This window comes from Paenibacillus sp. JZ16 (assembly GCF_015326965.1).
Lineage (GTDB): Bacteria > Bacillota > Bacilli > Paenibacillales > Paenibacillaceae > Paenibacillus_AQ.
Genome location: NZ_CP017659.1, coordinates 6,794,043 through 6,851,713, shown reverse-complemented (window position 1 = coordinate 6,851,713; position 57,671 = coordinate 6,794,043). Strand labels below are relative to the sequence as shown.

The following is a 57,671-nucleotide window of genomic DNA, read 5'->3' as shown; positions in this document are numbered from 1 at the left end:
ATAAGCTTAATCAAAAAACTAGAAAACTTACGAATTGTAAGTATGTTTCATTTTAGCACATTTCCGAGAAACTGAAAACCACCTAGCCCCTTTTTCCCATAAAATCAGCTTTTATCCCATAAAATACGAGCCAAAATATCCAAATCATTCTGGATCAATGTGGACAATTTCCTATTATACAGTACGGCCGCTGGATGGAACAGAGGGAATATCTTATAGGTTTCCTCCGAAAACATATAGCCTGCACTTGGATTCTCCGGATCTGCTGCTTGCTGGACCGGGCCCTCCATCAGTTTGCCGTGCAGCGATGTCACCGTTTCATGGCTTCCGATTAACCGGTGCAGTGCCGTATTTCCCATGGGTGCGATAATGTGCGGGCGAACCCATCGGATCTCTTCATCAAGCAAAGGTGCATGGGCCCATATTTCCGCCTTCGTCGGCGTGCGATTAGAACGGCTGATGACGCTCTCGCCCGTGGATCTCACGATTAGCTTTTCCTTATAGGGCCTGCTTCTCATGGCACTGGTAATATACACTTGCTCCCGGGTCAGGGACAGACGTTCCAGGTAGGCATTCATCTCTTGCCCGGCCTGCCCTACAAAAGGTAAACCTTCCAGAACTTCATGGGCGCCGGGTGCTTCCCCAATAAACATAATCTTGGCGAAGCGGACTCCTCTCCCCAGCAGGAAGCCCTCTACGGGTTGATGGACAAGCTTGGCCTGGCATATGGCGATGATTGCGGGATCTACAGGTGCGCTTTGTACTTCATTCATGTGTACAGCCCCCTTCTTGTATATCATACAATACCCCATACTTAGGTATATTCTATCCCTAGCCGGCAAAAACATTTCGGTGAACATTCACCGCCAACGATAAAACGAGCCGCTCAAGGGCTCCCCCTGAACGACTCGTTAACGCATGACTTCTTAATAAACGCTCGTAAACTTAGACTAAAACGGGAAGCGCGCGAACCGGCTGACTGTTGCCAAAGGTTTGCTTGCCTGCCGTGGAATAAGCCCAGTTAATCGCATTGGTGATCACTTTCAGCACTTCGGGGTTGTAGTAGGTTGGATAGGTCTCATGCCCCGGACGGAAATAGAAAATGTTCCCATGACCACGCTTGAACGTGCAACCGCTGCGGAATACTTCGCCGCCTTCGAAATTGCTGACAAATACCAGCTCGTCTGGGGCTGGAATATCGAAGAACTCGCCGTACATTTCCTCGTGCTCGATGATGATCGGGCCTGTAATTCCTGCCGCAATCGGATGTGTCGGATTTACACTCCAAATAATTTCCTGTTCTCCTGCTTCGCGCCACTTCAAATCACAGCTCGTGCCCATCAAAGCTTTGAACGGCTTGGAAAAATGTCCGGAATGAAGAACGATCAGACCCATGCCATCCTGCACGCGTTTTACGACCTTGCTTACGATTTCATCACTTACCTGGTCATGAGCCATATGCCCCCACCACAACAGCACATCGGTTGAATCCAGTACATCGTCCGTCAATCCATGCTCCGGCTGATCGAGCGTTGCCGTTCTGATAACGAAATCCGGATTTTGCAGACCCTCCGCCAAAGCTGTGTGAATCCCTGCTGGATAAACGTTCCGAACCTCATCATGGATTTTCTCGTGTACGAATTCATTCCAAATGGTTACGTTAAGCATCTTGCTGTTCCCCCTAATTGCTTATTCGGTTGTTACTCTAAGCTGTTAGACCCACCACATTTCTCCGAGCGGCTCTTCGATCAGCACTTGCTGAAGATTTTGCACCGCTTTGGAGAAGCCTTCTTCAATCGACATCAATCCATCTTCATGTTCAATGCTTACGACATAATCATATCCAACCAGACGAAGGGCACTCATCATATCCGCCCATTCCTTCACGTCATGCCCATAGCCTACGCTGCGGAACTGCCAAGCGCGATCCAGCATATTGGCATAAGACTGCATATCGGTCAGACCGTGCTTGTTCACGTTGATCGGGTCAATGCTTGTATCCTTCGCGTGGAAGTGGTGGATTGCCCCTTCGCGGCCCAAAATTTGAATCGCTTGAACAGGGTCGATCCCTTGCCACCACATATGACTCGGATCCAGGTTGGCACCGATCACTTCGCCTGCGGCTTCACGTAAACGGAGCAGCGTGCCAGGCGTATGAACGGAGAAGCCGCCGTGCAATTCCAAACCAATCTTCACATTGCGGTCTGCAGCAAATTTACCCCATTCGGTCCAGTAAGGAATGACCTTGTTATCCCACTGCCAGGTCAGAATCTCTTGGTAGTCGTTAGGCCAAGGCGCAACCGGCCAGTTCGGGTATTTGGCATCCTCATGGTCGCCTGGGCAGCCGGAGAATGTGTTAACAACAGGTACTTCAAGCTTCTCGGCAAGCTCTACCGTTTTTACGTATGTGTCATGGAACTCTTTTGCGATCGCTTTTTGCGGATGAAGCGGGTTGCCATGGCAGCTCAGTGCGCTAATGATCAACCCACGGGATTCCACCGCATTTTTGAAGTTTTTCAGCGCAGTTTCATTCTCCAGCAGCTCGACCGGGTTGCAATGTGCATTCCCAGGATAACCGCCTGTTCCGATCTCAACCGCTTTAAGACCCTTGGATGCCACATAGTCCAATGCATCCTCCAATTTACGTCCGCTCAACAATACCATAAATACGCCTAATTTCATTGTATACCTCCTGGTTTACCTTAATATTAGTAGGGATTGCAAGATTTAGTTATCGAAATAAACCGCTTTTCCTGTCTTCGCCGATTCATAGATCGCTTCCAGAATTTGCGTTACAACAAACGCTTGCTCCGGCTTAACCACAGGGTCCTTATCCTCAATAATGGCCTCCAGCCACATTCTGGCTTCACGGTCCGAATCATTTTCCTTGGAGCCGGAATAGAACGCTACGCCGCCGGCATTCAAATCGACTTTGGTTTCATACAATCTGCTCATTTTCTCGCCGTTAATACGCAGACCGTCCTTCATGTCAGCCCCGCCTTCTGTACCCGCCAACACGGCTTTGGCTTCGCCGGTCTCAACGACGTTAAGGGCCCAGCTGGATTCCAGAATAATCGTTGCGCCGTTCTCCATCGTAATGAACCCGAATGCCGAATCCTCTACCTTGAACTCCTTCGGATCCCAAGGACCGAACGCATTCGCCGCATTCTCCCGTTGACCAAGTTTATGGAACGTGGATCCCAGCACGCTCTTCGGCTTGTAGTTGTCCATCAGCCACAAGGTCAAATCCAGCGCATGGGTACCGATATCGATCAACGGACCTCCGCCTTGCTTCTCTTCGTCAAGGAATACGCCCCAGGTCGGAACGGCACGGCGGCGAACAGCCAGCGCTTTACCGTAGTAGATCTCGCCCAGCTCGCCTTCCTCACAGACGCCTTTCAGATACATGCTATCGTCGCGGAAACGGTTGTTGTAACCGATGGTAAGTTTTTTCCCTGTACGCTTCGCGGCGTCCAGCATCGCTTTGGCTTCGGAAACGGTCTTCGCCATAGGCTTTTCGCACATCACGTGCTTGCCGGCTTCAAGGGATGCTACCGTAATCTCGGAGTGGGAATCGTTCGGCGTACATACATGGATAACATCGATGCTGCCGTCTTGCAGCAATTCTCTGAAATCCGTGTACACTTTTGCGCCTTCAACCCCGTACTCAGCAGCCGCCTTCTGCGCACGCTCTTCTACGATGTCGCAAAAAGCGACCAGTTCCGCCTGCGCCTGCTTCTTCAAGCTCGGCATATGCTTGCCATTGGCGATTCCCCCACAACCGATAATTCCGATCTTCAACGTTTTCGACATGTCCATTTCCTCCCCATAGGCATTTGATCATTTTGGAAACTCTCCAAATATTAGTGCAACGCTTTCATGCGGACCATTTCCAAGAACTCACACCCCTGTCAGATCCGTCAGAAGCTGGTTTGCATGTCGTTCATAACCAGTGTACAAGAATATGAACCGGGCTGCCAGTTCGCTATTCCGACATGTTTGCCTGCTGCGGCGCCGGAAGTTTGCCGTAGCGGTATGTGCTTTGCAGAACGATATGTCGGCCCTCCAGCGAAGACTGCTGGAACGACTGCATAATCTCCAGCACGTGGTATGCCAGACGGGCGCTCACGCGATGGTCCTTCTGCTCATGAATTGATTGGATCATATCATTGATACCCAGCCCCCGCTCGTTCTTCCCGCATTCAAATGCGGGGTCAAGCAGCTCCCATTCCTCGGAGCCGTGCTTCCGGAGCTTCACTTCGCCGTTAAAGTAGTTCGGATCCCCGAGGCTTAGGCTTCCCTGCGTGCCATAGATTTCGATCCAGGGCAGGTTCGATCCGCCAAAGATATCGAAACTTGTAATCATGGTTGCAATGGCACCGTTCTCAAAATCCAGCGTCCCTGCTAAATGCGTTGGGGTCTGAACCGTAATCGGTTTTCCTTGGAGCGGGCCGGAGCCGATGGCGCGGTCTGGAATCTGGATGCCGGTGGATGCGCTGATCCGGCTTGCAGGACCAAGCAGCTCTACGAGGGCCGATACATAGTAAGGACCCATATCCATCATTGGACCTCCGCCCGACGCGTAAAAAAATTCAGGATTAGGATGCCAAGCTTCCGGTCCTGAACCCATCATAAACGCCGTAGCGGCAACAGGTCTGCCAATAAGCCCGGATTCAATAGCGGCTTTGGCCGTCTGTACGCCGGAGCCCAGAAACGTATCGGGCGCGCAGCCGACGCGAAGTCCTTTTTGATCTGCCATATTTAGCACCCGGCGGGCTTCATCAAGGGTAATCGCCAGCGGCTTTTCACTGTAAACATGCTTCCCTGCTTCCAGCGAAGCAATGTCCACATTGGCGTGGCTGGCCGGAATGGTCAGATTAATAATAAACTCAATGTCAGTCTGTGCAAGCATCTCCTCAACTGTATACACGTTCGGGATGTTGAACTCTTCGGCCTTCTTCTTCGCGTTGTCCGGAATAAGGTCAGCACATGCCACGACTTCAACCCAAGGGCTGTTCTTTAAGTTCGTGAAGTATACGCCGCTGATGGTTCCGCAGCCAATTATACCTGCTTTCATTTTTTTCATCGCTGTCACTCCTTGAGTGTTTTAGATGTGCTCGGACTAGTACCATGGTATTCTTTTATGCTTTCGTTTAAAATGAAGAATATGATTAAAACATGAACAATCTGGTCATTATTTTCTTATTCTTCAAAGGGGACTTTAGCAATGGATTCAAATCTTTCCAACCAAGTCGTAGCAGCGGATTTCTCATTTCATCGTAAACCTTTCAAGATGTCCCTGGCTGACGGTTTCGACACCTACCTGATGCGATGGCAGACCGACGGCAAATGCCGTGCCAAAATCGATGACGAGCTGTCACTCGTTGAAGCAGGGGATCTGTTAATCTTCACGCCAGGACAACCCTATGAACTCCGAATAGATGACGAATATAACGCTTTGGGTGAGTTAACCATCGAAAGCGGAGATTACCATATTTTTTTCAAGGGTCCCTGGGCTGACGCGTGGTGGAATTCCAAGAAACGCCCAACCAAAATTCGGGTTCCACTGGAAGAGCGTTACCTGAGTCTGTTTCGGCAAATTCTGCTGGAGCAGCGCCGTGTATCGGATCCTTATCCGGAGATTTCGGATTACACGGTGCGGATTTTGTGCCTCGAAGTGGACCGCCTGTTATCGGAGCAGCCATCGACCACACCCAAGACGTATCTAGCCTACCGCATGAAAAATTACATTGAAGAGAATGCCTCCTCGATGTTCAAGCTGGAGGACGTCGCGGCCCATGTCGGCATTAGTGTCTCTCGGGCAGTCCATCTGTTCAAAGAAGCGTTTGGCACCACCATCATGCAATACACCATGGACGTTCGCCTGAGCATGGCCAAGGAACGGATTGTGTTTAGTCCTCTCTCGCTGGAGGATGTTGCCGAAACGTCCGGCTTTGCCAACTATACTTATTTTCACCGCGTTTTCCGCTCCCGATTCGGCGTTTCGCCCAAACAATTCCGCATGGCCAGCCGAACGTCAAACTGATCGTGCCAGCAGTGCAGTAAAAAAGCGGGTCGACCAAGGTTTTTCCTTGATCGGCCCGCTTCTTTCTTGAATCAAATGTAAGATATTCCATGATCCAAAATTACTTCTTATCACGGTTGGCCGCCGCCTCGGATACAACGATAGCCAAGTCTTCATTTCCGAATAATGACAGGACGCCAAGCAGGGTCTGATCCGGTATTTCACCAGCTTCTTCCTTGGGCACCGTTAATTCCAGCACCCGTGCCAGCCGCTCATTGTCCGGCTGATTCGGATATGCTTTACGGTACAGTTCCGCTGGGTCAAGTCCGTGATTCACACACCACTGGGCAAACACGAGGATCATCATATCCTCGTCCTGGCGGTACGACTCCGCAATCCGTTCTTCTACGGATTTTTCCGTAAATTCCATGCGTTACCCCTCCTCATGCGAAAAGGGCTTCGGAGCTCTCTTCGTTCATGAAGACATTATACCGTTTACTTGCGCTCAGACAAAGTCTAAACTAGTCAACCATCTTGACCTGCACCGGATGGCTCTTCGCTTTTTGGTCATTTTTCTTCTTCATCCAAGTTCCAAGACTGATGATAATGGCAATAACAAGAATTTCAAAACCATACTTCAGAACGCCATTGGCGAACCAGCTGTGAATCATCGGCTCTTCCACAATCATCTTCGATGCGGTCCAGGCTAACACGGCAGCACCGATCGTGATGATAATAGGAAAGCGATCCGTCAACTTCAGGATAATGGTACTGCCCCACACCATAATTGGAACCGAAATCGCAAGCCCGATAATAACCAGCATGAAGCTTTCGCCAGCAGCGCCAGCTACAGCAAGCACGTTATCCAGTCCCATCATCGCGTCCGCGATAATAATCGTACGGATTGCCGCCCACATTTGGTTGCCAGCGGAAATTTCATGCTGCTTCTCATCCACCATCAGCTTGTAGGCAATCCACAACAGGGCAAAGCCACCGATCAATCGCAAGCCGGGGATCATTAAGAGCTGTACAACGAGGAGTGTGGCCACGATACGAATCACGATCGCACCGACGGTACCCCACAGGATGACCTTCTTCTGGTCCTCCTTCTGGACATTACGAGCGGCAAGCCCGATAACAATCGCGTTGTCGCCTGCCAACACAAGGTCAATGAGGACAATCGATAGCAGTGCCATCCAAAAATCCATCGACATGATATCCATGCTTCTCCCATCCTTTCTGCATTTTCTTTAGATTTACACCTACCGATGTCCTCCACCAAAAAAAAAACGCTGTTCCCTTAGATTACAAGGTCTACAGCGTTTTTTGGGCGCAAAAATAGACCTCCACCTCATTCATAAATAAATCAGGCAAAGGTCTCGCTAAACAACATAATCGTTGCCAATAAAGCCGGGGATGATTGATCCCGTAATGACGACTTTACTTACGATATAGAATTTATAAGTTATCAGCGGAACCCATGAAATTCTATATCGCAAGAAAACCAACCTTTGAATCGCGGTTGCTTCCTTGAAAGGCCACGATAGAAGGTTTTCTTATGAAGCTACTCCCCTTTGGGAACTATTCGGTTGGACATATTATAACATATGAAAAATCGCTTGTATATTCAATTTTCCCCACCGAAATCGAATGCTTAGCTGTCCGAAATATGGGCAGCAGTCCTGTTTTTTTGCTATCATGGTGCTATTCTGGTTGACTTTGACTTTCGCAAAGTGAGGATTGAACATGAAGAGATGGATCATACCCGCAATTTATTCAACAGCCCTGATACTGGCATTTGCATACAGACATGAAATCATAGACTGGCTGAGAGGAAATCCCCCGCTCTACCTGATGATCCTGCTGGCAGCCCTGCTTGCCTTATTTCCTATTGCGCCCTATAAAGTCATTATCGCTATTCTCGGTTATGCATATGGGACACTCTGGGCTGCAGCCATTTCGTGGTTCGGAACAACGATAGCGGCCGTCATCCTGTATGCGGCAGTTCGGTCCCTGTACCAGGAGCCCGGCAGGCGACTGCTTGGCAAATACGAGGCTATCCATAGGTTTACAGCCCTGGTAGAAAGGCGCCCCTTTCAGTCGATCCTGCTCGCGCGCTTACTGCCCATTATTCCGCAAATGGCCGTCAATATTTATGCCGGCGTCGCATCCATTCCATTCTGGACGTACACAACCGCTTCAGCCATCGGTAAAATCCCCGCGATTCTCCTGTATGCCTGGCTGGGCAGCGGGTTTTCCGATCATCCGCTCCTCTTCGCGGGTATCGCGGGCGGACTTATGCTGGTTACCGCTCTGTGCCTGGCCGCTGTCCGGTGGTATAAAGGGAGACCGGCTTAACGGAGCATCATTTTGGTTTCCCTGACCAAAATGATTATAATATAGAGTAAGACTTACATTTATATGTTATAACGATGGAGGGATAATAGATGAATAATCGTTCAACCCCAAGTGAATTGGCTACCTTTGCGGGAGGCTGCTTCTGGTGTATGGTCTCTCCTTTTGATGAGCTGCCGGGCATCCTGAAGGTCGTTTCCGGCTATACGGGCGGCCATAAGGAAAATCCGACCTATGAAGAGGTATGCTCTGATACAACAGGTCATTACGAGGCTGTTCAAATCACGTATAACCCGGAAGTGTTCCCTTACGAAAAGCTGCTCGAGCTCTTCTGGCAGCAAATCGATCCTACGGATGAGGGCGGACAATTCCATGACCGGGGCACATCTTACCGGACTGCTATTTTTTACCACACGGAGGAGCAGCGTGAACTTGCGGAGCAATCCAAGCAAGCCGTAGCTGCCAGCGGACGATTCGATGGACCGATCGTAACGCCCATCCTCCCCGCCAGCACTTTCTATGAAGCTGAAGAATATCATCAGGATTATCACAAGAAAAACCCGAGCCATTACAAACGCTATCGCAAAGGTTCAGGACGCGAGGATTTCATTGAGCAGCACTGGTCGGATCCGGTAGATCCAGCCGAGCTTAAACAGCGCCTGACACCGATCCAATATGAAGTGACCCAGAATAACGCAACCGAGCCTCCGTTCCACAATGAGTTCTGGGACCATCACGGGGAAGGCATTTACGTGGATATCGTATCCGGCGAGCCGCTCTTCAGCTCAACGGACAAATATGATGCCGGCTGCGGATGGCCGAGCTTCACCCGTCCGATTCGCGAATACAACATTAAGGAAAAAATGGATCTTACCCATATGATGGTCCGCACCGAGGTAAGAAGCAAAAAAGGCGACTCGCACCTCGGCCATGTATTTGACGACGGACCTGGGCCGAACGGGCTTCGCTACTGCATCAATTCTGCGGCACTCCGATTTGTACCGAAGGAAGAGATGCAAAAGGAAGGCTACGGCGAGTATTTGCAGCTGTTTGAATAAATCCAAGTTTCCTAGTGCATTGCCCTTCAGGGCAATGCACTTTTTGGTACGATTGAACCCGCTTATTCAATTTGGCTGCACGGGGTAATATACATTACATACGAATTAGAGATGAACTGGAGGGATTGCACATGCCTTGGAGCAAACATGATTATCCGCCATCCATGAAAAACCTGGAGCCTCGGGTGAGGAATAAAGCCGTGGAAATTGCCAATGCCCTGCTGGAGGAAGATTACGATGAAGGTCGTGCCATCGCTATCGCCACCGCCAAGGCACAGGAGTGGGATGAGAATCATCCGAAGGACGAGAAGTGAAAATCCGGGCATAAGCATACGAAAGAAGCTCACCCTGCATGCGGGTGAGCTTCTCTTAGTTGGACCGTCTTATGAACGGCCGCTAACGGTATGCTGCGCTGTCTTCGGAGTAACCGGAGTGCTTGGGGCACGGACCGCCTTCCGAATCGGTTTCTTTTCCGTTTTCTCGGTACCGTACGTCACTGTGATGGTGATCACTTGTCCGGCAATCGATACGGCTAATATAGTATATAAGGTTTCAACCAATGGCATGTAGAATAGCGATAATAGCAGTACTACGGCATCCATCAGGAAAAACACCGTCCCTACCTTAAGCCCGCTCCACTCGCTGAACAGCACGGAGATCACGTCGTCACCGCCTGTCGCTCCGCCGAAACGGAGCACGATGCCTGCACCAAAGCCCGTCAATAAACCGGACAGCAGCGCGGCTGCCAGCAAGTTATGATTCAGATCGATCACAAGCGTGGAATACCGCTCGATCAATGCGTAGAACAAGGTGAACATGCTCGCCGCAACTACGGTATTGATAATGAACTTCCGACCTTTGATGAATAAGGCAACCAGCAGAACCGGTATGTCCATGAGGACCATACTTAATGCGGGCGGAATATCAAGCGCATATTTGCCAAGCAGTGCAAGGCCGACAAAGCCGCCTTCGGTTAAATGATTGTGAAAATTAATGTGATAATACGTAAAAGCCATTAAAAACGTTCCGAACAACATCGCCGACATGGTGATAATTGTGTTTTGTCTTTTCCTCATACAGGATCCCTCTTGTCGTAGTAGATTGGTCAGACATAGGCCAATCTCTACATAGAGGCAACCTGGAGGAGTTCATCCTTCGAACCATAGTTCCCATCCTTTCGTAAGAGACCGTCCTTGTCTTCTGACGTCCGACTTCGCTCTACGAAGGAAGCTATGTGTATGAGAGATCATAACGTTTCCAAATCGTCCTTTGGGGATTCGTCCTTCGGGGACACATGGTATCCTGATCCTTTCTCGTTTTAATTAGACTGCTTACATTATTATAACACAGTTGGCATACAAGCTAAACAGCTGGCTAGAATGAACTGGAATATATATATAAAATATGTAAAAAAACTCGCTTTCAGAACTCCCTCCATAAAATATCGCCGTTCTGTTCACATATTCGCTAAATCCGATGTGACTTAAATCACAAATACCCCTTCTTCCCTTGTCTATACTTAAATCGAATACGAATTCGAATTATGAATCAGGGGGAGTCTGCATGTTAAGCCAGCATACGATTGAGGTCGTTAAATCGACCGTTCCTGTTCTTGAAACACATGGAACGGCAATTACGACTGCATTTTACCAAAAATTGTTTCATCATCATCCGGAGCTTCTTAACATATTCAACCATGCGAATCAACGAGAAGGAAAACAGCCCTTTGCCCTTGCCAATGCCGTATACGCCGCCGCAGCCCATATCGACCGTCTTGAAGCGATCGTCCCGGTTGTTAAGCAGATCGGACACAAACACCGGGCATTAAACATTTTGCCCGAGCACTATCCAATCGTTGGCGAAACGCTGCTCGCCGCAATGAAGGAAGTGCTGGGAGACGCTGCAACGCCCGAAATTATCGAGGCCTGGGCCGAAGCTTACGGGGCTATTGCCGATGTCTTCATTGGCATTGAAGCGGATATGTACCAACAAGCCGCGAACGAGGCCGGCGGCTGGAGCGGATACCGCAATTTCGTCATTGACCGGAAGGTGGAAGAAAGCTCCGTTATCACTTCCTTTTATCTGGTCCCGCAAGACGGCGGCGAGATTTCCGCTTATCAACCCGGTCAATATATCACGCTCCGGGTGAAACCCGAAGGTGAAGCCTATTATCATAATCGTCATTACAGTCTCTCATCCGCACCGGGTCAGCCTTACTACAGAATTACGGTCAAGCGTGAGGATGAACTGGAAGGAAAGCCCGCAGGCGTCGTCTCCACTTGGCTGCACCGTCATGCCGAGGTTGGGACCGTTCTTGAGGTCACGGCTCCGGCCGGTACCTTTACGCTGGATACGGACAGCGATCTTCCGCTTGTCTTGATCAGCGGCGGCGTCGGTTTAACCCCGATGGTGGCCATGCTCGAAACCGTGCTGCTGGAACAGCCTGACCGGAACGTAACCTTTATTCATGCGGCCAAGTGCGGCAGCCAGCATGCGATGAAAGCTCACATCGATGCGCTTGCCTCCAAATATCCGCAGCTAACCTCTTATGTCATTTATGAACAACCGGAATCGGAGGATCAGTGTCACCAAGCAGGCTATATTGATCTTGATTTCCTGCGCAAAACCGTTGATGACAAGGCCGACTTCTACTTCTGCGGCCCCGTTCCGTTCATGCGAGCCGTGAACAATCATTTGAAATCGATGGAGGTACCTTCGGACCGAATTCATTATGAATTTTTCGGCCCGGCTGGTACATTGGAAGATTAAAATAACCGTATTACACAATCAAAGGGTGCCTGTCTTGCATAAAGACAGGCACCCTTTTTAGATGGAACACGCTTGCTGTCGACTATTATCCAGCGAAGAAGATAACCATATGCCAGTTCTGGTCATGCGCAATTTATAAAACTATGTACCTTGGCGTTCATACCGTCCTCAATATTTCGGAACTAGATATGCTTGCCCTGTTCCCGCAGCAGCCGGTTTACCGTTTCTCTCCTCACGCCGATCAGCTGTCCGATCTCTTCCTGCGTCAGATACTCGGTCAAGTGTATTCCCTGTGAATACTCATCCAGCCACTGGATCAGCAGCTCAAGCCGCTCCGCAGGTCCTCCGACCGTCAAGTGATCCAGCCTCATCTGCATGAACCGCACCTTTTCCTGCAGCAATCTGGCAACCTCGAGCGGTTTCTGCGGATCCTCCGCAAGCTGGCGGTACCACGCTTCAGCCGATATGACCTCCACTTCGCTCTGGATCAGAGCGATCGCCGTTCCATGTGTCTCCTTCGGGCTGATCAGGGAATGGTGCGGCACCGTTTCACCGGGATATAAAATATTGAAAAGCACCATATTGCCATTCGGATGGAGACGGGTCACCTTGAACAATCCGCTCCGGATGTGATATAGATGATCGCCGCTATCTCCTTGCCTGAACAGTATTTCGCCTTTATGAAGAATCATTAATGAATCGCCTCCTGATGAATGCAGTTATCAGGAGTGTAAACGATATGCCGTCATGAATCCACTGGAGGCAAATAACAATTACCAGAAATTAATGGTTGCGCACCGTATATTGTTGGCATACCATGTGTATAATAGAACATATGTTCCTGTATTTATTCATGTTTGAGGATGTGTCTCTTATGATGAAACCTTCCACTCCTCCTCCGCCTTCACTAGAAGACGAAGCCCTGATCCGAGATTATCTGCTGCATCACTTCATTCAGTCTGTTCTCGAGCGGGATATTCAGATTCTCAAGACCCTTCAACTGAAAATGGGTGAGCTCTATATCTTAAATCTGCAGCTCATTAAAAAAGGATATTCGGATCATGCCTGGTTCCTACAACAACAAATGAGAAGGCGCGGCATCCGGATTCATAGTCAGAGCGGTACAGCCGAGGAAGGGCTGCGTGTCCAGTATTTATGCCGCGGATATGATGGCTCTCTGCTCTGCGAATGGCACTCCTTCAAGGAAGAGATAAAGGATCGGCTCGTTTCGTATCTTGGCACGGATTTGGCGGCATACTAGCACCAACTACGTACAAGACAGGAGCGCTCCATGAAGAATATCTTCCACATATATTCTGCCGATATCCATAGAATCATCCGTAATTGGGCTGCAGGCGTCATCATCGTAGGGCTCGCTATTCTTCCTTCTCTGTATGCCTGGTTTAACATTGAGGCCTCCTGGGATCCCTACGGCCAGACCTCCGGCGTCTCCATTGCCGTTGCCAACCTGGATAAAGGCACCACCCTCCGCGATCAGCCCATTAACCTGGGAAAAGAAATCGTGGAGTCCCTCCATCACAATGAGAAGCTGGGGTGGCGTTTTACGGAGGATAGCAAGAACGCCATTCAGGGTGTACGGCGCGGCGATGATTATGCCGCTATCATTATTCCGGAGAACTTCTCTGCCCGGATCGGCACCGTGCTGACCAATGAGCCTGTCAAAGCTCAGATCCTCTATTATACGAACGAAAAAATCAACGCCATTTCTCCCAAAGTGACGGCCCAGGGTGCATCCGGTGTTGTGGAGGAAATCAGCAAAAATTTCATCAAAACCGCCAACGGCACCATCTTCGAGATTTTCAACACGCTCGGGATTGAGATCGAGAACCAGCTCCCGGCCATCAATAAAGTCCGAAGCCTTCTGTTCCGGCTCGAAAAAAGCTTTCCGGAGCTCAATGAAGCGGTGGGCACAGCTGCACAAGATATTAAACTGGCCAACCGATTGGTTCAGCAAGCCGACGCCGCCCTGCCTCGCCTTGAAGGAATTGCCACGGACGGCAAGGCCATGGCCGGTGCGCTGGCGGAGTTCGCGAATCAGGCCGCCGGTGCCTCGAAATCGCTGGAGCCAACTCTGCGTCAGGACTTGGAGGTACTGGCTGCAACCACCGGAGCGCTCTCGCAAGTGCTGGACGCTCTAGGGCAAGCCGACATTGACCCGAAGGAGCTTGCCAGCCGCCTGAACGCTGCGCAGGAACGCGCAGAGACCGCAGCGAGAGCAGCCGCCCGGCTGGGTCAATTGTTCAAGCGGCTGGGCTCCATCTCCCCGGCAGCAGCTTCCGGGGCGGCCAAGCTCGAGGATATTGCCGCACGATGGACCTCAGCTCAATCCGTGCTGCAAACCATAGCCCAAGCCGTGGAACGGGGAGAAGAAGCGCCAGCAGATTCCATCGATAAGTTGAAAAAGCTGAACGATGATATTACGGGACTGACCAACACGCTGTTAAGCCGCTACGATACGGAGATCGGTCCAGCGATAAGCAAAGCCTTCACCTCGGGCGCAGACACGGCTAAGCGCGTGCAGCAGGAGCTGACCCAGGCACTTGCCAGCGTCCCCGACATTCAGCATTTGCTCAAAGACGCCCGGAAAGGCCTTAAAGTAGGCGGAGAAGAAGTACAGCTTGCTCAAAGCCGTCTGCCGGAGGCCGAGCTTCGGATTACGCAGCTGGCGAATCGGCTCCGTGAGATGGAAGCTGAGGGAGATATCCAAGAGGTTATTGATTTGCTTCAAAATAATTTCGAGCTCGAAAGCCAGTTTTTTGCCGAGCCTGTAACGCTGGAAGAGAATCGCCTGTATCCGATCCCGAACTACGGGTCCGCCATGTCTCCCTTCTTCACGACTTTATCCTTGTGGGTAGGTGCCCTGCTGCTCGTTTCCCTGCTCTCCGTTGAGGTTCATGATGAAGAGAGAAGCTTCCGCAGCATCGAGGTTTACTTCGGACGCTATTTAACCTTTCTCACCATTGCCCTGTTCCAAGCGCTATTCGTCACCCTGGGAGATATCTATTTGCTGCGGACCTATGTGGTGAATCCGGGCTGGTTCATCCTGTTTGCGCTGCTGATCAGCTCCATCTTCATGCTGATTGTGTATACGCTGGTGTCCGTATTCGGCAATGTCGGAAAAGCGATGGCCATCGTACTTCTCGTGCTGCAGCTCGCAGGCGCGGGCGGAACGTTCCCGATCCAGATGACGCCGCCCTTCTTCCAGGCATTGCATCCGTATCTGCCGTTCACCTACGCCATTAGCATGATGCGGGAAGCCGTTGGCGGCATTCTATGGGATATTGTCATCCGGGATGTCCTGTTCATGCTGATCTTTGCCGCAATTGCGCTGATGATCGGGATTGCGCTCAAGAAGCCGATCAACCGGGCCAGCGGCGGTCTTGTCCGTAAAGCGAGAGCCTCGAAACTCATCCATTAATCCTGCCCCCTTTCGGAGCGTATATCCGAACAGAAAGACTGCCTGATTACAACTTGAGTCAACCTTTATGCAAAAGGACACCCCAAGCGGCTTCCTAGAGCCATGGGATGTCCTTTTTTTCATATAAGATTCACTTATGTTGGGATTGCTGATGGTATTCCTTCAGCTGTTTCAACGTATCCTCTTCCATATCCCCAAGCCGCCAGATCGCAATCTTCGAAACACCCGTATCTGTCGCCGTATCCATCCAGCCGGCAATGGTCATACCATCTGCATACCATACCGTATGGCCGATGCCTTGCTCGTCCGTATATTCATAATACAGGGCACCGCTTGAAGAATCCCGCTTCGGCACTTCCGAGATGGAATGTGCCAGCTCCACCGCACGCTTTTCCGTTAAAGAGACAACCTTGCCGTTCTTCGCCCAATCAAACCCTCCAACCGACAGTGCGATGGCATGGTCTCCCGGAATCCTGCGCAGTTTGTCCGCCAGCTTTCTGATCAAGGCATGATCCGCCTTCGGCCCCGGTCCGCTATGCCCTCCGTACAAGTTATATGCCATCAGGACATAATCCGGGCCTGCCGGCAACAACTCCAAGGATGACTGGGAGATCCCCGGCTCCAGGACGATTCGAAGAGAGAAACCCTCCGCTTGTAAACGTTCATACAGCTCCTTGTACAGAGCGCATAAATTCGCCCAATCTTCCTTGCGTACCTTTTCGTAATCCAGCTCCACGCCACGAAAGCCATGCTGGGATACTACAGCCAGAATGTGCCCGATATGCTGGCTGCGGCTTTCCGGAGTAGCCACGATCCGGGAGATGAGCTCAGGATCCTTCTGATCCGCCGTCCCATCGGTATCGAAGCGATCGTTTACGATGGTCAGGACCCGGCGAAGCTGCTCCCCTTTCCGGGAAATCTCCTGAAATTCAGGCAGCCCCTCCCGAAAATCCGAAGTAAAATGGAGTTCGTCTTTATGATTGAAGTAGGCTGCAAAAAAATGGATCTCTTCAAGCTCGCTGCCGAGCTGCTCCATATCGGTTATACCCGTCCTCCACTGCCAATCCGTAATCCAGGCAGACAGCTTTACTCCCGTTTGCGGTATCTGAGCCTGCAGTGCTTTCTCCTGCTCTTCGGTGCGCAGCCACCAGAAGGAGACAGCAGCGCACAAAGCCATCAGCACCACTGCTCCTGCCCATTTCCTCCTGCGATTCTTCATTCTTGTTCACGTCCTACGCCATCCGAATTTTAAAAGGTCTCCACAGCCCAGTCAACCGCCCGGTTCAAACTTCTCTGCACGCCTGTCAGGACTCCGGTCAGTCCGGACGGCTTGTTCGTAAACAGCAGCTTCCGATCGCCGCCCGCAGACTCAGATGTTATGGTGACATCTTCAAAAATAGCGTCGTAAATATCATCCTTCTCATTCTGCTCGTGATATTGCGATTCAAACGCAACGCCCCCTGCGCCAATCGAAACATCCACAGGCTGCTGGTCCAGAATTAACTGTTGATCGACACTCACCGACACGGAATGGCCTTTCACCGAAATCTCCAACGAGCGGTTGCCAAGTATGTTGACCGGATACTCATTCTCATCATCCCGATCTCCGGCCTGCGTCTGTTCCTTGGTATATACCGATGCTTTGTCGAATTGCAGATCCTCTTCACCCCACTCGACCTTCGGCAGGGAATAAGTGAACAGCTCCTCGGGCGCTTGACCTGCTCGCTTCTGCTCTACCACCACGTTGTTGTTCTCCAGAAGGAGTCTTACGTAAGAGCCCTTGGTCCGGTCGTAACGGACATAGATGGACTGCCGTCCTACCACATTGCCGAGCGCTTTAGCCGAGACGGTTACGTCAGTCTCTTCGCTGCCTTTTAAATAAACCGTCCCTGCCTGAGACGGAGGCGATGTGACCACGAAACGGTTATCCGAAAATTCAACCGCTCCGCCGAGCAGCTCCCACTTGTCAGCCTGCTGCTTGTCCCCCCGCACAAACTGCATAGATTGTCCTTGGTCCTTGTGCAGCTTCATCAACAGGTGGTTGGTGGACCAGTAAGGAGCAGGCTGGACCCGAGTCAGATTATAAAGATCGCTATCCTGCGAGTTGAAAGCCATACCTTCCCGGTTGAAATTCATCCCAAACAACTGCTCAATCTGCTCCGTATTGGCATCGGCCACAAGCTGATTCATGCCGCTGCCAAGCGCATTGGCGTGCATGATCATATATGTCCCTGGAACGTAGCCCAGCGATTCCGTGTAGACTTTATTCATCGCCTCATAGTCAGCTTGAATCCGTTCTTCCATCTCCGCGCGGTTCTCGAGCGGTATCATGTTCTCGTCGCGAATGAAATCCATCAAATAGTGGTTGTAATACTCCACGTTGGATTTGCTGGTCAGTTCACCCTCATCCTTAACGCCGATATAACGGCCTTCACTATCAAAAATATTAATATAAGTCAGCCGGTTGCCGTTGGTCCCCAGCTCCCAATAACCGGTGCGGGTCATCTTCAGCATATCCTTCGGCTGCAGAAATTTACGTTCACTGTTGCCCATTTTGTCCGCATAGGACAGGAAGGTGGCCTTATAGTTGTATTTCTCCAGCAGCGGCTGCGCGAACAGCGCGGAGTCATTCCGTCCATCTTCAAAGGACAGATACAGCGCTTTATCCGGCAGCTTCTTGCCATTACGATAATAATCGATAATATCTTGCTGCGAAATCGTGGTGTAGCCCTGTTCATATAAGGCCTTCAATTGTGCATCCAGCTGGCTCTTGGATACGAGCTTGGATGTCCCGGTGCGGCCGACTCCGAAATAGGATAGCGCAATAAAGCCCTGATCCTGTCGCCAGGCCGACCTGTCCGGCTCCTTATAGGTGCGAAAATCGAAAATCGCATTCGCCAGCAGGACGGCTACTACGGCCAATACAACGACCTGTGCCGTAACTTTGATGATTTTGCGGCGATTTTTTCGCTGAACATTGAGGGCTGCATTTTGTTTTTTACCCATTTGTCATCCTCACTTCAACCGCTTTGACACGATCAGAACGGTAATCCGAATTTTTTGCCTTTACGCTTGCGGGCTTCCTTCTTCTCTCTAGCTTCAATATCCTGCGGTGTTTCCCGGGTCCCCCATGTCGACTTCCAGAAGGTAAACCAGGCCACCGGCATCTGCCATAACAGGACAAACTCATAGAACAGACAGAATACGAAGCCGAACACCCAGAGCTTGCTCTTGCGAAACAGCAGGTGGGCAAGACTCATGAGCAGCGCCATCAGCAGCAAGCCCATCAGGAAGGTCCCCGGGAAAATGCCGTGAACGATCGGCACGTACATCAAGTTATAGGCAACCACGACAGGCGCGGCAATCGGCACGATTAGGCCTATGTAGAAAAACAATGCCATAAACGGCTCTTTCCGCCAAATAAAGCTTCCGGCCCGGAGCGACTCGCGCAGCCAGGAGCGCTTCCAGCGCATCTGCTGCTTCAGGAACACCTTCATCTGCGAAGGGACAATCGTCGAGCATATGGCGGAATCCTGGTAACCGGTGCGATGTGTTTTCAAAATAAAGTTCGTCATGCTTCGGTCATCCCCGAAGGTGGCGGGTCTGCCCAGAAACTTCTGGTTCAGCCAGGCGTCCGCATGCTGCAGGATCAGCTCTTTCCGATAGCAGGATAACGGGCCCGACAAGCAGGTCACGCTGTCAAACCAGGACTCCGCCGCTTTCATGATCCGAAAGGCAATATAATAACGGACCGTCTGCAGCTTCGTCATGTTATTGGTATATTTGTTCTCGACGTCCGTCCGGCCGGCCACGCCGCCCATCTTAGGGTCCTGAAAAGGCTGAACGAGGTGGCGAATCGCCGTCGGGTCCAGAAAGCTGTCGGAGTCCACGAACACCACCAAATCATGCTTCGCCATCTCCACACCCTTGACCAGGGCAACCCGCTTGCCCGCATTCTCCGGCAGCACCGTATAGGACAAGCGTTCGCGGGTCGCGTATCGCTCCGCCTCGGAGTGAATCACTTCAATCATATCCTTGATCTGCTGCACCGATTGGTCTGTCGATCGGTCATCCACGACGATGACCTCCAGCTTATCGACCGGATAATCCTGATTAATACAGCTGAGAATCGTACGTTTAATCCAATCCGCTTCATTGAAGCAGGGGATGATAATCGAAACCCCCGGTGTATAATCCGGATTGATCGGCACATCGCGGTACAATGCCCCAAACAGGTAGCGAGTTAGCAAAAACAGGGCTGCGATTAAGCTGTACAAATATAGCACCATGTTGTATTTAAAATAGATAATGCTCTCGGCCCGCATCAGCATGATGAAGAGCACCGCCACGAACATCAACGCGCTGGCAGAATATACGGAATAGCCCCACCGTTTGCGCTGAAAATATTCAGTCAGCGGTTTCTCAAATTCCAAGGCAAGCATATGTTCTTCACCGGATTCTGCCAAATTCGTGGCCCGGCGAACGATGCTTGCATCCATCCTTACAGCCGATTCGAAACCTTCCGGCATCGCGCCTGGCGGGATCCGGAATCGGGCCTTTACCTTGTCGCCCACTTCGAGACCTGAAGAAGCGTCCGGCAGCTTGAGCAGCAGGCCCGTGGCCGAAATATCGGCTGCCTGTCCCTTAATCCCGGCTTTTTTCTTTTTCCCCTTGGGGACGATCCATACTTCAAATTCCGCTTCATAACGCAAGCTGAGCATACGCAGCTTATTTAAATATTCAGAGCTGGACAAATCATCCCCGGGCTGCTCAGCCCGGTTGCCTCTCCGGTCCGCGTTCAAACGAATCTGCTCCGGGTCAGGTACATAGGTAAGAGTACGTCTATCCGTGCGCGGAACCGCAAGAACTTCTTTAGTGCTCTTCGGTTGCTTTCTTTTTATAATCCTCATTGCTTTCTCCCATCGTTACAAACTCCAATAATGAAAGCCATTTGCTTCATATTCGGTTTTTGGATAAGCTCCCTTCACGTCGATCAGAAGCTTCTCTCCTTCAGAGCTAAACATGTCCTTGAATTCGGCAATCCCAAGCTGCTTGAACTCCCGGTGAGCGACGGCGACAACCGCAATCTGAATGTCTTTCAATTCGCTCATGTCCGACAGCTCGATACCATATTCCTCATAAGCCTGATGCGGGTCCACATGCGGGTCCGCGACCATCGGTTGAATTCCGTAGTCCTGCAGCTCCGTAATAATATCGATGACTTTGGAGTTGCGGATATCCCGGCAGTCTTCCTTAAAGGCCAGACCCATTACCGCCACCTTCGCCCTCATCAGATCGATACCTTGGCGAACCGCGAGTTTAATGACATGCTGGGCGATGTATTTGCCCATTCCGTCATTAATATGCCGCCCGGCCAAAATAATTTTGGAATGATATCCCGTATCCTCGGCCTTGTACGTCAAATAATATGGATCAATTCCGATGCAATGTCCGCCAACAAGCCCCGGCCGGAACGGGAGGAAATTCCACTTCGTTTCTGCAGCCCGCAGCACGGCATTCGTATCGATATCCATCTCGTTGAACAGCATGGAGAGCTCGTTCATGAAAGCGATATTGATATCGCGCTGGGCATTCTCGATGACCTTGGCTGCTTCCGCCACCCGGATGCTTTCCGCCCGGTGAACGCCTGCATCAATAATCAGCTCATATAGGCTGGCAACCGTCTCCAGTGCCTCCGGGTCATTACCGGACACAATTTTCACGATGGTCTCGAGTCGGTGTACCTGGTCTCCGGGATTGATTCGTTCCGGGGAATACCCCACCTTGAAATCCTCGCCCAGGCGCAGGCCGGACTCCTCTTCAAGAATCGGAATGCAAACTTCCTCCGTTACGCCCGGATAAACCGTTGACTCATACACAACAACCGCTCCCCGGGTCAATGCGCGGCCGACCAATCGGCTGGCATTGCGCACGAATTTCAGGTCCGGGACATTTCCGCTTTTTACGGGTGTCGGAACGGCGACAATAAAGCAGCGCGCTTCCTTCAGCTTGTCCGGATCCGAGGTGAAGGACGCCGTGCAGTTCGCAAGCGAAGTATCTCCGATCTCACCGGTAGCATCGAATCCGCTGCGGTACTGCTGCACCTTGGCCTCGCTCAGATCGAAGCCGATGACATCCAGCTTTCTTGAGAATGCGACCGCCAGCGGCAGCCCCACATATCCAAGACCGACGACCGCTAATTTGTCAACGCGGTCCATCATATTCACATATAATTCCATCTTATTCCATCTCCATTGCGGCTTTATCCTGCAGCTGCATCATGTCCGCCATTTTTACAAACGTATATCCTTTATTCTTCAGCCCTTCGAGTACTCGGGGCAGGGCCTCAATAGTATGAATGTCATCCAGCATATGAAGCAAAATGACGCTTCCCTTTTGTGTCTTGGTCATAACTCCGTTCACAATATCGTCGGCACTGTTGGAAATATCCCAATCCAGCGTAGTCACATCATACATTGCAATGGCGGGGTAACCGGCAGCCGCCAGCGCTTTGGCCCGTTCGTCATCTACCACGCCGGTCGGCGGGCGAAACAGCATGACAGGCTGCTGCTGTATGGCCTCCGTAATAACCTGGTGGGCCTTGACGACATCCTGCTGCAGCTCTTCCGGCGTTAGCGATGTAACGACGGGATGGCTGTAGGAATGATTGGCCACATCGTGTCCGCCTTCGACCATCGCCCGCGCCAAATTCGGGTTGCTTTCCACTCCTTTGGCCCGCAGGAAGAAGGTGGCCTTCACATCATGCTCCTCCAAAATATCAAGGATGCGGGTTACCGTTTTGTCGCTTCCGAAATCATCAAAGGTCAGGGCAACCTCTTTTTTGTTCGTATTGACTTTATAAACCAGTTCATATTTCGCCTGTTCATAATCCGGGTTCATTCTAGCAGCGTCGTATCCCGGAATTAACTCGAGCGGTTTTCGCACGCCGCCATTGCGCACCAGCTCATCCAGCGTAACCAATTGATATCCGATATCGTCCACGGCCTGGGCTATGTATTTAATAGAAGAAATCACTTCCGGATTGACATCGGTATTCATGGAAATAATGCCGCCTCTGGAGATGTACCTGGTCACATACTCTCCAATCTCTTCTGCACTCTGCATATTGCGATCCTTGGGATTAATGTTGTAACTTACAACGGCCTTCATTCCAAGATGTGCAGCTGCCAGCGGCACTTCATCCGGATAATCGCCCGAGCGTGTCCGCACATAGCGGGGCAGGACGCCCGTTTCCCGCTCAATGACATCATTCGCGAGTTTGATTTCCTTATAAATCTGATCGTAATCAAGCTGATTCATATCGAGCTGATTGAGCGTATTGTTCTCAATTTCATGACCTTTGGACAAAATGGCATCCGCAATGTCTGGTTCCTCCGCCACACGGATCCCCGGAAGAAAGAAGGTCGCCTTGATTCCATAGGCATCCAGCTCATCGATCAGGGCCATCATGGTCGCTTTATCGCCCATGCCGTTAAAGGTGAGCGCCAATTCTTTCCTGGCTGTGTAAACAAACGGGATTTCCCTGCTCTTTTCTCCCGTATACCGTTCCACTTTTTGAACTGTCGCTGTCGAACCGCCCGCTTCATCGCTGGGGGCTTGCTTACCACCAAAAAGACCACAACCCCCCAGTAACGCCAGGGTTAACAACAGTCCGGTCATTCTTGTTAGCATGTATAACATTCGGGTTTTACTAAAATCTCTCTTCATCTGGATACTCCTTTTAAATTTCAACAATTGCTATAACATTTTGGAAAAATTCATGGGTTTTCATCATTTTCATAACTTTGAATTACAATAAGGAACCCCGGTCGTCGAGCTTATGTAATCCGTTGCCCATGTTTTTTTCTAAACATGCTTTTACTCCCTGCCGCTCGATGATTCACATTATAGAATTCAGTTCTATACAATTTCTAAACATTTCCGATTTAACCGGGACTTGGCCCCCTGTCAGACAAAAAAAATACCTCCGAAAGTCTCTTAAGACCTTCGAAGGTATGTTGAATAGTGAATGATTCATGTTGTTCATGTTGTTCCATTTAACCTGAAAATCGCTATTGAACCTCATGCAAAATCAAGGCTCTTCCCCAGCCATCGCGGTTCGTTTGTGAACCCAAGCCTGGTAGTGATGGACGGCCAGTCCCGCAAAGGAGTTATGGTCGCTGCCAAGTTTGGCCGCACGCAGGGCTTCATCCTCCATCTCCTGTTCGCTCTTGGCAAAGAAGGTGAGATGCTCGCCTTCCTCCGTATCCCCAAGCTCCATGCCGATCCAGACAGACTTGCCGAGTTCGTCCGCCTGCTCCAGCTCTTCCTTGGACAATTCATACATCTGCTCCCCGCTGTCCCGGTACGCCATAACGGCAATCGCGTCCGTATTCTCAATCATCCAGCGGCTGAACGAATCGGCATCCCCGCTGCGGGGTCCAGGTATCGAGTCAAGCCAGAAAGGAACGGCGGCGCTGAACGTTAGCCCCTGACGCTTTGCCTCCTGCACCCAAACCTCCATGTTCGCGCTCCATTCTTCCACCACCTGTGCCTGTTCACGGCCCCATCTTCGGAGCACATAGGGCTCAACATCGAGCTGCACGCCCTCGAATTTCTCCTCCGGCGCAGCCGTACGATTGTACGCTTCCAGCCAGGCCAGCAGCTCCATCCCTTTTCGCCGGCCTTCCTCGTAAGCCCAATCCGGCTGACCGTTCAAGGCATGGACGCTGATCCCCTGCTGATGTGCCGCAGCTACAAAATGGCGGTATTCTTCGTCCGTCACCTCTTGCTGAATCTGCAAAAAGATCGTTGTGATGCCTTCCCTGCCGCTAAAGGCTACAATCTCCTCCGTTTCACTCCGGATCAGACTTGCATCCCACAGCCATGTAGCCTTGTTCTGATTCACCTTGCCTGACGGGAGAAGAAAAAGGATCAGCAGCAAAAGACAGATGCCGGCAACCAGAATGATCCACTTCGCTTTTGCATGTATAGGCCTCATTCTTCTCGTCCATTTCATCAGATCAAGACAGCCTCACCCGGCTCAGCTACATGCTGAACGGAATGGCCGATCTTGTAGATATGAGGCTCGGCGAACGCTTTAAATGCATTTCGTGTATCTAAGATCGGCACGCCGGTCGAAGCGATCGAATGATAATCCAGATTGCTGTGGTTTGTAATGAGGACGATGCAGTCGTAACGGCTGAATTTCGCCAGATCATACTCCACGCTGCGTACCGTTCCGCCTTGCTTATCCACGAAGCTGTGGGCATACGGATCGTAATAATCCACATAGGCGCCATTTTCCTTGAACTGTTCATATACTTCAAGGCCCGGGGATTCACGCAAATCGCTGATGTCCGGTTTGTAAGCCATGCCTAACAGCAGGATATTGGAGCGTTTGATCGATTTGGCATATTCGTTCAGAATCGTAGCCGTCTTATTGATCACATAGTAAGGCATATTATCGTTGGTGGACTGTGCCAGCTCAATAAATTTGCTGTAGAAGCGGAAGCCCTTGGCCTTCCAGGACAGATACATGGGATCCAGCGGGATGCAATGGCCGCCGATGCCCGGTCCCGGATAGAATGGCATGAATCCGAACGGCTTGGTTGCCGCTGCATTGATCACTTCCCATACATCAATGCCCATGCGGTCACACATCATGGCCATCTCGTTAACAAAGGCAATATTCACGCTGCGGAACGTATTTTCCAGCAGTTTGGACATTTCCGCCACTTTCGGGTTGCTGACGGGCACCACCGTCTCCACATACTGCTTGTATAACGCTTCACCCAGCTTTAGGCAGGCATCCGTCGTTCCTCCGATGACCTTCGGCGTATTTCGGGTATTGAACCGGCTGTTGGATGGATCGACCCGTTCCGGCGAGAAGCACAGATAGAAGTTTTGGCCGACCTTATAACCGAGCTTCTCAATCGGCTGCTGAATCAGCTCCTCCGTGGTTCCCGGATAAGTCGTGCTTTCCAGTGTAATTAACAGGTTAGGCTTCATAAAGCGTTTGAGCTGATCGACTACCATTGTAATGTAGGATGTATCCGGATCCTGATTCTCGCTGAGCGGCGTCGGCACGCAGATGCTGACGGCGTCGATCACAGCAATCATGCTGTAATCCGTTGTCGGCTTAAAGCGTCCGGTCTCCATGCATGCCGCAAGCTCTTCGGACGAGATGTCACTAATATAGGACTCGCCGCGGTAAATGCGGTCAATTTTGTCAGAATCCAGATCGATACCGATGACCGTGAATCCCTGTCTTACCATTTCCACAGCCAGCGGCAATCCTACATAGCCCAGTCCCACTACACCCAGAACGGCTTTCTTATTCTCAATGGCACTCAATAAAGTTTCATATTCCTCATTCACAAGTATTCAACCTCCATCGGATGTTTAGTCTATTCGTCTATTTCTTTTGCCTATTCGCCAAAAGACAGACCTCGTTTTGTTGAACTCTCTCCTTGCGATTAAAGAACCTCTCAGCTCAACTAATCACGTATCATTCATCATTCATTAATTCTCATCAAACTAGAAGCGTTAGTAACGATGTGTTTAATGAAGGCAGCGGCGGATGCGGGCATCCAGCTCCACCGGCGAGAACGGTTTGGTTACATAATCATCCACCCCGTTTTGGAAGCATTGGCTGATCGTTTGCTCCACTCGTTTCTCCGTTAATACCACAATTTTCGGCGGCTCCTTCATATCCAGCTGCTGGATATGATGGATGAAAGGCAGGCCGTCGATGCCATGCAGGTTGAGCTCGGTCAGCACAAGATCCGGCTCCCATTTCGGGATGAGATCCAGCGCCTCCAAACCGTCTACGGCTTCAAGCGTTTCATAACCTTGCATGGCCAAGCGGATCTGTAAAAACTCCCTCACCGTGGCATCTTGATCCACGATGAGAATGCGGTTTTGACCGCTGTCTGCTTCCTCCTGCGTAAATATATGAATATCCGAAGAGGTGCTGAGCTTGGTCGCTTCCGCCATCTGCTTCAACGTCAGCGCTGATGGCACTTCCGTAAGCGCGGCAAGCGTAATACGCGGATCTGCTTGCTCCAAACGGCCTTGCAGATGCTGCTTCAGGAGCAATGCCTGATAATGGGCGGCATCCAGCGAATATCCAGGCAAGGTAACGGCCATTACACCGGTTTGGGTGTCTTGCAGTACCTCACCGTTCAGGCCGGACAGCTGATCCACAAAGCTTTGAACCTCTGCCAGCCCAGCCTCCGTCTCGGACGGATTGCCTGCACAGTACAGAAACAGCAATGCTGTTCCATGGCTATGGTTTCTCACTTCCTCCTCCAGGCGGCCGTAAAAATCTACGGCCTGCACGCGTTGCAATGTTGCGGATTGAGACATAACTGTAGGTCCCACCTCTCTTTATATTTTGATGCTGTTACATATGAACCGGGCCTTGAAGTCAGGCAGCCTCGTTCTTATCTTTCCAGCTCTGCCGGGTCATGGTTCCCCATGAATTGTTGTTTTGCAGATATTGAATATGCCCCTGTACTCTCCACAGCACGCCTAACTGGTGGTATCCCACAAATTTGAGTGCCGAGAAGAGGAGCATCTTCACCAGATCGGACAATTTGGTATACCGGCGGAAGGCCATCTCCTCCAGGATGAGAGCTCCCACGCTGAGCAGGTACCCACTTAAAAAATTGACGAGTCCAAACACGACCAGCACATGCCAATTTGTCATATCCAGCAATACATATCCAAGCAGAGCCAGAAGGCCCGTAATTCTGAAGTAAGGGTTTAACGCTTCAAAAATAACGTTGTAGGGCATCGTCAACATGCCCATGACTTTATATTTCGGATTGAACACCATATCGCGGTTCTCGATCATGTTCTTCAAGTTTCCCCGTCCCCAGCGCTTGCGCTGGTTGGACAGAATGTTGTAGCTGTCCGGCGCCTGCGTCCAGCACACCGCTTCCGGGCAAAAGGAAACGCGGTACTTGATTTTATTTTCCAGCATATAGCGGTGCAGCTTGATAATGATGTTCATATCTTCGCCGGGGTAGCCACCCCGATAGCCGCCCACCGCGATGACATAATCTTTCCGGAACAAGCCGAAGGCTCCCGAGACGATGATGAGCCCGTTGAAATGGCTCCACCCGATTCGTCCTCCCAGGAAAGCTTTCAAATATTCGATCGATTGGAACATCGGCCATACCCGGCGCGGCAAGGATACGTCCTTAACCTCTCCATTCTCAATCACGCAGCCATTGGCGATCCGAACATCTCCGCCGATAGCCACCGTTTCCTCCGGATTCTCCATGTACATGCGGGCCATCCGGATCAGTGCATCCTTCTCCAGCAGCGAATCCGCATCGATGGAAGAAATCAGCGGATAACGGGACAGGTTAATGCCCGCGTTCAATGAATCCGCCTTACCGCCATTCTCTTTGTCAATGAGATATAGCTGAGGGTACTGCGGATTATAATAAATGCCGCGAACCTTGTTCGTGCTGATGTTGCCGCGGATCTCCGGATTAGGAAGCAGCGTCAAACCATACTCCTCAATCAGCACCTTCAGCGTTTCGTCGGAGGATCCGTCATTGATGACAATGACCTCATAGGTTGGATAGTTCAGCGTCATCAGACAGCGGACATTCTCCGCGATAGTGAGCTCTTCGTTATAGGCCGGAACCAGCAAAGATACCGATGGAACCAGTTCCGAACCCGAGAGCGTATTGTACTTGGAATACGTGGCGCGTCTGAAAATATCTTTAATATTTCTGAAAGAAAACATCAGAATTACAAAATAAAGCGCGCTAACGATCATGACGTAATAAATCGCCACCATCCCGTAAGTGAGCAGGATATCTCTAAGCAGTGTAATCTCCTCCTACTCCTGCAACCGTGCTGATCCGTTTGTTCGTTTGAACACCGAAATAACGATCGTACACCAGTTTTCTTTTGTTAAATGCCACCATTTGTTCGACTTGCTCGTATTCGCCTTCGTTGGACATGATCCGTTCGATCCGGTACAAGGCCGTCTCCCTGGCTGGACCTTCTCCTGTCAGGGCAGCTTGGCACAAGGTCTCGAATCCTTGTTCTCCCAACATCGCAAGACTCTCCGCGCTGTTGTTGCGCACATGCCAATTCTCGTCCTTCAAGGCGGAAGCCAGAATCGGAATGCTGCCTGCGGCGTGCAGTCGTCCCAGCGCTTTGGCCGCTGCGGCACGTACTTCCCACTCATGATCATTCATAAGCTCCGCAATGGTATCATCCTTCAGTGCCGGATAAGAGCCAAGATACAGCTTGACCGCCTCCGCACGCACGTCCTTCTCCTCGGAACCGACCAGTCGATCGAGTGCCGGCACGACAGCCGGAATGGCCTGCCCCCACATGGCTACAAGCGATACCTTGACCAGTCCAGGATCGGGATCATCCAAGAGCTTGCGCATGAGGCTGGCCGAATCGAGCCGGGTTTCAAGCAATATATCGGCAGCCATATGATGAATGGCTTTATCGTAGGACAGCAGTTTGGACAACATCTCTCGAATCTGCTGTGACTGAACTGCGCTTTTGGCAATCGCCCGCGCAATGATGATGGTCATCGGGCCGTATTTGGTGCGGTTCATCAGCTGCTGAAGCTGCGGCACAGCCTCTTCCGCACGCATCCCTCCAAGGCGGTAGACCGCCTCAATACGACGGTCTTTCCGCAGGCTGGATAATGCCCGAACCTCCTCTTCCACAAATCCGGCTTCCCGGCATAAGCGCAGCAGCTTGTCTCTGGCGTCCCCTTTGAATTGCTCGATCCACTCTATAAACTTGGCTTGAATGACCCGGCGCTCAGCCGAAGTCAATTTGCCTGGCGGGAGTTCCAGCTTCGTATCGTCATGCAGATGACTCTGGACATACACAAAATAGTCATGATGTTTTTCTGTTAAGCGTTCCGTTTCTCTTTGTACAGCATTGTGCTTGATCTTCATTTGGAACAACAGGATAATGCCGGCTGCAATAAGGCCGAGACATACATAGACAAAGACGTATGCCATTTCTAAATTTGAAAACATATCCGATGGCTCCTCCTTTTATTTAGCATCTGGTTTCCGCTCCGTTTCAGACAGACGGGTGAATATGTCCTGCATATCATAATAACTTTGTTTTAATCGTTCACTGTACTTGGTTGCTTCCCATAGCTCCCAAGTATAAGGTTCAATCTCCTCCAGGTTGATGGACTCTGCCGATCCTGACGCTGACTGCCCGTTATTCTCAGATCGCTGCGCGATCCACGGAGCCAGCCGGATCCCTTCCGCTGTTATCGTGCTGAATGTACGCTTGTCTTGAAGCGGACTGTAATCCAGCACCTGCAGCGAACTCGGATCCCCGAACCCGAGCAGCATCCATGGAATTCTCATCTCCACGAACCTGTCTTGATACTGCCAGGCCGTTAGAGAATTAAAATCCGGAGATTGCGGATCACTGGTCCCCCGTTTCAGCATCCCTACTCTTTCATCCACAAACGGATGGGAAAAGCGGGTATCCGGCGGATTCATCAGCAGGCTGATGGCCAGCTTCCAGGCATGAAACGAACCTCCGGACACCACAGGATCGTCCTTGGTCCCCTTCGCTTCCTCTCCTGGCAGCATCCAATACCCCTCTTTGCCGTACAACCGGCTGTGGAAATCGTAGGATGGCGCAATGGTGACCTGGGACTCATCCTCTTGACCTAACTGAATCAAAGTTTCCAAAGCTCCACCTGTAAGCGTTCGTCCCGCCAATTCTTTCTTAGGGATGTCGCCGCCAGGGATCGTATCTGCTCCGATGAAAAGCTTGGAACGTTCGGGATCAAACGCTTCCTCCAGTTCCATGCCGATATACAGGTAGGCTTCATCATGAGTCAGCTTCATGTTCTTGACGCCCGGTGCCGTTCCGGACCAGGTCTTGACTTCCCCTTCGGGAACTTTATCCCAATCGCTGAGATCCCCGTCGATCGTGATCTGCTCTACCTTGCCCGGCTGCATCGCAAGAACGCCGAACATCTTCTCATTCGTCAGTACATTCAACCAGAATGCCCGGCGGTCTGCCGGTATTTCAAAAGGCATTGTATTCCATGTTTTCTTGAACCATTCGTCCTGCCACATGAACAGGATCGCCCCGGAATAACCTTCGTCGTAAATATCCTGGGTCAGCGAGACGTTGACTAAGCCTTGCTCAGCTTCATCATGCCCCCCTTGATCCTTACCGCCGGGACCATGGTGCGAAATACCGATGGATGAAGGTACGCCGTACTCGGTGACCATAATCGGCATATCTTCGAAAGCTGCCTTCAATTTTCGCAGGTAGGCTTTGTACGTGTTGTAACCCCCATTACCATCAGGAATGGTCTGCAGCGTTTTGTCCGTCCGGAAAAAATCCGGGTAGTACGGGTATACATGGTATGCGGCAAAATAACCTGCATCCCAGTTCACCGGTTCTACATGCCTTGCATCGACAGATACCAAGTCCTCTTCAAACAGCGGTTCCCCCGGATGCTCAAGCACGTCCGTTGTGACCCAATTGGTAAATGTCATCGGATGCTGCCATCCGTACTTCTGCTCCTCGGCAGCCGTATGGTCCAATAAAGATGCCAGCCAATTCTCAAAAGGACTTGCGTCCTTCGTCCCCGAGAAATAGGACCCCTCATACCGAGGGACATCCTTATGTACCGTGTTGGTGTTATCGACCATGGTTGGGTCCCATTCAGTTCCCACGTGCCAGGCCATAAGGTACTTGCCTGCATTGACCTTATACTTGCCACTCGACTGTCCATGCTTAGCCTCAACATTGATATCGCCGTAGACAGCAGCAACAGCCTTCGATATCTCCGCTTTGAACGTCTGGACGATTTCTTCGTCATACGCATCCTTGCGCTCGATCAGCTGCTCCTCCGGTGACCAAATGCCCTGCATGAAGTACAAAGGGTCATCGCCTTTATCCCGGTTATATTTCACAAGTGCAGAATAGAAGACCGGATTATGCACGGTGTAGACCCTGATTACGTTCGCTCCCATATCATCAATCTGTTTAAACCAGCGAAGGTAATCCTCCTCCGTTGCCGGAAGCTCACCGGGATAATGTCCGGGTACGGTTGCCCCCAGATTCACGCCTTTGGCAAAAACCTCTTTCCAAACTTCCTCATCCTCATATACGAGAAAGGAGGTTCCCTCTGTTTTGAATTTCATTTTCACGCCGTCCGCATCCGCATACGTCTTTAATGACGGCCGTAGATATCCTAGAATTACAGCGGCACCGCAGAGAAGCACTATAGTGAAAAGTGCTGCGATCACCCACCATTTTCGCCTGCTCATCGTCTTCGTTGCTCACCTGCCCTTTCTATGACATGTTTGTTGCTGCACCGACACATGACGACTGAGCCATACTCGTCATTCTATAGCCGATGCGTTCCCGATACCATATTCCTTCTTTACCAACTTTTCCGATATCGATAGTAGTCAAAAAGAAGTAAAACAAACCACTTCCACATTTTTCCCCCGATAAAACTTACCGCTGCCTCTTCACCCCTGTCATTTGACAACTTAACAGCCTGATGTTAGTTGTGTGCAGTGAACAGCATCGCTGTCCGAATAAAGCTGGAACTGCACAACTTCATTCCATTTGAGGAAAGCAGCGATATGACAAAGATTTTCAGAAAATTTTCGTGAATCATAAGGTTAAACGCAAAAAAATTGCTAAAGTTCCGGTCGTTTTTACATCATTATCCATAGTTATTACAAATTTGATACCAAAGTCGTATAAAAAAACGGCTGAGAACCGCATTCTGTAAAGGTTTGGCAATGTTTACCTTTTATACAAAATGAGAATAGAGTCCTGTACCGGGATTGTGTAATATTCTATAGAATTGACACTCGGGATCAAGTGGTAAGTATCGCCTATTTTTTATGATTTCGGTTTGGATCTCCCCGCATCGTGGTATATAAATTAGTTTGGGAAATTTAAAATCTGCGGCAGAATAACATAAATCAGACCCGGTCCATTGTAGATCCGAGTCTGTTATTGGCGATATAAGATTGAAGAAGTTACCATGATTACCGTTTATTCATCAAAGAAAAAACTGCCTTCACCACCAAAAAGTCGGATATCTTCGCTCCTTCACCGCATTATTGACAAGCAGAGCCACAACCACGATCATGACGGACCCGGCAAGCACAGGGGTAAACAGGAATGACCATCCGCTGCCAGCCATAATCACAACCAAAGGGTCTGCACCAGCCGGTGGATGGGTCGTTTTGGTTATCCCCATCAAGCTGATTGCCGCTCCCACGCCGATGGCCATAGCCCAGATTCCGTCACCCAGAACCTCAAGCGTTACGAGTCCCGTGAATGTGGAAATCAGATGACCTCCCACGAGGTTCCTGGGCTGTGATAGCGGCGCATCCCACACCGCAAACGCAAGCACGCAGCTCGCCCCAAAGGGTGCCATGATCCAAACACTCCCTGCAAGTGTCGTCAGAAGAGCCAACAATCCGATGGAAACAGCGCCGCCGATAAAGCCAATGGCGATATTCATGGGACGAACGGTCAACGGACTTCTAGCCCCTCCCTTCATTTTCTGTACATATGCTGCTGCCTGGTCCTTCATTGATTATCCCCCTATATTCATAATTAACTAGTTATTTGGTTATGTATAAAATAATGAATCACAACCTTACATGTCAATACCTTTCTTGATAATTTGCAAATGTTTGTGTACAGTTAAATTACTAGTTGACTAGGAAAGGATGTTTCGTTATGCCGCATAAACTGATGCTTCGTGTCGACCCGCACGCCACCCTTAATGTCAGTACTCAGGTTAAAGAGCAGTTAAAGTGGCTGATTGGTATTGGACAGATCGAACCATTCGATATGCTCCCTCCGGCCGGTGCGCTGGCGGATCTGCTGGGACTGAATCGCAACACCGTAAATCTGGTCTACAACCAGTTGAAGGATGAGGGGATCGTCTCGATGCATAAAGGCAAAGGAACGCAGGTATTGAACAACGCACAGGTAGAGGAGCTTAGAACTCGCAGAAAGATCATGCACGCGCTGGTAGAGCGAACGACGGAGGAGCTAAGCTCCGTTAACATCCCGGCGAGCGAGTTCTTTGCCGCATCCCTCGCCTTTACCCTGCTGCAGGAGCCTGTCCTGAACACGAAACAGCGTATTTTGTTCATCGAATGCAAGGAACATGATTTTCCCTTTTATCAGAAAGCGATTGAGCAAATAACGGGTGCCGAAGTGAAAACGGTATTTCTCGAGGACCTGTTGACGGGGACACAAGCCATATTCGACGCACTGGAGTACTCAAACCTCATCGTCACGACTTTAAACCACGATACCGAAGTGAAGGCTTTGTGCAGCAAATATGACAAAAAAGTAACGGTCATTGGCGCCAGCGTGGAAACATCGGTCCTGCTCGATATTGCCCGGCTTACGCCTGGAAGTGGAATCAGCTTTGTTTGCTTGGGTAAGGCAGGTGCACAGTGGATGGCCAGCCGTATGAAAGAAGCTGGTATTGAGGGGGTCCATGCCAGCTTGGCTGGGCTGGATAATCGGGAGGACCTACTGCAGCGGATCGAGGAATCCGATCTGATCTATGCATCTGACGCCGCATATGAAGAGGTTCGAGCCTTATCCCCCGGCAAAGTGAAGCTGTTTCCCATGACGCTGGAGAAGAGCAGCGAGAGCGTTCTGAGAGAGTTGGTCTGAATCTTAACGCACGAAAACGCCCGCTGTTATAAACAGGGGGCGTTGTTGGGCTGGATATTTCTATCTGTGCCGAATGTTCAAACTTCTGGATTCCGGTATCACTAAATCCGAAGGTCCCGTGTCGTTCCACGGGCATCGGATTGAAGGCCCAACTTCAGGTAAGCTTGCCGGCAATCCGCTTATAGGTCGCCTCGTCCGAGACCACATACAATCTGGCATCCCGCGGAATCGACACATCGAGCTTGCGATTAATGCTGAGGTCGTTGCGGTCGGAGATAAGCGTCGCTCCTTGCCGCAGCAGATCCAAAAAGGCATCGCCGTAGGTGTTCCATGCAGGGTCCAATGCCACTTCGTAAATATCATCGCCATGCTGGCGGCTAAGCAGCTGCATCAGCACATCCGAGTTTCCTTCCTGCAGCGCTGCGCGTACGGCCAATCGGGACACGGCATCATGTGAGAGCACAAACTCATTCACATGATTGTAGCGGAAATTCTGAACATGCTTCTCCTGCACAATCTCAACCGTGGTATGTACATTTGGCGCAATTCGTTCAATGCTGGATACGATCAACAGCGACTTGCCGTCCACGAGAGCCGATTCATCAATTCGGGCGTCTGCAAAAACAATGGCCGATTTGGCCTCCATGATATTGGCTCTCATTAGCACGTCATCCGCTGCTGGATCGCCGCTTACAAAATGCACCTGTTCGAGATGCTCCACCGGATGACGGTTGAGCTCATCAATGAGAACAATATCTGATTCCGGTGCAAACAACAGGATCTCTTCAATAGCGGATTGTGCCTTTTTGCTCCAATTGATAATGATGACATGACCACTACCCTTAAAATTCAACCTGCCTGCTCCTCTCTGCCGCTGCATGCTTCCAAACGATTCAATCACCTTGCCGATCACCAAACTGAGCAGCCCGATACCAAAGATATAGATAAATATCGTTAATATCTTGCCTGGCACGGTAACTGCATAATAATCGCCGTACCCTACTGTTGCCATCGTGGTAAGTACCCAATAAAAGGCGTTAAACCAATGGTGAAACGTTTCCGGCTCCAGCAGAAATGCCAGGGTCGAGCACAGCACCACAAACAGTACTACAATCACGCTGATCGTTGTTTTACGCAGACGCATCATTTTCAAAGATAATCTTAGAAAAAAGTGCACGCTCCTGCTCCTCTCCCGAAAATGGTGCTATTTGACCTAAATAATCAGGCTGCTGATTGCAAAGGCCGTACCGATAAACACCATCGCAAGCAGAATGCCGATCGCAACGTTCCCCTTTTGCAGATGCTCGCTAATACGAATGCCCGGCGTAGCCAGCTCGAATACCCAATAGGCGACAATCAAGCATACATACCCGACGGCAAACCACAGCATCATGTGCCAGATCGATGAATTCGTATATGCGGATATGCCCAGAATAATGGCCGTTGCCATAAACTTGCCGCCAAAAGCAAGGCCAACCGCAACATTGCCCTTCTTCAGCTCCTCCATGTCGTTAAACCGGGTCATCCAGCTGAAAATCAACATACCCAGCAATTGAAGCACGATAATGCAGATTACACTTACAACAATATTAATGACGACCGTCAATCCGCCCACCCCCGAAATTTTGCATAGGCCAAGTCGTAATCGGCGAAATCATGCACTTCCTCCAATACAACATCAACCCTGTCCTTCTTCTCCATTGCGGCATAACGCTTCTCATCGATCGGCTGCTTGATCCGATTGCCCGTCGGCAGCTCGATGACAGCAAAATGCCTGGTGTCCTTTTTATACGTTGTTTTATAAACCCCAACCAGCTTTACATCGGTTTTGACCGTGACTTTCAGGTTGGTTAAATCCGATTCCGCCGTTTTTTTGTCCTTAAACGACTTAATCGTCTGCCAAGACGATAATCGGATATCATTGCGCTGATTCGCATCCGTGGTAAGCTCCGCATCCATGAATTGAAGCGTCCAAATTTTATCCCCGGTAGCATAATTGTTATCGTTTGGCAGCAGCTCGTTGTCCGGCAGGACGGTCATATCGCCGCCAATCAAATCGCCAACGGTCCCTTCAATGATCCGGTAGTCCCAAGGCACGCGAGCAGAGGTTGAGGATACTTCCTCCGATCCGGTGTGGAATACCGTCGACCCATTGCCGGAGCATGCACTCAGCGCCAGGACCATGAGGGATAGGATCATTACCGTCAGGACAACCTGAAGTTTCCTCTTTCCCTTAGGAGCACCGCTATGCTGCCTTCTTTTTTGTTTCAACTGCATTTATTTCACTCCCATTGCGATAAAATGGCTGGAATTACCCGTAATCAAACCGCCCGCCCGTCCCAGCAAACCGCAAGGGATTCCGTTAAGGACGAACAATCCTGTCAGTAAATGAAATTCGCCTTCCGCCGTCTCGACGCGGGCCAGGTCTGCCCTCCGCTGATAGACCGTCGGAAACATGACACTTGTATCATAGCCGTCCTGATCCTCTACCTCGAGTTGTCCGGCCTGGTCGTACAGCTTAACTGAACCACCCTCGCGGCCGAACATCGACTTTGATACAAAATTGCCGGAGAATACCGGTTTGTTGTATGTCGGCAGCATATAATTGACGATGGCTTCACGTTCTTTCTCATCGAACAAAAGGCCCAGCTCGTACATCCCCCACATGGCGGCAAGCAGTCCTTTGGATTGCAGCAGAATGCTGTGCGGTGGGTTGAACAGCTGCAGTCGTCCTGTCTCGATGGCATAGGCAAGCGCATCTCCGCCATCATCGACGGACATCCATTCCTTCGGATATAGGGCAAACATCCGGTGAATCTCCCGGCCATCCCCGTCCTTCAGCATGCCTTCGTCCACCCACAGATCAAGACAATCCACCAGCCGGATATCCAGCCCGCTGTGCCGGACCAATGCTTCGATCGTCCCGGAGTCCTCTTTATGCTCGCCGTAAGCAATGCAGGCGGCCGTATCCGGACGCTCAACTCCCCACGCTTGTGCGACCAGCTCTTGCATCCGTTCGTTGGGAGAGAAGATACCGGCCTGAGCGCACATCCACGGCGTTGCAATGGAAGCCTCAACATAGCCTGTCGGCGTGTCCGCATTCAGCTCCAGCAGCTTGATGCTGCCGTCATGGGCAATAGCAAAATCAAACCTGGCATACCGGCTGATCAATCCCTCTTCCGGCAGGGGACATTCGTCCAGCATCTGCCACAGGACGGGCGGAATGCCGATTAAACTGTATATATGATGATTGCGATGGATATAACGGACGGTTTTGTCCAGCATGGCCCATAATACCGCAGCCGCTTCTTCCAGCTCACGATAGGTCTCTTGGCGTATGGTGACAAGCTGGTCTATCCAGTAGGCCTCCCCTTCCAAATCCGCCCAGGTAAAGCCGAGCTCCGCGAGCTCCGCTACGCGTCCCTCCCGATTGGGGTCAGGCAGTCCCGATACGGTGAATACGCTGTCGTGACTCATCCTCCAAAACCGCCGGATCTGGAGCTGGATTTCGAACCCGACGAGCTGAACCCGCTGGATTTGCCGCCAATGCCCCCGGACTTCGACGACGTGGAACGACGCGTAATCGTCCCCGAAGATGACGTTGAGGTCTTAGGACGGACGTTGGAGTTCACCACCGGTTTGTTCTGGAACGTACCGCTTGAATAGGTGCGGGGTTTATATGGCTTGCCGTTATTCGCATAATAACCGCGATGATTGTTGTACCATCCGCTGGATGAATAATACGAACCATTGTTGAACAGCATGTGATAGAGCAGCAAATCATCCCAGCCGAAGCCGGAATTGTACCCGCCATAGTTGTTGACGATCGTTGTTCCGCCGCCCGAACCTGATCCTGCAGCGGCACCTTCTACCGGTTCTTCCTGGAATTCTTTCTCGCTAGGAAACGGAATGTTCCAATCAACATTCTTGTCAAAATACTTCTTTACTTCTTCTGTTGACCAGGACACCAGCTGCGGCTCTTCGGATGAGGTAACCGCTTCCGAAGCGAGGTCTTTCGCTGCTGCGCCCGATACCAGAAATGCGTTCGCCAGCAAGGCGATGCCCAGCGAGCTCGACAAGACCCGAATCGGTTTGCCTTCCGGCGTCAGCCATTTGGATGCAGGCTGATCTTTTTTGTCTTTTTCATTACTCAAGATGGTTTCTCCTTTCGGACAGGATTAATCGTTCCGCATCGGGACGAGCAGAAGCTCAAGTTTACCCGTGTCTACACTTAATCTGCCTTCAATCGTTTCATATTCCCGGCCGCCAACAACGATATAATTCACATGCTCCAGTGCAGCTACCATGTTCATCGTCCATGACCGCTCTTCAATCTGAACCAGCTCACCGTCCGACCTCTTTTCAAACAAAATGACGTTCATCCCATTATCCACTGTGTGTCTACCCCTTCCATCTAAGCAGTGAGTATTGATACGTGTTATATTCCGAATCGTTTCAAAAAATCTACGATGGGATATCGACGCTTGCCCAGCGATCTTTTCCAAAAGACGCAACCCATATAATAACACTGCTTCTGATTATTTACACCTGCGAATTACCATTAAAAAATTGATGAAAACGAACATTCTGGCCGCACAGTACCTGATTTTTTACGTTTTATTAGGTGTAGCATCAAATTTCATGATGATGATCTGTCTTGACATTGTCACTAGTGTCATACTTTAGAATCGGTATCATTCCAGTCCAGAAAGGGGTTTTACCGATGAATGCAAATCTTGATAGATCATCAAACGTTAACCATCTTCACGATGCGAAGGCAAACAGCTCCACCCTTCCTTCAGTAACCGTGATCGGATTAGGCTCCATGGGGTCCAAGCTGGCCCGCACCTTCTTGCACAGCGGATATGCCACCACAGTCTGGAACCGCACACCTGAAAAAGCCGCTGAGCTTGTAGGCTTAGGTGCCTCCGGCGCTACGGAAATCGCAGATGCCATCGCCGCCAGTCCCCTCGTGGTCGTCTGCGTACTTGACTATGATGCTGCCCGCCATATTCTGGAACCCATGAAGGAGAAGCTTTCCGGCAAGGTTGTCGTAAATCTGACAACCGGTACTCCCGAAGAGGCCCGCACGATGGGGACATGGATGAGAAACCATGGCGCCGAGTATCTGGATGGCGGCATCATGGCCGTCCCTTCCTTGATCGCCACGCCCCATGCCGTTATCCTCTACAGCGGTTCGAAGACAGCTTACGATAATTATAAACAGGTATTGGACAGCTTAGGTACAAGTCACTATTTAGGTTCCGATCCTGCGCTTGCCCCACTGAATGACCTGGCACTGCTAAGCGGAATGTACGGTATGTTCGGGGGCTTTATCCATGCGGTGGCGCTTGTGGGCACCGAAGGCGTGAAGGCATTGGACTTCACGACGACGCTGCTGATGCCTTTTCTGCAAGCCATGATGTCCACCATGCCGGAGATGGCGAAGCAGATCGATTCCGGTGATTACTCCGCCAAGGATGCGAGCCTGGCGATGCAGGCCGCCCACGACACCATCGGGGAGGTTAGCAGGGTACAAGGCGTCAGCCCCGAGACATTCACACCGATCTTCGAGCTGATGAAACGCCGGGTGGAGGATGGACATGGAGGGGACGACTTCGCCAGCGTGATTGAACTGATCCGCAAGCGCCCATCGTCTTGATAGGCATAAGGGAGCGATTAGCGGCATGGGGCTAGCATGCAACGAAGCATTACGCTTACTGACTAGTCTAAGGCGATACTTTTTGGCTCCTCACCAGCAAAAGAAGCATGGATCCTCCCGCGGGAACGATCCGTGCTTCTTTTCCATTTCCATGCGCCCTTATTATTTAATCAATTCCCTGATCTCCTGAAAGTTATCGGCAAATCCGATAAATACCTTGTCACCAATAACGATCGTAGGTACAATCTGCTTTCCTGTCAGACGTCGTACTTCTTCCGGATATTCCGGGTTCTGTGTGCAATCATACTCCGTATACGGTACCTCCTGCTCCTTGAAGTAACGCTTGGCATGATGACAGTCGCTGCAAGTGGGTATGGTATAGATTTTTAATGATTCTGTCATATCGATCACTCCTCAAGCGAAAATTATTTAATCTCAACAACAAAAGGCACGGTCATCACTTCACCCTGATGCTGAAATTGTCCCCAGATTTTGTAGATACCGCTGTGTGGGAAGGTAGTGGCGAATTCCGCATGGGGTCCTGTGCTCCGTTCGTCCAGGGGATGTACATGAATGTACTGCTCAGCGTCTTCGGACAGAATGACCACGTGCCCCACTGCGCCCAGGTATGGCTCCAGGTTGTTGATTCCTTGCTTTGTCTTGGCATCCTGAATATGATAGGCGAGCACAACCTCTTCATTCGATAACGTATTGCTTAGGCTCAGTTCAATTTCCTTGCCGTTTACTTGTTTGATTAGGCTGGAATCCGGTTGAATCGCCGAAGATTCCCCTGCTTCTCCCTCAATCTGAACCCATTCGCTTAGCGTGGCCCCTCCAGCACCCTTAGGCACAAAATCAGCGAACAATTTATAGTCGCCGCCAGCCGGGAATGTCGTGTTCACGGTAAATACGCCATTCTCCTTGTAATCCGGATGAATATGCTCGAAGAAAGACAAATCGCGATTCACGATGATCAGATGCAGGAGCTTCTCATGATTGACATCAAAATCCTGGACAGGTCCACCGTCTTGATCCGTAATTCGAATCGTCAGCTCGGATTCGGCGCCTGCTCTTACCGGTTCATTCCATGTAAACGCGGCGTTGTAATGATCTGAGGCCGTTTCATGCCCGCCAGCGTGTTCGCCATGCCCGTTCGTTTCATGGCTTTCATTTTCCTTTTTATGGTTCCCGCCATGACCGCCCGCATCGGGGGCCAGCTTCGCGTTATCGCATGCTGTCAACAATCCAAAAGCAAGTATGCCCGTTAAGGTTAGTATGGTGCCCTTCCTATTCAACATGGGCTATCACTCCAATCATCGAATATACTGCAAGACGAATGATCATGCGTCTATATATTTAGTATACCCCCCTATCCTATAATTAATCAACTTTTTTCTGTTCGCTCCATACAAATAACACCATGCTGCCTGCATGGTGTTATCTTCCTCTTCATCATTATTACCTGAATGTTCGGATGCATTCCTTATCATTCAATGCGTATAACCGATGATTTCATATATTTTTTTCATATCCACATGATTACGAACGACTTCCGCTACACGGTCAAATTCCGCGAATTTGCGCTCTTCTGCTTTGAACGTTTCCATAATTGGAGTTAGCCCTTTCTTCATCCGAATGCCATTCAACCAGGATCTGCGAAAGACATCATTGTCAAACAAGCCATGCAGATAACATCCCCATATGCGTCCATCCGAAGTAGCTGTCCCTTCAATATGCGGTTGAATATCTTCTTTCGTCTTTAAAGCATCTGTGCCATCCGCTTCAATCGAAAAAAGCGGGCGGTATTCTGAGCCGCCAGACAAGGCGCTCCACTCGCTCACGCCCATATGGATTTCATAGGCCGTAATCGACGAATCCGCCTCTGTATCCGAGACAACGAACCTCAGCGAATGTTCCTGTAACAACTTCCCTTTCACCCGAACGGTCCTTTTATGCTTTGAAAAGGAAGTCTGAATCGGCAGCAGGCCGAGCCCCTTCGCTTCCCGAACGCTCCCTTCGACCGCATGCGGATCCGACAGCTGCTCGCCCAGCATTTGATATCCCCCGCAGATGCCAACCAGCTGCACATCCCGCTGCCGCGTCTGGCTCAAAATCGCATCGGCCAGTCCCCGATCCTGGAGGAACCCGAGGTCACTGATCGTATCCTTGGTACCAGGCAAAATAATGACGTCCGGCATTCCAAGTTCATCCGCCGATTGGACGAAGCGAACGACAACATCCGGTTCCATGCGCAGCGCATCAACATCCGTAAAGTTCGAAATACGCGGATACCGGATCACGACAATATCGAGGTCTCGTTGTTCCAGTCTTTGATTCTGAAGCTCATCCAGCACAACCGAATCCTCAGCCTCGATCCGCATGTCCTGAATATAAGGGAGTACGCCCAGCACGGGAATACCTGTCCGCTCTTCAAGCCAGTCCAGTCCCGGCTGAAGCAGCGCCAGATCCCCGCGGAATTTGTTAATGATAAATCCTTTGACCCTGGCCACCTCATGGGCCTCAAGCAGTTCAAGCGTACCTACTATGGAAGCGAACACACCTCCGCGATCGATATCGGCAACCAGAATAACCGGTGAATCCGCCCATCCTGCCAAATTCATGTTAACAATGTCCCGGTCCTTAAGATTGATCTCCGCCGGACTTCCCGCCCCCTCCATAACAACGATGTCGTAGCTCTCCCGCAGTCGATCCAGTGCATCCAGCACAATCTCTTTAGCCTTCGGCAGGAACAAAGTCCGGTAATCCATTGCACTCATCTGCATTTGAGGTACGCCGTGGATCACGATTTGCGAATGCATGTCCTTTATCGGCTTGATCAGGATCGGATTCATGTCCGTTGTTGCGGCAATGCCGCAGGCTTCAGCCTGTACGCCCTGTGCTCGGCCGATCTCTTTGCCATCCAGGGTCACATAGGAATTAAGAGCCATATTTTGCGATTTGTATGGAGCCGTGCGATAACCATCCTGTAGAAATATGCGGCATAGCGCTGTTGTGACGATGCTTTTCCCCACATCCGAAGCGGTGCCCTGCAGCATGAGTACCGCTCCTTGCCTCTTCCTGATATTCATGGGTGTATCCCTTATGTATTCTGTTTCATTCATCTTCCTCACCCTTTTCCCTGACCTATACCGCTTGCTTATATCATTATAGCAAACCATCGCCAAAGAAGTCCTTCCGCATGAAATCCGAATAAATCCGCTTGAACTTTGTCAGGCCGAAATGTAACTATATAGAATAGCAGTTTCGCATGTCCTTGCATGATTACCGAAAGGCGGAAACCCATCATGAAGCCTGAATTGAATGATAAGCAGATAACCGACATTTTCCCTTATTTGAAAGTCGTACAACCGGAAGAATGGATTCAAGCTAATCCGTTTACCAAACATTTTGAAGCCAAATCGAGAATCTTTCAACGAGAGGATGCCGCGATCTATGGCATGTTCCTCATCAGCGGATCGGCACGTATCACGATCATCCACGAAGATGGCAACGAATCGGTATTAAACATTCTATCAGCCGGAGAAGTCTGTTCGCTCCTCGTACTTAGCGGGCTAAGCGGGCAGGACTATCCGGGCACTCTGATTGCCGAGTCCAAGGTCGAGGTCTTGTATGTGCTGAAAAACAGCTTCCTCCGCTGGCTGCAGGTGTATGAACCCATCCGCAGCGCTATTTTTGGCGGTCTGCTTGATGGAACACTGCGGATGGCAAACATGCTGCAGGAGAGACAGACATTACCGCTGGAGCAGCGCCTTGCCAGGACCCTGCTGCGCATCAGCTCGGATGAACATCCACTAGTGCGCACAACCCACCAAGAGCTTGCGGATGACATTGGCTCCGTAAGAGAGGTCGTTTCCCGTACGCTGGGCCAGTTCCAAAAGAAAGGATGGCTGGAGACAGGAAGAGGCTGGGTGAAAATAATCGACCGGGCCTGTCTAACAGAAGCTGCTCTGTGACCTAGTCACAGAGCAATGGAGTCCTCCCTGCTACATTGGTAATAGGCCTCGCGCCTATATACCGTTAAGCCAGGAGGAAATCCAAAATGAACAACATGCTTCAACCCGGAGATTATGCTCCATTATTCCAAAGCGTAGATCAAAATGGAAATATGGTTTCACTGGAAGATTATCGCGGACGTAAATTACTTCTCGCCTTTTTCCGCAACGCTGCCTGTGCCCTATGCAATCTGAGGGTGCACCAGTTTATTCAGCGATATCCTCTGTGGCAGCAGCAGCATCTGAATGTCATTTGCGTTTTTGAATCACCGGATGCAGCACTTCAGCAGCATGTCGGTCAGCAAAATGCGCCGTTTCCACTTATTGCCGATCCGAATGCGGAGCTCTACTCTCTCTATGGGGTCGAGACCTCGGTAGCCAAGACACAAGCCACCTTAGCTCAACCGAATGTGCATCAGTTCACGGATGAAGCAGAAGCGGCAGGTTTCAAGCTGACGCCGGAAGAAGGTTCAAATTTCAATCGGATTCCGGCAGAGTTTGTGTTGGACGAGGACGGCATCCTACGAATCGCGTATTACGGTCGCCTGATTACCGATCATCTGCCTTACGAAACCATTGAACGTTATGCTGGCGGAACACAGCTTCCTTAGCTGGGCTGAGCCTGTCTTTCAGTCGTTTTCAGCAGTAATAAGAACTCGTAGCATGAGACATAACAACAAGCCGATCCGGATGGATCGGCTTGTTTAGTGAAGCTTATAACTATAAGTTCAAACGCTGTCTTTAAATGCTCTTAAGGGATAATATTTTCATAATGAGGGATATATTTATCCAATAATATACTTTTTTATCTAATATTGTATTATCTTGGATAAGTGACTAGAGTTGGTTAAGGGAGGAGCTGATTGAATGATAATGCATTTCTCCAAGATTAGCAACATCTATAATCATGTCAAATGGTTTACGGATAACTTTGAATGGGTCCCCCTGCCATTTCCCCGGATCATTACGCTGACATTCCTGTTTTGGTTAGCGTTTACATTGTTGATCTTATTGCTCACATGCGTCTTCCACGATCCGCTGGGGAAGATGTGGCCGGTCATGAAAGTTCATCAATGGCTGCACAGGCTAAGGCCCCATACCGAAGTCATCCTGCGCATTGGGCTGGCCATCGGCTTGGTGCTGCAGCTACTGAGCGGCTCGTATCTGGCGCCCGAGTTCAGAACCAATTCCATGTGGATTATCCTCGGTCTCTCCGCCGCCGCAGCCTGCTTGCTCTATAAGCGCACATTGCCGGTGAGTGGTGCCATCTTATTCTTGCTCTATCTGCAAGCTTCATTAACCTACGGTATGTTTCATTCCATCGATTATTTGATTTATCTCGGTATCGTGTATTATCTGTTTGTGAGCGGCACTCCAATAAAAAGAACGGCTGCCCCCGTCATGTATATATGCACGGGCATGTCCCTCGCTTGGCTTGCCATGGAAAAACTGACCATTCCCGAACTGGCTTGCTCGGTAATGGGCAGCTACGGGCTTCCTACCTTCGGTTTTACCATTGAGAATTTCGTCCTGATCACCGCTTTTATCGAAATTGGGCTGGCGTGGGCATTTATCGTGGGTATCATGAGCCGATTCACCGCCCTCCTGGTATCTGGCATTTTTATTATGACAAGCCTTGTATTCGGTTACAAGGAAGTCATAGGCCATACGATCATTCATACAGTGCTGATCCTGTTCCTGATCGAAGGGACGGGGGAGCTTAAGACTCCATTTCAATTCCACCGCTCCGCGTTACTTCGCGGGTTATTTGTAAGCGTTAACTTTTGTCTCTTTCTGTTCACATTGATGGCGCTGTATATCTGGATGGGCAAGACGTTATGACTTGCTCTGGATCCGTTGGCCATGATTCCGAAGCTCTACCACCGCTTTGGTCTCATGTGCCCTAACGACTGCATCCAGCACCTCTTGATTCCGGTACCCGTCCATAAACTCTGGGATCCCGTCGGCAGGCGTTCCCCGTAATAGCCCGGCAAAATCGGCATACTGCTTGACTTTGCAATGCTGCGGCACCTCCATTGTCGTTTTCGCGAGCTGCCCGGGCTCTTCTTCGCGAATCCATATCACCCGTTCCGGATCCAATGTGCTGGCGTGGACCGTGCCGTGGTCGCCGTAAATGGATACTTCATGCTGATTGCCTGAACCGAAGGCATTGCGCGACGTCTGGAATACGCCCATCATGCCATCTGTCATCCGAGCCTGGAAGCTGGCAAAATCATCGACTTCGATCTTGGCCATCGCTCCCGTTACCGGGTCCCTGCGTTCCGGAATGATGGTATGCAGCTGGGCCGTAATTTCTTCAAATTCACCAAACAGAAATCGGGCCATATCGATCATATGCGATCCCAGATCTCCAAGCGTCCCCGTTCCCGTGACGGCTTTGTTATATCTCCACATGTAGGGAACCTGCTGGCTCGGCACGCCAAACCCTTGCAAATACTGAATGGAGAAGTGACGGATCGTCCCGAGTTTGCCCGTTCGGACAAGTTCCCTGGCATAACGAAAAGCCGGCGTGTAACGGTATGTAAAGCCTATCATGGCCTGAACCGGCTGTTTCTCGTAGAGCTCCAGCAACGGGATTGCTTCTTCGAACACCCGCGTAAATGGTTTTTCCGCCAAAAAAGGTTTGCCCGCTTGCAGGCATGCTCTAATAATATCCGCGTGCACGTTGTTAGGCGTAACCGAAATGACGGCATCGACGTCCGGATCTTCAATTAAATCCTTAAAATCTGCATATCGCTTGCCATCCTCAATTCCCAGCTGATCGCCTACTCGGGCCACCGCTTCTCCATTGACGTCGCTCACGGCCACGAACTGATAGACATTCTCTGCATTCATCCAGCGGATGTGCTCCTGCGCCATCCCGCCCAATCCAATTAATCCGATTCGAAATTGATTCATCATCGATACCCTCCTTGTATATATATCTTATCTCTCACTGGTATTGATTATGCCGTTCGGATATATGCTGGCTACCAGGTCATTATGTCTCTCATGCCGATATTCATTCCACACCGTGACTTATGTTTCGCATGGTCGCCACCTGTAGATTGATAACATTGCCCATTCATCACTACGAATTCGGATTGTTTTTCCGATCCCTGTTACCCCCGGATTTTCTCGTAATGAAATTTAATAATGTTAAAATCCGGGGATCGTATATGCTTTCGATGCGAGCTTTCCGTTGGAAAGCTTTCGGGGGTACGCTTCGCTTCTCCAAAACAATTCCGCCTTCTCCGTTGAAGCTGATCGCATAAATAAATCACAGTTTCGTCATCGTTCGAAACGTTACTGCCCCGCAGCATATCAATCTGCGGGGCAGCTCATGACGATTGCCGTCAATCCCTATTTGACGCTGATATACCGCTGATAGGCTTCCTTGCGGATTTGTACCAGCCGCTCAAGACCCATATCGTTCAGCTTCTTGACGTACGCATCCCATTCCGCATCGATATTGCCTTCGGATATCCACTTCGCGCGGGTCGTGCCGACATAACCATCGATATCCGTTGTCAGCGTAGGCAGCTCCTGGAATTCTTCGGCGCTGTACATGACGTTCGGGAACGGCGTCGTTACGTAATCGCTGCCCAGCTTGTCGATGACCAGCTTCAAGCCATCGCCCGTGGTCTCATCCAGAATGATGTTTTTCTCGAAGCTCGGGCTTACGTACTTCGGTCCAAAATCCCTTACGGATTGCTCCCAATACCAGGCATCCGCACTCGTTCCCTCCGGCGGACTCATCAGCGTAAACGTTCCGTCGTCGTTCTTCTGAATCACCGTGCCGATGGCTCCCCAGAAATTTTGGATGCTCGCTTCATTGGTATAGAACTGGTCCGCCCAACGAGCCGAAATTTCCGGGTACTTGTTCGACGTGGTAATGAGGAATTCGTTTCTGCGGAGGCTCATGCCCTGCGGCTCGCCGCCCTGATACCTTTTTCCGTCAGGTCCGGCGATGGACGGAATCGCAATATATTGATCCTTCCACTTCCCGAACACCGCGTCCGGCACCCACTGGTTCGAGAAGCCGATCAGCGCCGCATCCGGGTTCTGATGCTTCGCCGTGGACATGGTGCTGTCCTGCGTAAAGATCTCTTGGTCTATGAGGCCCTCGGCGTACAGCTTATGCGCCCACTTGATCGCTTCTTTATAATTCTCCGTGACCGGGTAGAACACGGGCTCGTTATCGATGACCATCATGCTGTTTCCGTTGATGTCCGTAATGCCGAACGGGTTCAACAGATCGATGCTGATGTTCCCCGATCCGCTGACCGGAATTTCGTCGGCCTTGCCGTTGCCGTTCGGATCTCCTTCTTTGAACGCTTTGAATACCTCGTACAGCTCGTCTGTGTTGTCCGGAATATCAAGGCCGAGCTGATCCAGCCATGTTTTGTTGATAATCGGCTGGATCGATGCTTTCGGCCTTGACGGCAGCCGCGCCGGCAAAGAGTAGATTTTACCATCCGGGAATGTGCTCATCTTCTTCATTTCGGGTGTTTCTTCCAGTGCCGCTTTCAGGTTTGGCATGTATTGATCGATATAGTCGTCGAGCGGACGGAAATAAGACAGGTTGTTCACGATGTCGGAATCGCTGAATACGATATCGCCGAAAATAATATCCGGCAGCGTACCGCTCGCCAGCATGATCGACTTTTGTTCGCCCCAATCATTGGAAGACATGATTTGCCAATTGATTTTGACATTCGTCTCCTTCTCCAAATCCTTGAGCCACTGGTTCTGAAGGAACGTATCCCCCATGTTGCCCCAGCGAACGGTCAGCACGTCCAGCGTTATCGGCTCATTGACAATCGGCAGGCCTTCTTTGTTAAACGCGGTTTCGGCATCCGTCTTGGCGTCCTCCTTCTTGCCGCCGCTGCAGCCCGCCAGGCTCAACAGCAGGATTGCGGCCAGCATGATGACGCCAGCCAGTTTGAAGCGATGTCTCCTCTTTGCATGGTTTGTTCCCATTTAACCATTCCCCCAATTATTATTTTTAATAGATCCATCCGGCTTTACGACTTCACGGCTCCGATCATCACCCCCTGATTGAAATACTTCTGTACAAACGGGTAGATGCACATGATCGGCACCGTTGCGACGATAATGACTGCATAACGCATAATATTGGCGAGTCGCAGCGCAATGGCCGCGGCTTCTCCGGTACCCATGGCGGACTGCATCTGGTTGGTGACCAGAATATTTCGCAGGATGAGCTGCAGCGGGTACAGGTTCGTATCTTTTAAATAGATCAGGGCATTGAAATAGGAGTTCCAATGACCCACGGCCGTCCACAAGGCAATGACCGAGATGACCGCTTTCGAAAGCGGAATCACGATGGTCACGAAATATCTCAGATTTCCGCAGCCATCAAGCTGGGCCGCCTCCCATAAATCCTCCGGAATGCTGCTCTGGAAAAAAGTCCGTGCCACAATGATGTTAAAGGCGGCTACCGAAAACGGCAGCACCATAACAAGAAACGTATCGTACAACTGAAAATCGCGGATCGTCATAAAAGTCGGAATCAAACCGCCATTAAAAAACATCGTAAAAATAAAGAGCAGCGATATATACTTGCGGCCTACGAGGTCTTTTCGCGAGAGCGCGTAAGCTGCCGATATGTTAACCACCAAGCCGATGGCGGTACCTACAATCGTATACACAATCGTATTTCGGTACCCAATCCATATATTAGAGTGCTTCAGCAATTCTTGATAGCCTGCCAGCGTAAAATCCTTGGGCCACAGCCATACCTGTCCATTCGCAACCGCGGCCGGCTCGCTGAACGAAGCAATGATGATGAAGTACAGCGGGTAAATCAACACGATCAGCATCAAGACAGCGAATACATACAGGCCGATCTCCAGCACCCTGTCGGAAGATCGGGTATTCCTCCGCCTTGGCGCTGTCTTCTCTTTTATTTCCACAACGCCCATAGAACCCTTCCTCTCTTGTGTTACCACAAACTGTTTTCGCTGTATTTTTTCGAAATCTGGTTAACTAGAATCAACAGAACAAAATTAATGATTGTATTAAACAGACTGATCGCCGACGAGAAGCTGTATTGGCTGCTCAGCATCCCGATTTTGTACACATAGGTGGAGATGACCTCGCTGGAGGTAATATTGAGACTGTTTTGCATAAGGTAAACCTTCTCGAAGCCGACGCCAAGCAAGCTGCCGATCCGCAATATAAGCAAGGTTACGACCGTAGGCATCAGCATCGGGATATCGATAAACCAGATTTTCTGCCACCGGCTTGCCCCGTCCATCGTAGCCGCTTCGTACAAGCTGGGGCTCACGGCGGATAACGCCGCGATATAGATAATGCTGTCCCAGCCCGTATGCTGCCACACATCCGACCATACGTACACGCTGCTGAACAAGCCGGCCGATCCCATCAGGTTCGGCGCTTCGGCACCAAAGAGCCGGAAAATATTCCCGATCAATCCCGAGCCTGGCGAGAACAGAATCAGCATGAGTCCCACCATCACGACCGTGGATATAAAATGCGGCATATAGGTTACCGTCTGGAAGAAACGCTTGAACCCATTCTGGCGCATCTGATTGACCATCAGGGCAAGCATGATCGGAATCGGGAACGTCGCAACGCTGTATAAGCTGATTACGAGCGTGTTGGTGATCGTTGTCGAGAATTGATAAGAGTTAAAAAATTTCTCGAAATACTTTAGACCCGCCCATGGACTATCCATAATGCCGAGAGCGGGACTGTAGTCCTTGAATGCGATGAGGATGCCGTACATCGGTACGTAAGAAAACAACAGAACCAGCACAACCGCAGGCAGCAGCAGCAAATACAGGCCCCAATTTTTTCTGATCCGCCCGAGGGTTGGGTGCGTGGTTCTATTCAGTTGGCCTGCTTTCAAATCGATTCCCCTTTCTGTTCGCGTCGTCGTGAAACCGGCATGTCGAGTAAGCAACTTAAGTATACTTCTGCCCGGAATCGTTATTTGGACCTCATCATGCGCTATTCGGACCTTCTCCTTATCCCCCTTCAAGGAATCCTCGAGTCCCCTGTTGGAAGCATGCCATTATCCGGACTTTACGATGTGGTATCCGGACTTTATGATAGATGCCCGAGCGTTCACTCCTGCTTTTTTCGTGATTTCCATTTATAATGTTTTTACCACCATAAAAACGCTTTCATGTGGAAGCGGACTGAAAGGAACCAAGGCATCCGTATGGTTAAAGCATTGAATAACAAGCCTTATCCCATCCGTCACTATGTGAAAATCATGCTCTTTATCTCGATCTTTGCCCTTGTAGTGGATCTGGTGCTCAGCTTCGCCTCCATCTTCATCGTAAAGCAGCAGTCCACCCGATATTTGCAGGATACGGCGAATCTGTACATCCGGCAGATCAATCATGACTTCTCCTACATCAACCACTATATGGGCTGGACACTCGCGAATGATGAGAGCGTTAAGATGATGGATACCCCCGGCACCGATTACGTGGATTATATTAAATCGAACGAAAGAGTGCATAAGCAGTTTAACGAGCTTCAGAAAAACTACGGCCAGGAATACAACTTCTTCTTCTATTTAAAGGAACAGGACTTCTTCCAGAACTATGGACCCATGTCCCTGTCATATACAGAGTTCCTGGAACTTAAGGAACAGATCGTATCCCTCACGGATTCCAAAAACGTATACGAAACGTTCTACTCCAACTGGAACCCGATCCTTGTTCAGGACACCCATTACATCATCAACATCGTTCCTTACCACAACCGGTATCTGATCTGCCTCATCTCCGCCGACGATCTGATCCGGCCGCTCCAGCAGCTGGATTTGGGCGAGGACGGTTACGTCTCTCTGGTGAATGCTCAGGGGGCAGCCCTTACGAGCCCGGGTACAGGCGTGATGGATGCCAACCGTCTTCAAGGAGCCAAGGCATCCCTGCTGAGCCTGTCCCAGCCGCGGACTACGGTTACGGAGGGATTCTCGAACGCCTCCTTCAACGTGCAGCTGGTGATCCAATTCGGCATATTTGAGACGATCATGATCGCCCAGCTTCTCATTATGCTGTTATTTGTTGTTCTGACGTGCACGCTCAGCGTAGTTATGCTGTATTTCAAGAAGAAGGTGTTAAAGCCGATTCAGAATTTTTCAGAAAATGTAAGGCGCATCCACGAGGACAGCGAGAATCTGGATTTCATGAGCAGCGAGATTATCGAGCTGGAGCAAGTCAACTCCCAATTCAAACATCTGATCGAACAGATTAAGAAGTTTAAAATCGATATTTACGAGCAGCAGCTGGATAAGCAGAGAATCCAGCTGGATTATATGAAGCTGCAAATTAACCCCCATTTTTTCCTGAACTGCTTGACGAACATCTACAGCATGGCGCAAATGCAGATGTTTAAGGAAATCGAATATATGTCGCTGTCCACATCCAAATACTTTCGTTACATCTTTCAAAGCGGAGATAATGTCGTACGGCTGCAAGATGAAATCGAGCATGTCCGCATTTACCTGGAGATTCAGAAGCACCGCTACCGTGATGCCTTTTCATATCGCATTGATGTTGAAGAGGAGCTTTCCGGTCTCACCATTCCGCCCCTCGTGTTACAGACCTTTATCGAAAACGCGGTAAAATACGCTGTTTCCCGAGATCAAGAGCTGCAAATCCGATTATCCGTTAGCCTGCGGATGGAGGGGGAGAAACCTACTATGGTCATCCGGATATCCGATACCGGACCCGGGTTTCCCGCCGAAGTATTGGAAAAATTATCAGCCGGCAAACCGCTTGATCAAAGCGAAGGAAAACACATCGGAATCATGAACACCCTTCAGCGGCTGGAGCTGCTCTATCATCGCCGGGCGTTTGTGGAATTTTCAAACCCGGAGGAAGGCGGCGCTTGCGTCACATTAACGATTCCACAACCCATACAGGAACGGAGAGGAGAATTTCAATGAACATATTGCTAGTGGATGATGATTATTTTGTCGTGGCCGCGCTGGAGAAGAAAATCGATTGGAAGGCACTTTCAATCGAACAGGTCTATACTGCTTACAGCGTTGCGCAAGCAAGGGATATTTTGCAGCAGCATTCGGTCCACATCCTCATCTGCGATATCGAAATGCCGCAAGGCAGCGGACTCGAGCTTCTCGCCTGGATTCGCGAGGAACAATACAGCATTCAGACGATATTTCTGACGAATTACGCTGATTTCAATTATGCGCAGAAAGCCATTGAGCTGCAAAGCTTTGACTATTTTCTGAAGCCGATCGAATTCGATAAGCTAAGCCTCATCATCTCCAAAGCCGCCTATAAAGCAAAGGAACAGCAAAGCGATCAGGAAGCGATCCAGGACGGACAGCTGTGGAAAAAAAATCAAAAAAAGCTGCAAGAGCATTTTTGGAACAAGCTGATCAAAGAAAGGAAAGCTTCTTCGGACCGGACCGCCATCGCAGGATATATCGCGGAGCAGAATTTGTCCTATAAGATGTCGGATCTATTTCTTCCTGTGCTCATCACCATTTTTCCGCATGATCAAAGTTTGGGGAGAGAAGACAAGGATCTGTTTGACTATGCGTTTCTCAACGTGCTGTCCGAATTGTTCCAGGACCCGCTCTTCACGGTTGAAGCCGCTATAGAATATAAGGATTACAATTGGATGGTCATACTGAAATGGAATCATCCTCCTGATTCCCGCGTCATGGAAAACATCTGCACGTCGTTCATTGAAAAAGCCAATCAATTCCTTCGGAGCGATGCTTCATGCAGCGTATCGATTTCGGTGGCGTTGGAGGAAATCAACAAGTCCGTTCGGATTCTGCTGCAAATGAATGAGGATATGATCAAGAAGCGGAATCAGATTATTTTTCTGGAACACCATTCCCTGCAAGAAGTCGCGTATACCCCTCCCCAGCTGCAAGACTGGGAAGCGCTTCTCAGCGGGAACGATCCGGCTGGGTTTCTGGTTGAAACCCGCAAATACTTGCAAAACCTAGCCAGGAATGGCGTCTACAACGCCTCGGTGCTTCGTTTATTCCGCTTGGATATCGTGCAGCTGGTCTATTCCTATCTGAAGGGAAAAGAAATCCAGGCACATAAGCTGTATACCGGCAAAACCAATGACCAGTTGTTCCTGCAGTCATTGAACTCGATTGAAGATATGGAGAAATATACGGAGTATCTCGTCAGCACGGCAGCAGAATACCATGCCTACGCCGACCATTCGCATACCGTGGTGGAGGAGATTAAGCATTATATTCATTGCCATTACGGGGATGAGCTGACGCGTACGAGCCTGGCTGAACTCGTCTACCTCAACCCGGATTATTTGGCCCGCGTGTTCAAGAAGGAAACGGGCGTGTCTTTGGGTACATACATCATTCAATCCCGCATCAAGGCGGCCAAGCATCTGCTGGAGACGACACCATTGTCGGTGTACCAGATTGCGGCTAAGGTGGGATACGCCAACTATTCCTATTTCTCCAAGCTGTTCAAGCAGGATACGGGCTGGTCGCCCAGCGATTACAGGCGGGTGCTGCAAGCCGGGAGCAGCGGAAAGATCGATCATGCGAAATAACATTACACTTTCGACTTAGGCATTGAGCATCAGCTGTCCGCAACCACATCTTGAACATAAAAAGTACCGCAGCCTCAAGCTTCATCTGCTTGGCACCGCGGTACTTTTTCTATAATAAGAATGAGAGCTAATCGATATGGATTACGCAGGGTAAATATCGAAATCCTTCAGCGTTTCTCCCGTCCGGGCCGATTCAAACACGGCTTCGATCAGGTTCAGAACGCGCAGCACTTCCTCGTTCTTCACAATCGGCTCAGCCTCGCCTTGAATCACGGCCGCAAAGTTATCGAAGAAGCTGCTGGATTGACGGTATGGCTCCGGCAGAGCTCCCGTAATGGTAGCTTCTTCAGAAGGAGGAGCCATCGTTTTGGTCAATCCTACCCCGGCTTGAATTGGCTTCGGCTCCACTTTCACCGCATCCTGGTTCCGTGTAACCACTCTTCCGTTTAACGACCAATCCTCAATAATGCCGGTTCCCTCGGTTCCTTTGACGTACCAGCGAGGCAGCGTTATGAAATTGGTCGTTCCCACTTCAATCAGAACGGATACTCCGTTCTCGAATTCAATGACCGATTCAAAGCCGTCATCCACCTCATCGCCGAGAATAAAGCTTAAGCGGCTGCTCAGGCTCGTAATCCGGCTGTCCACCATGAACAGGACCTGGTCAAGAAGATGCACGCCCCAGTCCAGCAGCATGCCGCCGCCGTGCGCTTCCAGATGGCGCCAGTCGCCCGGAATGCCGTTCGCCCCGTGTACCCTGGATTCGATACGGAACAAATCGCCAATCGTCTTTTCGTTGTACATTTGCTTAATCGTCAGGAAATCCTCGTCCCAGCGGCGGTTCTGGTGGACCATCAGCACCCGGCCGGCAGCATCGGCCGCAGACACCATCTCTTTGAAGTCACTGACGGACAATGTTACCGGCTTCTCGCAGATGACATGTTTGCCGGCATTAAACGCCTGCAGCGCCAGTTCCTTGTGCACGTCATTAGGCGTAGCAATGAGCACCACGTCAACCGCAGCATCGTTTAGTACCTGCTCATAACTCTCATAGGCAGGATACCCGTCCTGCTGGGATACTTCCCGGCGATCTTTCAAAACATCGAAGGTTCCCGTAACCTCGAGATATGCATTGTCCTTAATCAGCTTGGCGTGGTAGCTGCCCATTCCGCCATACCCCACGATCACGATCGCATGTTTTCTTTTCTCCATCGTCATAGTTACATAGCTCCTTTATCACATCTAAGCAGTAAACGCATACACATCCATTATAATACCATATGCGAAATAACTGTCCTCTTGTAACGATATTGTATTCCCGCCGTTATCGCAAGGCTGTGAGTTACTTCGCAGCCCGGAAGAAATGAGCAAAATATGTCCCGAAAAAAAAAGCGTTACCCTGCTTCTATCGCAAAAGGTAACGCTTCTTGATCTTGCTGGATTACTCCTTCACTACCAATTTCAGCGGCGCGGCGATATTCTTCTCTACCTCTTTGCCTTGCAGCACGTCTTTCGCTGCCCCGACGGCAAGCTGACCGATCAGCTCCGGCTGCTGGGCTACGGTAGCCGTCAGGTTGCCGGCTTCGATGGACTTCAGCGCATCGTCGTTACCGTCAAAGCCGATGACCATGATGTCTTTGCCCGAGCTTTGGATCGCTTCGATTGCGCCCAGGGCCATTTCGTCATTGTGGGCAAAAATCGCTTTGGCGTCCGGATTACCTTGCAGCAGATTTTCCGTGACGGTAAGACCCTTCGTCCGGTCAAAATCCGCTGCCTGCTTCGCAACCACGTTCAGCTGCTCATCTGCGATATCATGGAAGCCCTGGCCGCGTTCGCGGGTCGCGGAAGCACCCGGAACGCCTTCGAGCTCAATGACTTTCGTATCTTTGCCCAGCTGATCCACGATGTACTCGGCTGCCATCTGACCGCCCTTGACGTTATCGGAGGCAACCAGCGCAGCGACCTCGCCTTGATCTGCGGAACGGTCGAGTGTAATGACCGGAATGCCCAAGCTGTTTGCCGTTTGCACTACGGTTGAAATCGCGGACGAGTCCGTCGGGTTAATCAGCAGTGCATTGACGCCCTGTTGAATCAGGTCGTCGACGTCGTTGCTCTGCTTGGCCGAGTCATTCTGTGCGTCTACGACAACGACCTCCATTCCTTGCTTGGTCGCTTCGGCGACGACGCCATCCTTCAGGGATACAAAGAACGGGTTATTCAAGGTCGAGATGGAAAGACCGATTTTGATGTCTTTGACATCGCCGCTAGCCTTGGGCTTCGCCCATTCCGGCGGCTCCAGAGAACAGCCTGTTATGAAGATCAGCATAAGCGATACGAGCAGCAAAGTTGTTTTTTTCATCGTTCATTCTCCCCCTTAAGCCGATTTTCTACGGTCGAGCAGTACGGCAATCGCAATCACGACGCCTTTGACAACCATCTGATAGAAAGAGTTCACACCGAGCAGGTTGAGCCCGTTGTTCAGTATGCCTATGATCAGCACACCGATTAACGTACCGACAATCCGGCCGCGACCGCCGGTCAGGCTCGTACCGCCGAGAACAACGGCTGCGATGGCATCCAATTCATAGGACGTACCCGCTGTCGGCTGTGCCGAATTCAAACGGGAGGTCAGAATCGCGCCCGCCAGCGCGGACAGCATCCCTGCCAGGGAGTAGATCATAATCTTGACGCGCGGTACTTTAATACCGGATACAAGCGATGCTTTTTCGTTACCGCCGATGGCATACGTTTTGCGGCCAAAAGACGTTTTATGCAGGATGACCCATAGCACCGCAAACGTGATAATCATCGTAATGGCGGGTACCGGAATACCCAGCAGGTATCCGCGGCCGAACAATTGAAATACAAGGCTGTCGCCGAGACCCGTAATCGGGTTACCGTTCGTATAAACGAGCGTAAGGCCTCGGAATATCGTCATGGTAGCCAGGGTGGCGATAAACGGCGCCATTTTCCCCTTGGTAATCATGAGACCATTGATCATCCCCATGACACCGCCAAGCGCAACGCCGATGATAATCGAGAGGATCGGGTCAAACCCGGCCACCAT

General features: G+C 50.5%; 51 protein-coding genes (1 of these 51 only partly in view). 14 read left to right on the top strand and 37 right to left on the bottom strand.

Features of this window, described 5'->3' with window-relative positions; genetic code table 11:
- Positions 1-104: 104 nt before the first annotated feature.
- From BJP58_RS30610 to BJP58_RS30590, 5 genes are all read right to left on the bottom strand, one after another.
- The gene (locus tag BJP58_RS30610) at positions 105-773 is read right to left on the bottom strand and encodes a uracil-DNA glycosylase (RefSeq protein ID WP_194541843.1); all 669 of its coding nucleotides are present in this window, start codon (positions 771-773) and stop codon (positions 105-107) included.
- Between the two features lie 172 nt (positions 774-945).
- Complete coding sequence (locus BJP58_RS30605; RefSeq protein WP_194541842.1) at positions 946-1,668, bottom strand: ThuA domain-containing protein; 723 nt, start codon at positions 1,666-1,668, stop codon at positions 946-948.
- Between the two features lie 45 nt (positions 1,669-1,713).
- Positions 1,714-2,682: a sugar phosphate isomerase/epimerase family protein gene (locus BJP58_RS30600; protein ID WP_194541841.1), complete on the bottom strand. Its 969-nt coding sequence runs from the start codon at positions 2,680-2,682 to the stop codon at positions 1,714-1,716.
- A 45-nt stretch (positions 2,683-2,727) separates the two neighbouring features.
- The gene (locus BJP58_RS30595) at positions 2,728-3,813 is read right to left on the bottom strand and encodes a Gfo/Idh/MocA family protein (protein ID WP_194541840.1); all 1,086 of its coding nucleotides are present in this window, start codon (positions 3,811-3,813) and stop codon (positions 2,728-2,730) included.
- 172 nt (positions 3,814-3,985) lie between these two features.
- Positions 3,986-5,086, bottom strand: coding sequence for a Gfo/Idh/MocA family protein (locus BJP58_RS30590; RefSeq protein ID WP_194541839.1), 1,101 nt, complete (start codon positions 5,084-5,086; stop codon positions 3,986-3,988).
- A 141-nt stretch (positions 5,087-5,227) separates the two neighbouring features.
- On the opposite strand from BJP58_RS30590, the gene BJP58_RS30585 reads away from it, so the two are divergent.
- Entirely contained in the window at positions 5,228-6,046 is an 819-nt protein-coding gene (locus tag BJP58_RS30585; RefSeq protein ID WP_100536197.1) for an AraC family transcriptional regulator, read from the top strand.
- A gap of 100 nt (positions 6,047-6,146) precedes the next feature.
- Here BJP58_RS30585 and BJP58_RS30580 read toward each other — a convergent pair whose 3' ends face one another.
- Together BJP58_RS30580 and BJP58_RS30575 are read right to left on the bottom strand one after the other, a co-directional pair.
- Complete coding sequence (locus tag BJP58_RS30580) at positions 6,147-6,455, bottom strand: hypothetical protein (protein ID WP_194541838.1); 309 nt, start codon at positions 6,453-6,455, stop codon at positions 6,147-6,149.
- A gap of 91 nt (positions 6,456-6,546) precedes the next feature.
- Positions 6,547-7,248 (bottom strand): TerC family protein, encoded by a 702-nt coding sequence (locus tag BJP58_RS30575; RefSeq protein ID WP_194541837.1) that lies wholly within the window; start codon positions 7,246-7,248, stop codon positions 6,547-6,549.
- A 523-nt stretch (positions 7,249-7,771) separates the two neighbouring features.
- On the opposite strand from BJP58_RS30575, the gene BJP58_RS30570 reads away from it, so the two are divergent.
- The 3 genes from BJP58_RS30570 to BJP58_RS30560 all read left to right on the top strand — a co-directional run bounded on the left by BJP58_RS30570 (position 7,772) and on the right by BJP58_RS30560 (position 9,752).
- Positions 7,772-8,383 carry a TVP38/TMEM64 family protein gene (locus BJP58_RS30570; RefSeq protein ID WP_194541836.1) on the top strand — a complete coding sequence of 204 codons (612 nt, stop codon included), beginning with the start codon at positions 7,772-7,774 and terminating at the stop codon, positions 8,381-8,383.
- Between the two features lie 89 nt (positions 8,384-8,472).
- On the top strand, positions 8,473-9,438 hold the full coding sequence (gene msrA / locus BJP58_RS30565; RefSeq protein ID WP_194541835.1) for a peptide-methionine (S)-S-oxide reductase MsrA: 966 nt from the start codon (positions 8,473-8,475) through the stop codon (positions 9,436-9,438).
- Positions 9,439-9,569: 131 nt separating this feature from the next.
- Entirely contained in the window at positions 9,570-9,752 is a 183-nt protein-coding gene (locus BJP58_RS30560; RefSeq protein WP_071223800.1) for a DUF2188 domain-containing protein, read from the top strand.
- Positions 9,753-9,821: 69 nt separating this feature from the next.
- On the opposite strand, the gene BJP58_RS30555 is transcribed toward BJP58_RS30560, so the two are convergent.
- On the bottom strand, positions 9,822-10,514 hold the full coding sequence (locus BJP58_RS30555; protein WP_194541834.1) for a YitT family protein: 693 nt from the start codon (positions 10,512-10,514) through the stop codon (positions 9,822-9,824).
- Between the two features lie 487 nt (positions 10,515-11,001).
- Between BJP58_RS30555 and hmpA the strand changes: the two genes are divergently transcribed.
- Positions 11,002-12,207 (top strand): NO-inducible flavohemoprotein, encoded by a 1,206-nt coding sequence (hmpA, locus tag BJP58_RS30550; RefSeq protein WP_194541833.1) that lies wholly within the window; start codon positions 11,002-11,004, stop codon positions 12,205-12,207.
- A 182-nt stretch (positions 12,208-12,389) separates the two neighbouring features.
- Here the strand turns inward: hmpA and BJP58_RS30545 are convergent, their stop codons facing one another.
- Positions 12,390-12,899 carry a Crp/Fnr family transcriptional regulator gene (locus BJP58_RS30545; RefSeq protein WP_194541832.1) on the bottom strand — a complete coding sequence of 170 codons (510 nt, stop codon included), beginning with the start codon at positions 12,897-12,899 and terminating at the stop codon, positions 12,390-12,392.
- 182 nt (positions 12,900-13,081) lie between these two features.
- Between BJP58_RS30545 and BJP58_RS30540 the strand changes: the two genes are divergently transcribed.
- Positions 13,082-13,468: a YhjD family protein gene (locus BJP58_RS30540; RefSeq protein WP_194541831.1), complete on the top strand. Its 387-nt coding sequence runs from the start codon at positions 13,082-13,084 to the stop codon at positions 13,466-13,468.
- A gap of 30 nt (positions 13,469-13,498) precedes the next feature.
- Complete coding sequence (locus BJP58_RS30535; RefSeq protein WP_194541830.1) at positions 13,499-15,646, top strand: YhgE/Pip domain-containing protein; 2,148 nt, start codon at positions 13,499-13,501, stop codon at positions 15,644-15,646.
- Between the two features lie 130 nt (positions 15,647-15,776).
- Here BJP58_RS30535 and BJP58_RS30530 read toward each other — a convergent pair whose 3' ends face one another.
- From BJP58_RS30530 to BJP58_RS30475, 12 genes are all read right to left on the bottom strand, one after another.
- Positions 15,777-16,865 carry a glycosyl hydrolase family 18 protein gene (locus tag BJP58_RS30530; RefSeq protein ID WP_194541829.1) on the bottom strand — a complete coding sequence of 363 codons (1,089 nt, stop codon included), beginning with the start codon at positions 16,863-16,865 and terminating at the stop codon, positions 15,777-15,779.
- 29 nt (positions 16,866-16,894) lie between these two features.
- A complete protein-coding gene (locus BJP58_RS30525) occupies positions 16,895-18,652 on the bottom strand; it encodes a polysaccharide deacetylase family protein (protein ID WP_194541828.1) in 1,758 nt (585 codons plus the stop codon).
- Between the two features lie 32 nt (positions 18,653-18,684).
- A complete protein-coding gene (locus BJP58_RS30520; protein WP_194541827.1) occupies positions 18,685-20,556 on the bottom strand; it encodes a glycosyltransferase family 2 protein in 1,872 nt (623 codons plus the stop codon).
- A 15-nt stretch (positions 20,557-20,571) separates the two neighbouring features.
- On the bottom strand, positions 20,572-21,885 hold the full coding sequence (locus BJP58_RS30515) for a nucleotide sugar dehydrogenase (RefSeq protein ID WP_194541826.1): 1,314 nt from the start codon (positions 21,883-21,885) through the stop codon (positions 20,572-20,574).
- Between the two features lies 1 nt (position 21,886).
- Positions 21,887-23,338, bottom strand: a complete 1,452-nt coding sequence (locus BJP58_RS30510; RefSeq protein WP_194541825.1) for a polysaccharide deacetylase family protein — start codon at positions 23,336-23,338, stop codon at positions 21,887-21,889.
- Between the two features lie 400 nt (positions 23,339-23,738).
- Positions 23,739-24,647, bottom strand: coding sequence for a hypothetical protein (locus BJP58_RS30505; RefSeq protein ID WP_233354809.1), 909 nt, complete (start codon positions 24,645-24,647; stop codon positions 23,739-23,741).
- Positions 24,648-24,664: 17 nt separating this feature from the next.
- The gene (locus BJP58_RS30500) at positions 24,665-26,026 is read right to left on the bottom strand and encodes a nucleotide sugar dehydrogenase (RefSeq protein ID WP_194541823.1); all 1,362 of its coding nucleotides are present in this window, start codon (positions 26,024-26,026) and stop codon (positions 24,665-24,667) included.
- Positions 26,027-26,209: 183 nt separating this feature from the next.
- Positions 26,210-27,016, bottom strand: coding sequence for a response regulator transcription factor (locus BJP58_RS30495; protein ID WP_194541822.1), 807 nt, complete (start codon positions 27,014-27,016; stop codon positions 26,210-26,212).
- 61 nt (positions 27,017-27,077) lie between these two features.
- The gene (locus BJP58_RS30490; RefSeq protein ID WP_233355175.1) at positions 27,078-28,445 is read right to left on the bottom strand and encodes a glycosyltransferase family 2 protein; all 1,368 of its coding nucleotides are present in this window, start codon (positions 28,443-28,445) and stop codon (positions 27,078-27,080) included.
- A gap of 43 nt (positions 28,446-28,488) precedes the next feature.
- Positions 28,489-29,682, bottom strand: coding sequence for a HEAT repeat domain-containing protein (locus BJP58_RS30485; protein ID WP_194541820.1), 1,194 nt, complete (start codon positions 29,680-29,682; stop codon positions 28,489-28,491).
- Between the two features lie 18 nt (positions 29,683-29,700).
- Positions 29,701-31,959, bottom strand: a complete 2,259-nt coding sequence (locus BJP58_RS30480; protein WP_194541819.1) for a hypothetical protein — start codon at positions 31,957-31,959, stop codon at positions 29,701-29,703.
- A 770-nt stretch (positions 31,960-32,729) separates the two neighbouring features.
- On the bottom strand, positions 32,730-33,251 hold the full coding sequence (locus BJP58_RS30475) for an HPP family protein (RefSeq protein WP_071223782.1): 522 nt from the start codon (positions 33,249-33,251) through the stop codon (positions 32,730-32,732).
- A gap of 149 nt (positions 33,252-33,400) precedes the next feature.
- Between BJP58_RS30475 and BJP58_RS30470 the strand changes: the two genes are divergently transcribed.
- A complete protein-coding gene (locus BJP58_RS30470) occupies positions 33,401-34,357 on the top strand; it encodes a GntR family transcriptional regulator (RefSeq protein ID WP_194541818.1) in 957 nt (318 codons plus the stop codon).
- Between the two features lie 154 nt (positions 34,358-34,511).
- Here BJP58_RS30470 and BJP58_RS30465 read toward each other — a convergent pair whose 3' ends face one another.
- The 6 genes from BJP58_RS30465 to BJP58_RS30440 are packed head-to-tail and all read right to left on the bottom strand — an operon-like array spanning position 34,512 to position 38,739.
- On the bottom strand, positions 34,512-35,534 hold the full coding sequence (locus BJP58_RS30465; protein WP_194541817.1) for a potassium channel family protein: 1,023 nt from the start codon (positions 35,532-35,534) through the stop codon (positions 34,512-34,514).
- A gap of 36 nt (positions 35,535-35,570) precedes the next feature.
- Complete coding sequence (locus BJP58_RS30460) at positions 35,571-35,963, bottom strand: DUF350 domain-containing protein (RefSeq protein ID WP_100536174.1); 393 nt, start codon at positions 35,961-35,963, stop codon at positions 35,571-35,573.
- Positions 35,960-36,634, bottom strand: a complete 675-nt coding sequence (locus BJP58_RS30455) for a hypothetical protein (protein WP_194541816.1) — start codon at positions 36,632-36,634, stop codon at positions 35,960-35,962. Before BJP58_RS30455 ends, BJP58_RS30460 begins: the two co-directional genes overlap by 4 nt.
- Positions 36,635-37,834, bottom strand: coding sequence for a glutathionylspermidine synthase family protein (locus BJP58_RS30450; RefSeq protein WP_194541815.1), 1,200 nt, complete (start codon positions 37,832-37,834; stop codon positions 36,635-36,637).
- Positions 37,831-38,511 carry a hypothetical protein gene (locus BJP58_RS30445; RefSeq protein ID WP_194541814.1) on the bottom strand — a complete coding sequence of 227 codons (681 nt, stop codon included), beginning with the start codon at positions 38,509-38,511 and terminating at the stop codon, positions 37,831-37,833. Before BJP58_RS30445 ends, BJP58_RS30450 begins: the two co-directional genes overlap by 4 nt.
- A 24-nt stretch (positions 38,512-38,535) precedes the next feature.
- A complete protein-coding gene (locus BJP58_RS30440; RefSeq protein WP_233354808.1) occupies positions 38,536-38,739 on the bottom strand; it encodes a hypothetical protein in 204 nt (67 codons plus the stop codon).
- Positions 38,740-39,080: 341 nt separating this feature from the next.
- Here BJP58_RS30440 and BJP58_RS30435 point away from each other — a divergent pair, with 341 nt between their 5' ends.
- Positions 39,081-40,019 (top strand): NAD(P)-dependent oxidoreductase, encoded by a 939-nt coding sequence (locus BJP58_RS30435; RefSeq protein WP_194541812.1) that lies wholly within the window; start codon positions 39,081-39,083, stop codon positions 40,017-40,019.
- A 162-nt stretch (positions 40,020-40,181) separates the two neighbouring features.
- Here the strand turns inward: BJP58_RS30435 and BJP58_RS30430 are convergent, their stop codons facing one another.
- The 3 genes from BJP58_RS30430 to BJP58_RS30420 all read right to left on the bottom strand — a co-directional run bounded on the left by BJP58_RS30430 (position 40,182) and on the right by BJP58_RS30420 (position 43,108).
- Positions 40,182-40,421: a glutaredoxin family protein gene (locus tag BJP58_RS30430; protein WP_071223769.1), complete on the bottom strand. Its 240-nt coding sequence runs from the start codon at positions 40,419-40,421 to the stop codon at positions 40,182-40,184.
- 23 nt (positions 40,422-40,444) lie between these two features.
- Positions 40,445-41,317: a hypothetical protein gene (locus tag BJP58_RS30425; protein ID WP_194541810.1), complete on the bottom strand. Its 873-nt coding sequence runs from the start codon at positions 41,315-41,317 to the stop codon at positions 40,445-40,447.
- 192 nt (positions 41,318-41,509) lie between these two features.
- Positions 41,510-43,108: a cobyric acid synthase gene (locus BJP58_RS30420; protein WP_233354807.1), complete on the bottom strand. Its 1,599-nt coding sequence runs from the start codon at positions 43,106-43,108 to the stop codon at positions 41,510-41,512.
- Between the two features lie 216 nt (positions 43,109-43,324).
- Between BJP58_RS30420 and BJP58_RS30415 the strand changes: the two genes are divergently transcribed.
- From BJP58_RS30415 to BJP58_RS30405, 3 genes are all read left to right on the top strand, one after another.
- Positions 43,325-43,993, top strand: coding sequence for a Crp/Fnr family transcriptional regulator (locus BJP58_RS30415; RefSeq protein WP_194541807.1), 669 nt, complete (start codon positions 43,325-43,327; stop codon positions 43,991-43,993).
- A gap of 86 nt (positions 43,994-44,079) precedes the next feature.
- Positions 44,080-44,643, top strand: a complete 564-nt coding sequence (locus BJP58_RS30410) for a peroxiredoxin family protein (protein ID WP_194541806.1) — start codon at positions 44,080-44,082, stop codon at positions 44,641-44,643.
- A 256-nt stretch (positions 44,644-44,899) separates the two neighbouring features.
- Positions 44,900-45,874 carry a hypothetical protein gene (locus BJP58_RS30405; protein WP_194541805.1) on the top strand — a complete coding sequence of 325 codons (975 nt, stop codon included), beginning with the start codon at positions 44,900-44,902 and terminating at the stop codon, positions 45,872-45,874.
- Here BJP58_RS30405 and BJP58_RS30400 read toward each other — a convergent pair.
- The 4 genes from BJP58_RS30400 to BJP58_RS30385 all read right to left on the bottom strand — a co-directional run bounded on the left by BJP58_RS30400 (position 45,869) and on the right by BJP58_RS30385 (position 50,930).
- Positions 45,869-46,954, bottom strand: coding sequence for a Gfo/Idh/MocA family protein (locus tag BJP58_RS30400; RefSeq protein ID WP_233354806.1), 1,086 nt, complete (start codon positions 46,952-46,954; stop codon positions 45,869-45,871). The two genes, BJP58_RS30405 and BJP58_RS30400, sit on opposite strands and share 6 nt — an antisense overlap.
- Before the next feature lie 441 nt (positions 46,955-47,395).
- Positions 47,396-49,015, bottom strand: a complete 1,620-nt coding sequence (locus BJP58_RS30395; protein WP_194541804.1) for an extracellular solute-binding protein — start codon at positions 49,013-49,015, stop codon at positions 47,396-47,398.
- Between the two features lie 44 nt (positions 49,016-49,059).
- The gene (locus BJP58_RS30390; protein ID WP_194541802.1) at positions 49,060-49,980 is read right to left on the bottom strand and encodes a carbohydrate ABC transporter permease; all 921 of its coding nucleotides are present in this window, start codon (positions 49,978-49,980) and stop codon (positions 49,060-49,062) included.
- 20 nt (positions 49,981-50,000) lie between these two features.
- Positions 50,001-50,930, bottom strand: coding sequence for an ABC transporter permease (locus BJP58_RS30385; protein ID WP_194541801.1), 930 nt, complete (start codon positions 50,928-50,930; stop codon positions 50,001-50,003).
- Positions 50,931-51,245: 315 nt separating this feature from the next.
- Between BJP58_RS30385 and BJP58_RS30380 the strand changes: the two genes are divergently transcribed.
- Positions 51,246-52,985 carry a sensor histidine kinase gene (locus tag BJP58_RS30380; RefSeq protein WP_194541800.1) on the top strand — a complete coding sequence of 580 codons (1,740 nt, stop codon included), beginning with the start codon at positions 51,246-51,248 and terminating at the stop codon, positions 52,983-52,985.
- Positions 52,982-54,604, top strand: a complete 1,623-nt coding sequence (locus BJP58_RS30375) for a response regulator (RefSeq protein WP_194541799.1) — start codon at positions 52,982-52,984, stop codon at positions 54,602-54,604. Before BJP58_RS30380 ends, BJP58_RS30375 begins: the two co-directional genes overlap by 4 nt.
- Before the next feature lie 141 nt (positions 54,605-54,745).
- Here BJP58_RS30375 and BJP58_RS30370 read toward each other — a convergent pair whose 3' ends face one another.
- From BJP58_RS30370 to rbsC, 3 genes are all read right to left on the bottom strand, one after another.
- Positions 54,746-55,822: a Gfo/Idh/MocA family protein gene (locus BJP58_RS30370; protein WP_194541798.1), complete on the bottom strand. Its 1,077-nt coding sequence runs from the start codon at positions 55,820-55,822 to the stop codon at positions 54,746-54,748.
- 223 nt (positions 55,823-56,045) lie between these two features.
- On the bottom strand, positions 56,046-56,963 hold the full coding sequence (gene rbsB, locus BJP58_RS30365) for a ribose ABC transporter substrate-binding protein RbsB (RefSeq protein ID WP_194541797.1): 918 nt from the start codon (positions 56,961-56,963) through the stop codon (positions 56,046-56,048).
- A gap of 15 nt (positions 56,964-56,978) precedes the next feature.
- Positions 56,979-57,671, bottom strand: partial view of a ribose ABC transporter permease RbsC gene (rbsC, locus tag BJP58_RS30360; protein WP_009592570.1) — the 3' portion only. The gene runs 276 nt beyond the window's last position; only the last 693 of its 969 coding nucleotides appear in the window; its start codon lies beyond the right edge, outside the window; its stop codon occupies positions 56,979-56,981.

What these genes read in the sequence shown, in the direction of transcription:
- BJP58_RS30610 (WP_194541843.1), bottom strand. Translation starts at nt 773, where the DNA reads ATGAATGAAGTACAAAGCGCACCTGTAGATCCCGCAATCATCGCCATA.
- BJP58_RS30605 (WP_194541842.1), bottom strand. Translation starts at nt 1,668, where the DNA reads ATGCTTAACGTAACCATTTGGAATGAATTCGTACACGAGAAAATCCAT.
- BJP58_RS30600 (WP_194541841.1), bottom strand. Translation starts at nt 2,682, where the DNA reads ATGAAATTAGGCGTATTTATGGTATTGTTGAGCGGACGTAAATTGGAG.
- BJP58_RS30595 (WP_194541840.1), bottom strand. Translation starts at nt 3,813, where the DNA reads ATGTCGAAAACGTTGAAGATCGGAATTATCGGTTGTGGGGGAATCGCC.
- BJP58_RS30590 (WP_194541839.1), bottom strand. Translation starts at nt 5,086, where the DNA reads ATGAAAAAAATGAAAGCAGGTATAATTGGCTGCGGAACCATCAGCGGC.
- BJP58_RS30585 (WP_100536197.1), top strand. Translation starts at nt 5,228, where the DNA reads ATGGATTCAAATCTTTCCAACCAAGTCGTAGCAGCGGATTTCTCATTT.
- BJP58_RS30580 (WP_194541838.1), bottom strand. Translation starts at nt 6,455, where the DNA reads ATGGAATTTACGGAAAAATCCGTAGAAGAACGGATTGCGGAGTCGTAC.
- BJP58_RS30575 (WP_194541837.1), bottom strand. Translation starts at nt 7,248, where the DNA reads ATGGATATCATGTCGATGGATTTTTGGATGGCACTGCTATCGATTGTC.
- BJP58_RS30570 (WP_194541836.1), top strand. Translation starts at nt 7,772, where the DNA reads ATGAAGAGATGGATCATACCCGCAATTTATTCAACAGCCCTGATACTG.
- msrA (WP_194541835.1), top strand. Translation starts at nt 8,473, where the DNA reads ATGAATAATCGTTCAACCCCAAGTGAATTGGCTACCTTTGCGGGAGGC.
- BJP58_RS30560 (WP_071223800.1), top strand. Translation starts at nt 9,570, where the DNA reads ATGCCTTGGAGCAAACATGATTATCCGCCATCCATGAAAAACCTGGAG.
- BJP58_RS30555 (WP_194541834.1), bottom strand. Translation starts at nt 10,514, where the DNA reads ATGAGGAAAAGACAAAACACAATTATCACCATGTCGGCGATGTTGTTC.
- hmpA (WP_194541833.1), top strand. Translation starts at nt 11,002, where the DNA reads ATGTTAAGCCAGCATACGATTGAGGTCGTTAAATCGACCGTTCCTGTT.
- BJP58_RS30545 (WP_194541832.1), bottom strand. Translation starts at nt 12,899, where the DNA reads ATGATTCTTCATAAAGGCGAAATACTGTTCAGGCAAGGAGATAGCGGC.
- BJP58_RS30540 (WP_194541831.1), top strand. Translation starts at nt 13,082, where the DNA reads ATGATGAAACCTTCCACTCCTCCTCCGCCTTCACTAGAAGACGAAGCC.
- BJP58_RS30535 (WP_194541830.1), top strand. Translation starts at nt 13,499, where the DNA reads ATGAAGAATATCTTCCACATATATTCTGCCGATATCCATAGAATCATC.
- BJP58_RS30530 (WP_194541829.1), bottom strand. Translation starts at nt 16,865, where the DNA reads ATGAAGAATCGCAGGAGGAAATGGGCAGGAGCAGTGGTGCTGATGGCT.
- BJP58_RS30525 (WP_194541828.1), bottom strand. Translation starts at nt 18,652, where the DNA reads ATGGGTAAAAAACAAAATGCAGCCCTCAATGTTCAGCGAAAAAATCGC.
- BJP58_RS30520 (WP_194541827.1), bottom strand. Translation starts at nt 20,556, where the DNA reads ATGAGGATTATAAAAAGAAAGCAACCGAAGAGCACTAAAGAAGTTCTT.
- BJP58_RS30515 (WP_194541826.1), bottom strand. Translation starts at nt 21,885, where the DNA reads ATGGAATTATATGTGAATATGATGGACCGCGTTGACAAATTAGCGGTC.
- BJP58_RS30510 (WP_194541825.1), bottom strand. Translation starts at nt 23,338, where the DNA reads ATGCTAACAAGAATGACCGGACTGTTGTTAACCCTGGCGTTACTGGGG.
- BJP58_RS30505 (WP_233354809.1), bottom strand. Translation starts at nt 24,647, where the DNA reads ATGAGGCCTATACATGCAAAAGCGAAGTGGATCATTCTGGTTGCCGGC.
- BJP58_RS30495 (WP_194541822.1), bottom strand. Translation starts at nt 27,016, where the DNA reads ATGTCTCAATCCGCAACATTGCAACGCGTGCAGGCCGTAGATTTTTAC.
- BJP58_RS30490 (WP_233355175.1), bottom strand. Translation starts at nt 28,445, where the DNA reads ATGATCGTTAGCGCGCTTTATTTTGTAATTCTGATGTTTTCTTTCAGA.
- BJP58_RS30485 (WP_194541820.1), bottom strand. Translation starts at nt 29,682, where the DNA reads ATGTTTTCAAATTTAGAAATGGCATACGTCTTTGTCTATGTATGTCTC.
- BJP58_RS30480 (WP_194541819.1), bottom strand. Translation starts at nt 31,959, where the DNA reads ATGAGCAGGCGAAAATGGTGGGTGATCGCAGCACTTTTCACTATAGTG.
- BJP58_RS30475 (WP_071223782.1), bottom strand. Translation starts at nt 33,251, where the DNA reads ATGAAGGACCAGGCAGCAGCATATGTACAGAAAATGAAGGGAGGGGCT.
- BJP58_RS30470 (WP_194541818.1), top strand. Translation starts at nt 33,401, where the DNA reads ATGCCGCATAAACTGATGCTTCGTGTCGACCCGCACGCCACCCTTAAT.
- BJP58_RS30455 (WP_194541816.1), bottom strand. Translation starts at nt 36,634, where the DNA reads ATGCAGTTGAAACAAAAAAGAAGGCAGCATAGCGGTGCTCCTAAGGGA.
- BJP58_RS30450 (WP_194541815.1), bottom strand. Translation starts at nt 37,834, where the DNA reads ATGAGTCACGACAGCGTATTCACCGTATCGGGACTGCCTGACCCCAAT.
- BJP58_RS30440 (WP_233354808.1), bottom strand. Translation starts at nt 38,739, where the DNA reads ATGAACGTCATTTTGTTTGAAAAGAGGTCGGACGGTGAGCTGGTTCAG.
- BJP58_RS30435 (WP_194541812.1), top strand. Translation starts at nt 39,081, where the DNA reads ATGAATGCAAATCTTGATAGATCATCAAACGTTAACCATCTTCACGAT.
- BJP58_RS30430 (WP_071223769.1), bottom strand. Translation starts at nt 40,421, where the DNA reads ATGACAGAATCATTAAAAATCTATACCATACCCACTTGCAGCGACTGT.
- BJP58_RS30425 (WP_194541810.1), bottom strand. Translation starts at nt 41,317, where the DNA reads ATGTTGAATAGGAAGGGCACCATACTAACCTTAACGGGCATACTTGCT.
- BJP58_RS30420 (WP_233354807.1), bottom strand. Translation starts at nt 43,108, where the DNA reads ATGAATATCAGGAAGAGGCAAGGAGCGGTACTCATGCTGCAGGGCACC.
- BJP58_RS30415 (WP_194541807.1), top strand. Translation starts at nt 43,325, where the DNA reads ATGAAGCCTGAATTGAATGATAAGCAGATAACCGACATTTTCCCTTAT.
- BJP58_RS30410 (WP_194541806.1), top strand. Translation starts at nt 44,080, where the DNA reads ATGAACAACATGCTTCAACCCGGAGATTATGCTCCATTATTCCAAAGC.
- BJP58_RS30405 (WP_194541805.1), top strand. Translation starts at nt 44,900, where the DNA reads ATGATAATGCATTTCTCCAAGATTAGCAACATCTATAATCATGTCAAA.
- BJP58_RS30400 (WP_233354806.1), bottom strand. Translation starts at nt 46,954, where the DNA reads ATGATGAATCAATTTCGAATCGGATTAATTGGATTGGGCGGGATGGCG.
- BJP58_RS30395 (WP_194541804.1), bottom strand. Translation starts at nt 49,015, where the DNA reads ATGGGAACAAACCATGCAAAGAGGAGACATCGCTTCAAACTGGCTGGC.
- BJP58_RS30390 (WP_194541802.1), bottom strand. Translation starts at nt 49,980, where the DNA reads ATGGGCGTTGTGGAAATAAAAGAGAAGACAGCGCCAAGGCGGAGGAAT.
- BJP58_RS30380 (WP_194541800.1), top strand. Translation starts at nt 51,246, where the DNA reads ATGGTTAAAGCATTGAATAACAAGCCTTATCCCATCCGTCACTATGTG.
- BJP58_RS30375 (WP_194541799.1), top strand. Translation starts at nt 52,982, where the DNA reads ATGAACATATTGCTAGTGGATGATGATTATTTTGTCGTGGCCGCGCTG.
- BJP58_RS30370 (WP_194541798.1), bottom strand. Translation starts at nt 55,822, where the DNA reads ATGACGATGGAGAAAAGAAAACATGCGATCGTGATCGTGGGGTATGGC.
- rbsB (WP_194541797.1), bottom strand. Translation starts at nt 56,963, where the DNA reads ATGAAAAAAACAACTTTGCTGCTCGTATCGCTTATGCTGATCTTCATA.